At 44.9% G+C, this 45,079-nt stretch carries 33 protein-coding genes and 2 pseudogenes; 17 read left to right on the top strand and 18 right to left on the bottom strand.

Annotated features, from left to right (window positions below; translation table 11 throughout):
* On the top strand, positions 1-201 hold a 201-nt coding region (locus RIC07_RS02360; protein WP_446393111.1), incomplete at its 5' end, for a hypothetical protein.
* Positions 202-327: 126 nt separating this feature from the next.
* On the opposite strand, the gene RIC07_RS02355 is transcribed toward RIC07_RS02360, so the two are convergent.
* The 3 genes from RIC07_RS02355 to RIC07_RS02345 all read right to left on the bottom strand — a co-directional run bounded on the left by RIC07_RS02355 (position 328) and on the right by RIC07_RS02345 (position 4,685).
* Positions 328-1,686 carry a protein kinase domain-containing protein gene (locus RIC07_RS02355; RefSeq protein WP_446393109.1) on the bottom strand — a complete coding sequence of 453 codons (1,359 nt, stop codon included), beginning with the start codon at positions 1,684-1,686 and terminating at the stop codon, positions 328-330.
* A gap of 285 nt (positions 1,687-1,971) precedes the next feature.
* Positions 1,972-2,745, bottom strand: a complete 774-nt coding sequence (hisA, locus tag RIC07_RS02350) for a 1-(5-phosphoribosyl)-5-[(5-phosphoribosylamino)methylideneamino]imidazole-4-carboxamide isomerase (RefSeq protein ID WP_446393110.1) — start codon at positions 2,743-2,745, stop codon at positions 1,972-1,974.
* Positions 2,746-3,005: 260 nt separating this feature from the next.
* Positions 3,006-4,685 (bottom strand): transglutaminase domain-containing protein, encoded by a 1,680-nt coding sequence (locus tag RIC07_RS02345; protein ID WP_446393108.1) that lies wholly within the window; start codon positions 4,683-4,685, stop codon positions 3,006-3,008.
* Between RIC07_RS02345 and RIC07_RS02340 the strand changes: the two genes are divergently transcribed.
* From RIC07_RS02340 to mutL, 10 genes are all read left to right on the top strand, one after another.
* Entirely contained in the window at positions 4,684-4,815 is a 132-nt protein-coding gene (locus RIC07_RS02340; RefSeq protein ID WP_446393107.1) for a hypothetical protein, read from the top strand. The two genes, RIC07_RS02345 and RIC07_RS02340, sit on opposite strands and share 2 nt — an antisense overlap.
* 73 nt (positions 4,816-4,888) lie before the next feature.
* Entirely contained in the window at positions 4,889-5,686 is a 798-nt protein-coding gene (locus RIC07_RS02335) for a DUF928 domain-containing protein (protein WP_446393106.1), read from the top strand.
* 492 nt (positions 5,687-6,178) lie between these two features.
* Positions 6,179-7,018 carry a DUF928 domain-containing protein gene (locus RIC07_RS02330; RefSeq protein WP_446393105.1) on the top strand — a complete coding sequence of 280 codons (840 nt, stop codon included), beginning with the start codon at positions 6,179-6,181 and terminating at the stop codon, positions 7,016-7,018.
* A 237-nt stretch (positions 7,019-7,255) separates the two neighbouring features.
* Positions 7,256-8,089, top strand: coding sequence for a DUF928 domain-containing protein (locus RIC07_RS02325; protein WP_446393104.1), 834 nt, complete (start codon positions 7,256-7,258; stop codon positions 8,087-8,089).
* Positions 8,090-8,105: 16 nt separating this feature from the next.
* The gene (locus RIC07_RS02320) at positions 8,106-8,924 is read left to right on the top strand and encodes a DUF928 domain-containing protein (protein WP_446393103.1); all 819 of its coding nucleotides are present in this window, start codon (positions 8,106-8,108) and stop codon (positions 8,922-8,924) included.
* 335 nt (positions 8,925-9,259) lie between these two features.
* The gene (locus RIC07_RS02315) at positions 9,260-9,871 is read left to right on the top strand and encodes a hypothetical protein (protein WP_446388341.1); all 612 of its coding nucleotides are present in this window, start codon (positions 9,260-9,262) and stop codon (positions 9,869-9,871) included.
* Between the two features lie 202 nt (positions 9,872-10,073).
* Positions 10,074-12,938, top strand: coding sequence for an OmpA family protein (locus tag RIC07_RS02310; RefSeq protein WP_446393102.1), 2,865 nt, complete (start codon positions 10,074-10,076; stop codon positions 12,936-12,938).
* Between the two features lie 197 nt (positions 12,939-13,135).
* Entirely contained in the window at positions 13,136-13,642 is a 507-nt protein-coding gene (locus tag RIC07_RS02305; protein ID WP_446393101.1) for a Rab family GTPase, read from the top strand.
* 7 nt (positions 13,643-13,649) lie between these two features.
* Positions 13,650-15,455: a PAS domain-containing sensor histidine kinase gene (locus tag RIC07_RS02300; protein ID WP_446393100.1), complete on the top strand. Its 1,806-nt coding sequence runs from the start codon at positions 13,650-13,652 to the stop codon at positions 15,453-15,455.
* A 428-nt stretch (positions 15,456-15,883) separates the two neighbouring features.
* Positions 15,884-17,692: a DNA mismatch repair endonuclease MutL gene (gene mutL, locus RIC07_RS02295; protein WP_446393099.1), complete on the top strand. Its 1,809-nt coding sequence runs from the start codon at positions 15,884-15,886 to the stop codon at positions 17,690-17,692.
* A gap of 83 nt (positions 17,693-17,775) precedes the next feature.
* Here the strand turns inward: mutL and RIC07_RS02290 are convergent.
* The 4 genes and pseudogenes from RIC07_RS02290 to RIC07_RS02275 form a co-directional block, all read right to left on the bottom strand.
* Positions 17,776-17,874, bottom strand: a pseudogene (locus RIC07_RS02290) (type II toxin-antitoxin system VapC family toxin); the annotation flags it as partial.
* Between the two features lie 124 nt (positions 17,875-17,998).
* The gene (locus RIC07_RS02285) at positions 17,999-18,595 is read right to left on the bottom strand and encodes a Uma2 family endonuclease (protein ID WP_446393098.1); all 597 of its coding nucleotides are present in this window, start codon (positions 18,593-18,595) and stop codon (positions 17,999-18,001) included.
* Between the two features lie 74 nt (positions 18,596-18,669).
* Positions 18,670-19,440 carry a hypothetical protein gene (locus RIC07_RS02280; protein ID WP_446393097.1) on the bottom strand — a complete coding sequence of 257 codons (771 nt, stop codon included), beginning with the start codon at positions 19,438-19,440 and terminating at the stop codon, positions 18,670-18,672.
* Positions 19,433-20,566 carry an AAA family ATPase gene (locus RIC07_RS02275; protein WP_446393096.1) on the bottom strand — a complete coding sequence of 378 codons (1,134 nt, stop codon included), beginning with the start codon at positions 20,564-20,566 and terminating at the stop codon, positions 19,433-19,435. Before RIC07_RS02275 ends, RIC07_RS02280 begins: the two co-directional genes overlap by 8 nt.
* A 134-nt stretch (positions 20,567-20,700) precedes the next feature.
* Between RIC07_RS02275 and RIC07_RS02270 the strand changes: the two genes are divergently transcribed.
* The gene (locus tag RIC07_RS02270; protein WP_446393095.1) at positions 20,701-20,931 is read left to right on the top strand and encodes a hypothetical protein; all 231 of its coding nucleotides are present in this window, start codon (positions 20,701-20,703) and stop codon (positions 20,929-20,931) included.
* A 30-nt stretch (positions 20,932-20,961) separates the two neighbouring features.
* On the opposite strand, the gene RIC07_RS02265 is transcribed toward RIC07_RS02270, so the two are convergent.
* From RIC07_RS02265 to RIC07_RS02240, 6 genes and pseudogenes are all read right to left on the bottom strand, one after another.
* Entirely contained in the window at positions 20,962-21,720 is a 759-nt protein-coding gene (locus RIC07_RS02265) for a DUF4276 family protein (RefSeq protein WP_446393094.1), read from the bottom strand.
* Positions 21,717-22,847 carry an AAA family ATPase gene (locus tag RIC07_RS02260; protein WP_446393093.1) on the bottom strand — a complete coding sequence of 377 codons (1,131 nt, stop codon included), beginning with the start codon at positions 22,845-22,847 and terminating at the stop codon, positions 21,717-21,719. Before RIC07_RS02260 ends, RIC07_RS02265 begins: the two co-directional genes overlap by 4 nt.
* A 43-nt stretch (positions 22,848-22,890) precedes the next feature.
* Positions 22,891-23,091: pseudogene (locus RIC07_RS02255) on the bottom strand (DUF5615 family PIN-like protein); the annotation flags it as partial.
* The gene (locus tag RIC07_RS02250; RefSeq protein ID WP_446393092.1) at positions 23,088-23,465 is read right to left on the bottom strand and encodes a DUF433 domain-containing protein; all 378 of its coding nucleotides are present in this window, start codon (positions 23,463-23,465) and stop codon (positions 23,088-23,090) included. The pseudogene RIC07_RS02255 and the gene RIC07_RS02250, both read right to left, overlap by 4 nt.
* Before the next feature lie 112 nt (positions 23,466-23,577).
* Positions 23,578-23,814: a hypothetical protein gene (locus RIC07_RS02245; protein ID WP_446393091.1), complete on the bottom strand. Its 237-nt coding sequence runs from the start codon at positions 23,812-23,814 to the stop codon at positions 23,578-23,580.
* A 285-nt stretch (positions 23,815-24,099) separates the two neighbouring features.
* A complete protein-coding gene (locus tag RIC07_RS02240) occupies positions 24,100-26,313 on the bottom strand; it encodes a phosphoketolase (protein ID WP_446393090.1) in 2,214 nt (737 codons plus the stop codon).
* Positions 26,314-26,895: 582 nt separating this feature from the next.
* Between RIC07_RS02240 and RIC07_RS02235 the strand changes: the two genes are divergently transcribed.
* From RIC07_RS02235 to RIC07_RS02215, 5 genes are all read left to right on the top strand, one after another.
* On the top strand, positions 26,896-28,302 hold the full coding sequence (locus RIC07_RS02235; RefSeq protein WP_446393089.1) for a cytochrome P450: 1,407 nt from the start codon (positions 26,896-26,898) through the stop codon (positions 28,300-28,302).
* A gap of 79 nt (positions 28,303-28,381) precedes the next feature.
* Positions 28,382-28,774, top strand: a complete 393-nt coding sequence (locus RIC07_RS02230) for a hypothetical protein (RefSeq protein ID WP_446393088.1) — start codon at positions 28,382-28,384, stop codon at positions 28,772-28,774.
* Positions 28,775-29,338: 564 nt separating this feature from the next.
* Complete coding sequence (locus tag RIC07_RS02225; protein ID WP_446393087.1) at positions 29,339-30,634, top strand: NB-ARC domain-containing protein; 1,296 nt, start codon at positions 29,339-29,341, stop codon at positions 30,632-30,634.
* Positions 30,635-30,642: 8 nt separating this feature from the next.
* Complete coding sequence (locus tag RIC07_RS02220; RefSeq protein ID WP_446393086.1) at positions 30,643-32,463, top strand: protein kinase domain-containing protein; 1,821 nt, start codon at positions 30,643-30,645, stop codon at positions 32,461-32,463.
* Between the two features lie 157 nt (positions 32,464-32,620).
* Positions 32,621-33,598, top strand: coding sequence for a tetratricopeptide repeat protein (locus RIC07_RS02215; RefSeq protein ID WP_446393085.1), 978 nt, complete (start codon positions 32,621-32,623; stop codon positions 33,596-33,598).
* Positions 33,599-33,754: 156 nt separating this feature from the next.
* Here the strand turns inward: RIC07_RS02215 and RIC07_RS02210 are convergent, their stop codons facing one another.
* The 5 genes from RIC07_RS02210 to RIC07_RS02190 form a co-directional block, all read right to left on the bottom strand.
* Positions 33,755-34,324, bottom strand: coding sequence for a Uma2 family endonuclease (locus RIC07_RS02210; protein WP_446393084.1), 570 nt, complete (start codon positions 34,322-34,324; stop codon positions 33,755-33,757).
* Between the two features lie 210 nt (positions 34,325-34,534).
* A complete protein-coding gene (locus RIC07_RS02205) occupies positions 34,535-35,176 on the bottom strand; it encodes a restriction endonuclease subunit R (RefSeq protein ID WP_446393083.1) in 642 nt (213 codons plus the stop codon).
* A 413-nt stretch (positions 35,177-35,589) separates the two neighbouring features.
* Entirely contained in the window at positions 35,590-38,325 is a 2,736-nt protein-coding gene (locus tag RIC07_RS02200; protein WP_446393082.1) for a CHAT domain-containing protein, read from the bottom strand.
* Between the two features lie 69 nt (positions 38,326-38,394).
* Positions 38,395-39,231: an Rpn family recombination-promoting nuclease/putative transposase gene (locus tag RIC07_RS02195; RefSeq protein WP_446393081.1), complete on the bottom strand. Its 837-nt coding sequence runs from the start codon at positions 39,229-39,231 to the stop codon at positions 38,395-38,397.
* A gap of 252 nt (positions 39,232-39,483) precedes the next feature.
* A complete protein-coding gene (locus RIC07_RS02190; RefSeq protein ID WP_446393080.1) occupies positions 39,484-44,706 on the bottom strand; it encodes a two-partner secretion domain-containing protein in 5,223 nt (1,740 codons plus the stop codon).
* Positions 44,707-45,079: the final 373 nt, after the last annotated feature.

The following is a 45,079-nucleotide window of genomic DNA, read 5'->3' as shown; positions in this document are numbered from 1 at the left end:
TCTGATGGAACGGTGGTACCATCAGATATAAAGTATCCGAATGATTTAGGGTTATTAAACCAAGCCAGAGTCGCCAGTGAAGAAATAATAGACGACCTGTATGAATCCGTCAAGGGGAAAGCCAATAAAAAACCGAAAACTCCGGTTGAATTTGTGTCTTTTTTTGTTTCTTTCCACAATCAGGTATTTTTCAGCCTTTAATTATGATCAAACCTTATCATTAAGAGGAAATAAAGCCGGAAATATTTATATTGCTTAACAGTTAAACAACTAATTAGTCCATCGGTTATTTTTCTCCGACTTATTCAGCAAGCCCTACCTTATAACTTATAATTCATTTTCCAACGCCCGTTTAAAAGCGGCTGCACTCTTAAAATAGATCTGAGGATTATCGGTAAGCGCTAAATCAATCACCTCCGCTAGTCCCTTGGGAATTCCAGCATCTCGTTGGCGAATCGGTACAGGTTTGTTTTGCAATACAACCCAGAATGGGTCTTGGTTACCAAAATCGCGAGGTAATCTGCCCGTTAACATATAGTACAAACACGCCGCTATTGCCCAAATATCAACATCGGGTTTAGCATATTTAAAGTCAAGGACTTGTTGTCGAGGCATAAAAGCAGGACTCCCCGCATATTGACCACTGCGAGACAACCCACTTAATCCCGCCAAATCAAACGCCTTGACTAATCCATAATCAGCAACTTTGGCAAGACGCCCTAATCCTAAATTGGCAAGAAAGATATTCCCCGGTTTCAGATCACGGTGTACTAATCCCTGCACTTGAGTGTTACCCTTCTTGGCGAGGGTAACAGGACTCTGGATAGAATGGGCATAGTCTAATCCATCCAAGACTTGCAGCGTAATCGACATGGCTTCATTGACCGATAATTTGCCGCCGCGTTGCTGCATTAAGTCCAGAACACTGCCACCATTACAATAATCCATAGTAAAAAAAAAGGAATCCTGGTCGTAACCCAATTCCCGGAGTCGAACAATATTAGGGTGTTGTAAGGCTTTGGTTTTGTCAACCTCCATCAGGAATTGCCTGATTGCATCACTCGGACGCCTGTTGTGCGATCGCATGATTTTGAGGGCGACTAATTCCTCGGTTTGGTCATGATGGGCTAAATAGACGGTTCCTAATCCCCCTTGACCTAATCGTTTCAGCGTTGTGTAGCCACGAATCTTAGGTAGATAAGAGTCACACCCTAACGTCGTCGAAGCGCTTTTTAACCTACTTTCACGGGGTAAGAGAGGTTTCTCACTCGGATCAACACCAATTGTTTGTGATTCAGAGGAGTTCACATCACTGTGGTTTACCCCTTCAATCTTGACGCGCAATACAGTATGGCGAAGCTTGATTTCGTCGCCATTCTTTAAGTCGTACTCTGGAAACTGTATCCTAGCCCCTTCGGTTGGCGTTTGATATCGATGGCGTTTGCCGATAATTTTACCATTAACGTAGGTGCCATGGAGACTACCGAAGTCACGGATACGGATATCGGGAGGATTGATATCCAGCAAACAGTGATAGCGCGAGATAGTCTTGTGATACCGATCATTAGGGAGTCGGGGATTGCAATCTTTGGCGCGACCTAGAATACAAGTCGTGCGATCGCAAAATTCAAAGTTCTCACCTTTGAGACTTCCTGTGATGACTGTGAGGATAACTTTGGCAGACATCTGGGATCATTTATTGAGGAGTCAGGGTTCAGTTAGGAAAAAATGGTTTCTCCTGATCTATTGTTTCCTATTTGCCCTGGCAACCGCCACCTTGATCCTGATTTCCCTGTTTCCTGTAACTAATGAGAAGTTTGAGAGCTACCTGTAGGGGCACGATATTATCGTGCCCTTACCCTAAATGGCGTGTGTACTTATATGTGTCTAGATAACTAGCGTAGGGGAGCAATGCCCAATCGTGAGGTTGGGAACCTGACGATGTAATCTTTGATTCATCGTCGGAGGATATCACGCGAATGAAGATGATCCCAAGTCGGGGGGAATATCCTGAAGGCGTCCTTGTCCCACCGCTTGGATGGCTTCTTTGAGGGAAACATCGCCCGTATACAGGGCGCGACCCACGATCGCACCGATCACGCCTAGGGGTTCCAACGCCAGTAAACTCAATAAGTCTGTAATCGAACTGACACCCCCAGAAGCAATAACCGGAACCGAGACATGGCTGGCTAATTCTCGCAGGGCGTCGCGGTTGGGTCCGGTGAGTGTACCATCCCGGTGAATGTCTGTATAAATAATTGCCGATACACCCAAATTCGCCATTTGCTGTGCCAATTGAGTGGCGGTAATTTCTGAGGTTTCTAGCCATCCCCTTGTGGCGACTTGTCCATTTCGCGCATCAATACCAACAATAATGCGATCGGGAAACTCAGAACACAGGTGTTCGACTAAAGGATGATCTTCAACCGCAGCTGTTCCCAGAATCGCATACTGAACCCCAAGAGAAAGCAGTTGACTAACCCCTTCCTTGTCGCGCAATCCTCCCCCAACTTCTACGGGAACCGATACCGCTTGGACAATGGCTTCGATGGTTTTGGTATTAACCGGATGACCTGCTTTCGCCCCATCTAAATCCACCAGATGTAACCGACTCGCCCCTTGGTCAACCCATTGTTTCGCCACCTCCACTGGGTTTTCACTATAAACTTGCGATCGCGCATAGTCGCCTTGGTATAACCGTACACAGCGACCTTCGAGTAAATCAATAGCTGGAATAACGTTCATATTCGTCATTTGTCATTCGTCATTCGTCATTTGTCATTTGTCATTCGTAAAAAACAGGGCATCAAAACCATGTCCTTGAGTGCATCGAAGGTTCAGTCGGGGCGGATTTAGTTACATCAAGGTGAACTCAAAATGATAATATAGCGGTTTTCATTTGAAAGCACTACACCCTAAACCCCACACCCCACCCTGTCTCTACCAAGGTGTATTACACCCAATCGAGAAGTGCTATGTGAAACCCGCCCCTACATTCGGAAAAACTATTCCCCCGGAGGTGGTAATTCTTCGAGAATTTTGAACCGGACATGATTAATCGCTAGATCCCCAATAGAAACCTCTTCCTTGTTAACTGGAACACCTTTACTGGTCAGGGTTTCAAACGTAATTCCTTTCCCAATTTCTACATGATACCAAGCCAGTCCCATAAAAAATCGAGTCGGGTAAGGTCCACCTTCGCGAGTATCATCGGGATTAGATTCCATGGGAACCCAACCAAATCCTGGTAAGTAAAATTCCATCCAAACATGATTAAAATCAGGTTGTAAGGGAATGTCTCGTTGATCGGGATGGGCGGGACATTTGTAACGACCAACGGTACGACAGGCAATTCCACTGAGACGGGATAGGGCTAATAAGACACCGAGATACTCCCCACAGGAACCAATTCCTCGCGCTAACACCACATCTGGGGTATCGATATGGGGTTTGATTCCGTAAGCGAGTTGGTCATAGACATAATTGCGAATACTATACATTTGTCGCAATAAATTCGTTTCTCGACCCGCAGCGTCAAGGGCGGCGCGGCGGATGATTTCGGTATCCATGGCTAACTCGTCATCATCCACCAAGTAGCGGGATTTGTATTCAAGTGGCAATTCTGGCGTATTTTCTAAATCTCTGGGTGTAATCCGATATTTGATACTCCAAACTTCTAGAAGCGCCTTCCAGCCAAATAAATGCCGTTCTCCGGGGGCGAGGTGATCAAATTTAAACACCGCTACCCGCTGATTGCCTTGGATTTCTTCGGTGAAGGGAATCCCAACGGCTTCAATGGCGCGGATTTTTTGGCGTGCGGTTTCTGAGGGTAAGGCGATGCGCCATTCTACGTCCTGAAGGGCTACGTCCTCTAGGGGGGACAGTTCCTCGACGTAAGACATTTCTATTAAATAGCCATTGGAGAGGGCATAGCGTTCCTCGGCATTGTAGTGAAAGGAGAGGGGATGAATAAACGTGCGATCGCGATACTGTAGTTCGTGGTTGGGTTGAGCGTTGGGATTATCGCGGATGTAGGGTTCTTCGCTTGCATAGGCGACATAGAGAATCTCCTGATTTGTTTGTGGGTTTCGGTAGAAGGTTAAACCCGTGGGATTCTCAAAAGGAGTTAAGACGCTGAAGATAATGTTTCCTGTGGCGCGATCAAGACAATAGACCGTCTGTTCTTCCTGATCCGAGAGCCAAAGTTCCTCATCCCGCACCGTAATGTTCTCCATGCCAATTCCTGGGGCATATAAGCGGGTAATCTCCTGCCCAGTATCCCGACTGTAAATCAGAATATACCCCATTTTTTGACAGGTGATATAGACCGTCGAGTCCTTGAGTGCAACACCATTGGCGGTGTAGGGTAATGTCAGGAAATGCTGAAGCTGAAGATCGCCGTTGAGTTGGCAATAGTATACACTTTCTTTCCGCGTCAACCACAGCGTATCCCCCACGACGGCTAAACCCGTCGCATCGGCAAAATCGAGATCCGGCGAGGAATTCAAAATTTTGGTATCGTCAGTTTGGGGGTTGATTTGCAACAGATAGCCACTCGTGGTATCGATGGCAATCAATTTTTCTCCCCAAAAAGCAATACCCTGTAGGGCAGCCGCCCCAATCGGTCGAATGGTGTGGAACGATTTCAATTTAGGTGACACAGAGGAATCAGGATTAGGAATCATGATCAGTCTATATCAAGATTTAGATTTCAGCGTCGCCATCTATACTCAGGTGGTGTCAATACCCTTCTCATTTAGGCGGATGCTCCGGGTGTGCATCTGCAATATTTTAAATGTGCGATCGCACCTTTGAACATTGGTTGTTATTGGGTAGCCGTTTTCATTCAATAATTTTATTGACAAAAATAGTTTTGTATGTATTTATTATGAAACTCATCCGTTTTTTTCCACACAAACTAGCCATAACCGTTTTAGTAACATTGCTGTTAATCGTGGGGTTGAGCCTGAAAGAGCCAGTTCGGGTACAAGCGCAGTTAAGCAATGCCTCGATCAGTTCTCAGTTACCTGATCAATGGGAATCCGCGCCACTGCCTAATTCTGGTGATTCAGGTCTACAAGATAGCAGCAATTTACCGTTTGCGGGTTGCCTCAGCAGTTATCCCATTGCCTTAGTACCCGCGTCTGGTATGGGACAAACACTGGCGGAGTATCCCACTATCTTTTGGTATCTACCCCGGACAAGGGCTTGGGGCATGGAGTTTAAGTTAACAGATAGTGATAATCGGGAAATTTACTCGACCAAGTATGCCTTTGCCCGTGGCACCTCCAACGATTATCAGGGACAAGATGACCAATTGGTCGTTGGCACGCCCGGTATACTCAGTTTAACCATACCGAGATTAACGGGTAGCTCTCTGCCACTGAAAGAGGATCAGAAGTATGACTGGACTGTAAGAATAATCTGTAACCCCAATGATCTATCCGGTGATGTTTATATGGCAGGCACAATCCGGCGAGTGTCAATTGACCCTACCCTAAGCCGTCGCTTACAGCAAGCACCACCTGAGGAGCGTGTGGTACTTTACGCAAAGGAACGACTGTGGTATGAAGCATTAGGGACGTTGGTGAAACTCCAGCGCGATCGCCCGAATGATCCGGCTGTGATTGCGGCTTGGGACAAACTACTAAAGTCTGTCGGGTTAGATATGATTCTACTCGGCTAAGCTCTAATTTCTGTTCCCCCTGCTTCTAGGGCAGCGCCCTTGGACTTACCGCCTTGGAGGACAAGGGCGAATTCCCCATCTCCCAGGAATTCATGTATTTCACTCAAGTGAGAATAGCTATATCTTTACAAAAGATTTAAATTTTCAGGCGATAGAAGCATGGAAATCAGGAATTGGCTTTAATAGTGATGAAGATTTAGATAAGAGTGGAAACAACGTTCCGGGATTACCCATGTCTAACGTTAAAATATTAACAACTTAAGACAATGGTACTGATATAACCAGGGGTCGTAGTCAGACTAAAAGTGAGCTAGCATGACTTGCAGCGTTTACGACAAACTCTTAATTCAGCAACATTTCCCTTAAGGTAGATGCTTGCCTGAGCCAAAAAGGTGATTATGTCTGACAGAAACTAACCTGGGTCTGGAACCTTGGCTTCTGCTCTAACATCTATATACTAAAGACTCGGTTCTACGAGCATATATCTGAATTATGGCTTGTTTCACCCGCTTATCACACCTAACATTCTTAACCATAGCTTTGATGCTAGGACTAGCCACCAAGCTAGTCGCTCAAGTGCCAACCCCGATTAGGACTACCTCTCTGGGTGCTGAACTACCGACTCAGTGGGAATTCAGAACTCCAGAAGGTTCAACGCAAAAGCCGATTCCCGTGAATCGAGAAGCTGGTGGAACGCGAGGTCCAGAGAATTGTACGCCGAATAATCAATCACTAATTGCCCTAGTTCCAGAATCATTGATCGGCAAAACCCTAGAGGAATATCCCAAATTATTCTGGTATATGCCATCAACAACAGCATCGGCAGTCGAGTTTGTACTGAACAATGCTAATGATGAAGAAATTTACCGGGTTAAGTATTCCTTGGAGCAGTCGGCGACAGGGGAAATACAGATGCCGAGAATTATGAGTTTAGCGATTCCTACTTCTGCTAATCTTGCTCCCCTGAAAACGAATCAGCTCTATTACTGGCAATTAGCATTGGTTTGCAATCCCCTGGATCGTTCAGCAGATATGGTTGTGGGCGGTGGGATTAAGCGAGTTGAACCGAGTCTAACGCTAAAAATGCGGACTCAACAGGCAACTCCTCAAGAACGAGTGGCACTCTATGCCCAGGAATTGCTCTGGTATGACACGTTAGACACCTTGGTAGAACTCCATCAGGATTTTCCCAATGATCGCAACGTGCAAACCGCGTGGAACAAGTTATTGCACTCAGTTGGCTTACAAAGTCTTTCTGAGCAATTAAATCCAGATAGGAGTGCTGCTTTAACTGAATCGTTGTCTAACTCAGGAGCTAGTTCTATTGAATAAAACAACCAATGCAAAGATAGGGAAAAACTAACATAAAGATTCAGATAAAAGTGCAATCCCAGGTTTCAGTTCACTCCCTATCTCAAGCTAGAATAGAACTATTCAGGCAAATTATTCGGCGAGAACCCTGACAATTCTGCAATGATCATCCCTCTTGTAGGAAGGTTAAGTGTCTGCTCAGACAGATTTTTCCAAAAACTTTGAAAGACTCTGATTAAGAAGGAGTTCTAAATTATTATGGCTTGGTTTACCCATTCATCCCGTTTTACAGTCGCTTTAGCGCTAACCCTAGGACTTGTGGCTAATGTTCCCGCTGGGGTACAAGCCCAGTTAGGGGGTTCACCCCTCAGCCGTGATATCCCCACAGAATGGGAATTCACGCCGCCAGACAGTCAAGGTCCAGCAATTCCAGGTAATAGAGAAGGTGGTGGTACAAGAGGACCTTGTATTGCAAACCCTAAACCCGGTCAAGTTCCGATCGCATTGGTTCCTGAGTCTGGTGTTGGCAAAACCATCGCTGAGTATCCTACTCTCTCTTGGTATCTACCGGAAAACACAGCTTGGGGAGTAGAGTTGACGGTACGTAATGCCAAGGGTGAGGAAATTTATGCGACGAAGTATGCTTTCGCCCATTACACCGGACAAGATTCTCAGGGAGATGACAAACAATATGTTGTCGGCGCTCCCGGTATTATGAACTTAACGTTGCCTAACTTAGAAAGTAGTGTCCTTCCTCCAGAGACTGATCAGACATATAAGTGGACGTTAAGACTGATTTGTAATACTCAAGAACCATCCGGTGATGTATATGTCGATGGTGCGTTCGAGCGCGTGGAACCTGATCCCAATCTGGTACGCCGCATCCAACAAGCAACGCCGGAACAGCGAGTGGCTATCTACGCCAGTGAGCGACTTTGGTATGAAACGTTGAATACCTTAGTGGAACTACGTCGCGCTCGCCCCAATGATCAGGGTTTGAAGGCGGCGTGGAGCCAATTGCTCCGTTCAGTCGAACTCGAGCAAATTGTCGAAGAACCAGTAGCTCAGGGTGCCAGAACCAATCCGAACTAATCACTGAGTCACTGTCATGGTACATAAGCGACGTCCTTTTTATCGATTTTCTTTGGCTGTTGGGGTCAAACTGGCGCTATTTGCCGCAGGGTTTGCCCTGATCCACAGCCCCCAAATTCTCCAGGCTCAGGGAATCCCCCAAACCTGGACAACTAACAAATATGAACCGCCAAGGGGAATTGGCTCGGCGAATCGTGTCGAAGGAGGAGCAACCCGAAGTTCTGGAGTTAATTGCCCTGTTGTCGGTAAACCGTTAACGGCTTTAATGCCAAGCGATCGCTTTGGTACAACGGTTGCGGCTTATCCCAGCTTTTTTGTCTACCTACCAGCCTCACCCGATCCCAGTACACCCTTACCTGTGGAGTTTGTTCTGGAGGATAGTGAGGGAAATCTTGTTTATCAAAGCCGATTCCGTACCAATGGCAAGTCAGGAATCATCACATTAAATCTACCTCAGGACGTTAGCTTATCACCCTTGGCGGTGGGTGAGGATTATCGTTGGACGTTCTCGATTCTCTGTCCGCCTGAGGACGAACGCTCTAATGATCTGGTGGTTGAAGGATGGGTAAGACGGGTAGCGATCGCTCCTACCCTAGAAACTCAGTTAGCGCAGGCATCCCCGACAAAAAAAGTGGAACTCTATGCTGAAGCACAACTGTGGCAAGATACTCTAGCACAGCTTATTGAACTGCGCCGCAATTATCCGAGTGATTCGGAGGTGGCGAATCAGTGGGTCAAGCTGTTGAACGCGGCGGGACTTAGCAATCTGGTGGGTGAGTCACTCGCATCTCAGAATACGCCTGTTGATGTACCCTTATCTTCGGCACAACCGTAGTCACTCGAAATTGATCCACTAAAATACACCATCCGTAGGGGTACGACATGTCGTACCCCTTATTCTCACATCAAGCTAAATTTGTCAAGTATTTCTAGCTGAATTGGTAATCTAAGAAAACAATCGGTAAACTCGATAAAAATAGGGACGGCAATAAAACAGTGCATCAATCCAACAACTGACTCGGTGGGAAAGACTCTAACTTGAAAGATTCTGACTTATCTTTTAGCGCCAACAGCAGTGTTATAGTAGTGTCACCCCCTGATCGGAGGATATTTACCACCAACCTATCAAGTTGAGCCAACCAGACGTTTAACCCAGTGAGAGGGAAAAGTATGGCAGAAATCAGTAAAGAACAAATGCGCGAGCGCTTGGGCAATATTGACCAGATCCGAGATATCATCTTCGGCGCTCAACTCCGAGAGTACGATAGCCGAATTGACAAAATTGAATCGAACCTGGCATTGATCCAGCAAGAAATGCGCGATCGCATCGAGCAAACCAAGACTGTCTATGCGACAGAGCTACGAGCCGCCGTAGATTCCCTGGAGAAAAAACTGAAGTCGTTGAATATGACGGTTCAAAACGACAATTCAGAGATTCGGCAAACCATCGATATGGTCAACAAAAAGTTTTCCGGAAATCTGGAATCCCTGGATAATAGTTTAGAAAAACAAACTAATAATTTGCATAACGAACTCTCAGAAACTCGCGAAAAACTCCAAGAAGATATTAGAAGCCTGAGATCGTATGTTTTTGAAGAACTCGAACGGCGCTTTTCCCTAATTAATGATGGCAAAGTGGCTAAAGATGATATGGCAGATATTTTGTTTGAATTGGGATTAAGAATTAAAGGAACGGAGTTTGCTCCTGAGCTGAAAGAAGCAGCGGGTAGTGATGTGGATGTTGATGTTCGGCTTTTAGAAGCAGGTCCCCTTTCACAGTAAGATAAGGGATGATAAATAAATTGCTGTCATTCACTCAAGTGGCTGGTTATTAGTCCCAACGTTCAGCAAAATGTTGGCTCAAAGCTAGCAATGTAGTGGATGTCCTAGATGAATAGGATTAGAATTGGGTCAAATGCTAACTTTGACTCAATTTGGCATTTACAAAACTCGGTGCCGATATAGAATAAGGCAGGATCAAATTATGGCTTTACCAGAAAAAAAGGGATCTGCCATATCCCAGCTAGAAGGCTTGCTGGATTTATTGATGGATTTACAAGATCCTAACTCGACTGAAGCCACAGCACCAGAAATGTCTTCCGCTCAGAAGAACGGGGAAACTCAGGGTAAATCTCATACTGATCAGTTAAAACAACAGGAAGTTGTAGAAGCGGGTAAAGACGTTCCGGTGGAACCTCTGGAAGTAACGGAAGATACAATTAAAGCCGATTCGAGTAGTCTGGAGGATGAATCGATCAATCCTCACGCCAAAGAAACAGATCAAATTTCCCATTCCCCAATTTCATCCTCTATTCCAACGTCAAAATCAGAACAGTCGTTGGAGCCTTCCTTACCGAAAAAATCGACCAACACATTTGTGACAGAGGAACCTCCAGAAACCTTACCTCAATCGCCAGAATCCAACGATAAGTCAGATTTTACTAATCTAGCAGACTCTTCACGCCATCTGGAAAAATCAACGCCAGACCTAACCCCCCCAAATTCAAAGCCCTCTCAAGAGCAGGAGAGAGGTTTGGAGAAAGGTTTTTCAGATCCCGTGAAAAGTACAACTCATCTAGAGGAATCACAGCCAAATTCCACAGATAATTTCGATTCAGAGCAGACTCAAACAGCATTAGAGGGTTTATCAAATGGGGAAAATAAATCATCATTTAACCATGCAACTCCTGCTCCATCCTCCACTCAAAACTTGAACCCCTTGCATCAATCTCAGTTAAACCCTACCTCACCTGAAACCGTGTCTGAACAATCTACCGACTCCAGCAAACATTTAATTTCCGATCAACTTTTAACAGCACTAGGAGAGTTAAATCAATCACCATTAGAGTCAACAGAAAATGGACTATACTCATCCCAGTTAAGCGAATCTGATCAGTCAACAACTGAGGAATTTGAACAGTCAGCCGAATCCTCATATCAGCTTCAACATATACCTGAAAACCAGAGCCAGGAATCCCTCGCCGCTTATGATGCCAATATTGAGGATGAATTTGAACGATTGCAGAAATTACTACTAACACCCGATATTCTCGATTCGCAAGAAGGGATTGAACTGCTCAAAGAAAAATTTTCCTCTTTAGAAAGTCAAATTTATGATCCGAGTAACTTAATTAAATTAATGCTGCCATTAATTACTCAAATTTTAAGCATGAAAATTGCTGAAGCGAGAGAAGAAATGGCAAGTGCGATCGCGCCCATTGTGGATGAGATGATCGAGGCGAAAACCAAAGAGGATAAAGAGGGCATCTGTTCCGCCTTAGCACCGATTATTCCCTCTGCCGTTAACTATCAAATTCTCAGCAACCCCGGTGAATTTGCCCGAGCAATTGCCCCGGAAATGAGTGCGGCGATTAAAGAACAAATAGAGATTGAACGGGATACGATGGTAGACGCCCTTTATCCAGTCATGGGCGGGACATTCTATAAATATTTGTCCGAAGCGATGCGGGCGATTGATCAGAAAGTGGAAAACTCCCTAAGTCCGGAGGGAATTAGTCGCAAAATTCGGGCGAGAAGCCAGGGAATATCTGAGGCAGAACTCATATTTAAAGAGTCGATGCCGTTTACCATCCAAGCAATGTTTCTGATTCACAAAGCATCAGGATTAGTGATTGCGGAAGTCCAACCCTTTGGCAAACAACAATTAGAGTCAGATATGGTGGCGGGGATGCTGACCGCCATTCGCAGTTTTGTCAATGATTGTATTATGCAATCCGGTGAAATCTCAGAACTGGATCGCATCGAATATGGACATTGTGACATTCTCTTAGAAGTCGCTGGATACTGTTATCTCGCCGTAGTGACACAAGGCGATCCCCCTCAGTCATTTATCGACAAAATGCGCTCGGCTTTGGGTACCATCGTTCTTCGCCATGGCAAGGCGATCGAATCATTTGATGGTGATCCAGATAATGTACCGGAACAAATCCCCTCCCTTCTGGAATCATTAACCATCGTTAATCCCAAATCCGAAACCTCGCCGCGTAAAGTTCCTGTCGCTTTGTTAAGCCTTTGTGCTGCTGTATTGGGTCTGATTTTTATTCCTTGGGGTATTCATCTGCATCGCAGTGGTGTCAATCAGCAGTTTGAGGAAGAAACCGCTGTGGCTTTAGCATCTGATCCAGAACTGGCTGTTTATCGGTTAAATGTGGAGGCACAAGGCGATACGATTACTCTATCCGGCAAATTACCGAATCAATATCTCGTCGAAAAAGCGGGACAAATTGCCCAAACCACTGTACCCAATGGTGAGATAGACAATGATATCATTGCCATCAAGGTTCCCCCCGATCCCGTCGAAGTCGCCGCCGAGGTTGAGCGTGTCACCGCTATTCTCAATCAAACCGAACGTTTAGCAATTTGGACGAATTTTCAAGAGGGTCAAGTTACCGTAGAAGGGAGTGTGATTCAGGTCAAAGATGCCCAAAAAATTACCGAGGCGTTAGAAGAAATTCCGGGAGTGGACTCTGTAACCAACACCGTGCAACTACAACCTCTAGCCTTAGCCTCTCGCATCTACTTCGATCTCAATTCCGCCGAATTAAAAGCGTCAGAACAAGCCAAAATGGACGCCTTGACCGCATTCCTCAACGATTACCCCAACCAGTCACTGCGAGTCATTGGTCATAGTGATCCCAGTGGTACACCCTTAGAAAATCAGGAATTAGCCTTAGAACGGGCAAAAGCCGTGGCTGAGGTACTGGTGCGTCAAGGAATTGATGCGAGACGCTTAGAAGTGTCCGGAACCACCAAACCCCCCACAGGCGTGTATGCTGATGAACCCCATCAGTACAGCCGATTCGTCGAATTTGAGGCGATCGCACGTTAAAAGCATAAGTAGTCGGACATAATTAAAGTTAAACATGAGGACAAGGGAAAGGGGAACACCTCGACTTCGCTCGGTGTGTCACAGGGAACAGTAAGAAGGATTACCCCGAACCAATGACCAATGACAAATGACAAATGACCAATGACCAATGACCAATGACCAATGACCAATGACAAATGACCAATGACCAATAACCAATGGCTAAAATATCCAAGAAAATTTGTCTCGTCGGTGACTTTGGCGTAGGCAAAACCAGCCTAATTCGCCGCTTCGTCGAACGCCAGTTTAGCGATCAGTATCTATCCACCGTCGGTGTGAAGATCTCCCGGAAAACCCTAGAATCCGTAAATTTACAGTTGCTCATCTGGGACTTGGAAGGACATACTAAATTTAAATCCATCGCTCCCAGTTACTTACAGGGTGCGAGTGGTGTCATCGTCGTGGCTGATGTCAGCCGCCTGGAAACCGTTGAGCGATTAGATGAACACGTTAACCTGTTTCTATCGGTTAATCCTAAAGGCAAAATTGCCATTGCCTTAAATAAATCGGATTTAGTCGAACCCGAAAAACTGAACCAACTGGTTCAAATCGTTCAGGATAAAGACTTGAATCCCGAAGCCGGACTTTATCAAACCTCAGCGAAAACAGGTGCTTATGTCGATGAAATTTTTCAACAACTTGCTGCTCAGATATTAAAGGCTTAGAATTTGTATGCCGTCCCGCTTAAAACTATTAGCACCCGACTACGAGTATCTCACCCTTGATCACGAGTTACTCGTTCAAGAGTTGTCTGACGGTGTTCCTAATTTTGCGGAATCTCCTCAAGATTTAAAATTAGGCGAAGATGTCCGCTTAGCCTTTCCGGAATTAGTCGGTATGGAAGGGGTGATGATAGACATTTTGGCAGGACGGCAGATGAGTTTCCAGTTAGCAGGGATTGTTCGAGCTGATCAGAATCACACAGCTAAAGCGACTGATTCTCCTTTTTATTTTGATTTACATATTTGTCACTATCAAGATGATAATGAAAATTATTTAATCCTTTTATTTAAGGATGTCACTGAACAGATGAGGTTACAGCAAAAATTAATTCAAAAATCAAATGAAACTAATCTGTTATTAAGTGCGCTAACTCATTCTAAAAATTATATTGATAAAATTATCAGTTCAATGGCTGATACCCTATTAGTCACTACAGCTTCAGGAGACATCAAAACGGCAAACCGTGCCGCACAAACTCTATTTGGATACAAGATAGACGAATTAGTGGGGCAACCGATTACCAAAATTATTAAAAATCAAGACTTTTTAAATAACTTAAGTCATTTATCACCGGATAGTTCGACATTTCAGGACATCGAATTAAATTGCCTGACTAAACAGGGTGAAACCGTGGCTGTAGCGTTTTCTTGTTCGGCTCTGATAACTGATCTAGAAGGTTCACTTAATTTCGTCTATGTCGGTCGAGATTTGACCCAGCGTAAACTTTTGGAAGCGGAAATGCTTCAAGCACTAGAGCGAGAAAAAGAACTTACGGAACTGAAATCTCGCTTTATTTCCATGACGAGTCATGAATTCCGGGTTCCCTTAACGGCGGTTTATTCCTCGACAGAATTACTGGAACAGTATAGTAGTAATTGGGCGGAGGAGAAAAAGCTCAAACACTTTAATCGAATTAAAGACTCAGTGAACCGCATGACAACCCTGTTAGATGATGTGTTGATTGTCAACAAAGCGGAATCAGGGAAATTGGAATTTAATCCTCAACCCTTAAATTTAAACCAGTTATGCAGAGATTTAGTTGAAGACATTGAACTGGGTATCGGTAAGCAGCATAAAATCAGATTCGTTGATCCGGGTAGGGTGAGCAAGGCTTGCATGGATGAAAAGCTCCTGCGGCATATTTTGACCAATTTGCTGACAAATGCGGTAAAGTATTCACCACCAGGTTCTACCGTGCAGTTTAACTGTCACTGTCGAAAACAGGAGGTTCTTTTTGAAATTAAAGACCAAGGAATTGGTATTCCTCCAGAGGATCAAAAGCGACTTTTCGAGTCTTTTCATCGGGCTAAAAATGTGGGCAATATTCAGGGAACAGGATTAGGTTTATCCATTGTCAAAAAATCGGTTGATTTACATGGGGGGAAATTGGCGGTTCACAGTGAAGTGGGTGTGGGTACAACGTTTAAAGTTACGTTACCCCTAGGAGATGGGGGAGCAGGGGGAGCTGGGGAAGCTGGGGGAGCAGAGGGAGCAGAGGGAGCAGAGGGAGCAGAGGGAGCTGGGGGAGCAAGGGGAGCAAGGGGAGCAGGGGGAGCTGGGGGAGCTGGGGGAGCTGGGGGAGCTGGGGGAGCAGAGGGAGCAGGGGAAGCAGGGGGAGCAGGGGGAGCAGGGGGAGCAGGGGGAGCAGGGGGAGCAGAGGGAGCAGAGGGAGCAGGGGGAGCAGAGGGAGCAGGGGGAGCAGGGGGAGAAAAAAATAAATTAGAGCTTCTCCGAAACACAGATTACACAGATTGAATGACACTCTCCAGAAGTCTCACGATTAAATGACACAGATTAACACAGACAAGTTAATAATCTCCCCGACAATCTAATCATCTTTTGTTCATTGACAACGCCTCTGTGAAATCAGTGCGACTAACCTCTGACACTCCACCACTATCGTAAATCCGTGAAATCAGTGTGATTAACCTGTGAGAGCCCACCACTACCGTTTCGATAAATCTGTGAAATCAGTGTTTCCACCGCTACCGTAAATCCGTGAAATCAGTGTGACTAACCTGTGACAGCCCACCGCTACCGTTTCTATAAATCTGTGAAATCAGTGTTTCCACCGCTACCGTTGCTATAAATCCGTGAAATCAGTGTTTACAGGGCTGGTTTTGAGAAAACGTTATCATCAACAGCGAAACGCAACAGTGCTAACCCCGCCCCTACTGCAAACTATGACTGGTTCGATTCAAACCCTACCGACGGAGGTTGTTAACTTAATTGCGGCTGGCGAGGTGATTGATTCCTTAGCCGCTGTAGTACGAGAATTGGTGGAAAATGCTTTGGATGCTGGGGCGACACGCATCGCTGTGGCTGTATGGTTTGATTTGTGGCGCGTGCGCGTGGCAGATAATGGCACGGGTATGGACTTGACAGATTTACAACAAGCTGCATCAGCACACAGTACCAGCAAAATTCAAAGTTGCGATGATTTATACAAGATTACCAGTTTGGGATTTCGCGGTGAAGCCTTGCATAGTATTGCAGCGTTAGCTGAATTAGAGATATGCAGCCGACTGACAGGTTTTGAGGGATGGCGCTGTACGTATAATACCCAGGGGGAAGCAGAAGAAACAGAAGCGGTTGCGATCGCGCCAGGTACGGTGGTGACTGTCTCGAATCTATTTGGCAAGTGGCGTCTGCGTCGTCAGGGATTACCGTCGAGAAGCCAACAACAACGCATAATCCAAGCCACGATACATAATATAGCGCTTTGCCATCCATCGGTGACTTGGCAAGTTCAGCAAAGCGATCGCTCCTGGTTTACAATTAGTCCAGGTCAAACGGCTCAACAGATCATCCCGCAACTCCTCAAACAAGTGCGCGTGCATGATTTGCAGCAATTAACCCTAGATGTTCCCACACCAGAGGAGGGGAGTAGAGAAGCTGGGGAGACAGGGAGATGGGGAGATGAGGGCGGGTTTAGTAACATCAAGGTGACAAAAAACGATAGTAGTGAAACCCGCCCCTACTTACCTAAAACCATGCCCTTGAGCGAAGCGAAGGGTTACCACTCTAAACTCTCCTTAGTGTTAGGATTGCCAGATCGCTGTCACCGTCGCCGCCCAGATTGGGTTAAAGTAGCCACAAATGGACGGTTAGTGCGATCGCCAGAATTGGAACAGACGATTCTCACCGCCATGGCGAAAACCTTACCGCGCGATCGCTATCCGATTTGTTTTATTCACCTACAAATTTGCCCCAGCCAAATTGATTGGAATCGTCATCCCGCCAAAGCCGAGATTTATCTGCATTCCCTTTCCTATTGGCAAGAACAGATTAGCCAAGCCATTGAACAAGCCTTGCGGATTGGGGCGGAAAATTTTGACACCGCCTCTCAATCCCATCGTGTCGGCAAATTACTGACAGCCTCGGCAAAAAAGGGTGTCTATCACCTAGATGAGTCACCAAAACAGGAGCGTAATCCTTCGGATATTGGCTTAGTGGAATTAAAAGCCGTTGCCCAAGTACGTAACATGTATATTCTGGCAGAACATGATACAGGAATGTGGTTAATTGAGCAGCATATTGCTCATGAGCGAGTCTTGTACGAACAATTGTGCGATCGCTGGCAACTTGTTCCCCTAGAACCGCCCGTAATTCTCAACCATTTAACCCCCGTTCAACTCGAACAACTGCAACGGATTGGCTTAGAAATAGAACCCTTTGGTGATCAAATGTGGGCTGTTCGCAACGCACCCGCCCTACTACATCAGCGAGATGACTGTGCTGATGCCCTATTAGAACTCAGTTTAGGTGGAGACTTACAAAACGCACAAGTTGCCACAGCTTGTCGCAGTGCAATTCGCAATGGCACACCCTTAAACTTAGACCAAATGCAGACATTATTAAATCAATGGAAAATGACCCGCCATCCCCGCACCTGTCCCCATGGGCGTCCAATTTACTTACCCCTAGAAGAATCAGCGCTGGCTCGTTTCTTTCGTCGTCATTGGGTGATTGGCAAAAGCCATGGAATTTAAAGCTTGTAGTTGCGCTTTAGCGCCATAATCGTATCGCTAGAGTAGTTAACTTAAGCCCTTAACTAAAGTTAGGGCTAAAAGCTAAAACCCGTTAAAACGGGTTCAATTTTCTGGGCGCGTTGAGGGTTGAGTTGTAAGCCATAGCGCAATTCCATAACCGTGATCACGGAAACCGCAATGTCATAATAAATCCGGGTTAGCTACCCCCCTTATAACCCAGTCCGCGCAGGCGGACTTTGTTTGTGTAGCAGCGATTTCAATCGCCGTGGAGAAAGGGGGTAATTTAACATGAGATTAACCCGGAAATTACGACTTTCGTATCCCATTAATAAACGCCATTCTCGCCTCAACTATATCAGACATTAACACACAGCGCACCAGCAACTCTAAATCCAAGTTAGGTAGAAACTCACTGCGCTCAACTTGCTCATAGTCATTTTGCCGAAAACGGTAGATTAAAATCTTATTCTTTTGCCAAAACCAAACTTCAGGAATTTCAAATCGCTTGTACTTTTTGAGTTTATCCGTTCCGCCACTGGTGAGAGCCACTTCAATTGCCAGATCAGGATGGTCTTTCTTTGTGCCAATATAGTAAGACTCATCGGGAGCAAAGGAAGCACCTTTCGTTTCTGCTTCACGAGTTGCATTGCCAATCGGTATAAATCGAATCCCCTTTTCAAATAAATAGGCTTCTATGAGAATCGCTAGAAATTTTTTAATCATTTCATGGTCTTCACCTGTCGTCATGAACTCCACACACCCATCCAGATAAGTTAATTTTAATCCAGGCACATCTTGCATCACGGCTTGAATTGCCTTGAATTGCTGCCAATTATAACGTCCGGGTAGGATAAAATACTGGTCGTTAACTGGGTTGAGTTGTTCTGTAAGTTGTATAGTCATAGTAAATTTAAACTTTTCGGGTGAGTACACAAATGCTTAGTAATAATTAAGCCAATCCAGACAAGTTTTAGTGTCTATTGAATTAGAGCGGGTAATCGTTGCTCAACTTCACCGATATAGTCTACCAAACCTGTATGAATACCTCTTTCGCGCAGAAGTTCTAAGTCTGTATCTTCCCAACACTGCTGTTCGCGTCTCATATCTCCGTCCGTTAGCTGTTCAACTATGACTTTCGCATTTCTCATTCGATCAGGTTCTTGCAGTGAAGTAGAGCGTAATCTGTGTGATTCCGTACAAGGGTCAAACGTTAATCTAGTTTTTATCTCTGCTAAAATTTGTTTTTCCCGTTGATTCAAGGGAACAAATCCATTCAAAACCCATGCCTCACGTTTTGGATTCGCTGTACCAATAATAATTTCCAAGAAAGGTTGTCGATTAACCTGTTCTAAGCGTGCTTGTTCAAGCCCCTGGCGGCGCTCTGGTTGATTATCTAAATCACGGATAAAGAGAACCGCCTTAATCTGTCGCGTTCTTTGCAGGAAACGAACCAAATTCAGGACTTTTACAGATATTGCCCCATCAGCTTTTAACGGTTCACCCTTGCTATCATGACCCAGAAATCGTGGCGGTTTAAATCTCAGTTGTTCTTTTGCCTCGTCAATAATTTTACCAATGTCACTCCAGCAGGAATGTTGTGTCCCATTTTGTAATCCACTCCACTGGAAAAAATACTGAAGATTATCCTCATCTAACCAATCTACTTTCTCAACCAGAACACGTTCAGCTAATTTGGTAGCCGTTCGTGCATCTGCACCACTTTCCACGATAACAATAAACTCAATCACTTCCTTCTCCTGCAACAACCCAATCTTCGCCCTCAGCATCCCAAAACTCACCCGTTGTTAACGTTTGTTTTGCCCATTCCACATCAGGATGTTCATCTAACCGCTTGGAGACGGTGAAGCCGGAATCGGTATTATTTAAAACATGTACTTGAGCAGGAACCAGTTCATCAATGATATAGGGAGAGTGAGTCGAAAAGATAATTTGCAAATTGGGGTTGTCTTGAATAATTTCCTTAAAAACCGTCATCAATTCCCGTTGGGCTTTGGGATGAAGTCCCTGTTCAATATCATCGAGTAAAACCAAATTGGGTTGATTAGGATTCATCAGCACAGCCAGTAATCCTAGGATAAGCATTGTTCCTTCGCTAACGGAATGGGCTGGTATACGCTCACCACTATTCATATCAAGTACGACTTCTTGTCCGGTAAGTTCTTGAGTTTCTTCATAAGGAATAAATTTACCATTGACTTCAAGGGAACGCTGGCGATTGACAAAAACCTTTGCTCGCTTGACGCCTACCTTGCGTATACCGGGTACAATTTGCCTTAACCTTTCCTCTAAAGCTTGAAAGTTATCAGGATTCTCATTACGCAGAAAGTCCAGAGTCGGCGCTAGTCCCGAACCATCGTACTCAACTCGCGGTGTAATTTCATCACTGTACGCTGCTTTGGCAAGATTACTGGCTATTAGCTTAAGATAAACTGTATGTCTGAGAGACTGAGGAATGGGATATTCCGCATCTTTTAGTGAGCTTTGCCATCCCTCACAGTTATCGAGTTTGTCATCTACTTTCCACGATGCCTTTGGATACCAATAATCAGGCTTTTCTTGTGTCCAGCTATAGGATGCTTGCCAATCTTGCCGCTTGTTATATCCCCAAAAACCGCTGGCAATAACCGACATATTTTTTTTGCCTGTCGTTGTAATAAATTGAGGTGATCTTTCCTGCTGGAAGATATATTTAAATTCTGAGCCAGCCAATCGACTGAGATAATGCAACGCTTGCAGTACTGATGTTTTTCCAGCACTGTTTTGCCCGACAATAGCATGTAAACGGGAACGATCAAAACTAATTTGTGTAGATTGATGGCTTTTAAAATTATGGAGTTCTAACCTTTCTAACATTGATTATATATCTACAATAGTTGGATTAACCACGGGATTTTAACCACTCGTTTTCTCGAACAATAAGCACCCAAGCCGTACTATTAGCTAAATCTTGACGCTCTCGCCATATCCCAGTAACTGAAATCCATACTTTGGAGCAAGTTTTTCAACAATACTGTTTAGAAAAATTAAATCAAGGATTTCCAACTCAATTTTATCTCCTTTTCTTTGAACATGATCAATCCGTGGTAATGATTGACTTAAATATAGCAATTTTTGGGATGATGCGGTACATCCGCAAGGGCGCAAGCCTTGCGCCCCTACATTTGGGTGTATACTTCACACAGTCGGAGTATGTCATTCTGAATGGAGCGATCGCGTGATTCTTAACAAAAATAAAGGTGGGCAACTGCTCACCTTTCTGGCTCCGGATTTGTGTTCACATCCCTAACCCTTTTGGCTACTGCTATTAAATGTTGTACAAAAGTAGCATATCCAGTCGGACAACAAGTTTTAATAGTCTCTAAATCAATCTGATTAGCTAAGTTCCATCGGATTTGAAGCGGACGTTGATTGCCACTTGCTTCGGGAAGATAGGTGGATTCGGCAATCGCTTTATCCAAACGCTCTTTTGTATCGTCCAAATTTTCTAAATTCTCAAGAGGTTGAATCTCCACACCTAACACCGTTGCCACAGTCTGAGTGTCAGCTAGCAACCACGTCTCAAAATTTTTAATCGCTAAACCTTCAGCACTGCGATCGCTGATTGGTTGATCGTTTACATCTAAGTGATTGTCGCGAATTGTACTTAAAGCACGCTCTAAGTTATCCTGTCTTTGAGATAATTTATCATCCGCATCAACCACAATCAGGATCATATCGATTTCCTCTGGTTTCCATGCGATAACTAGCTGGGCTAAATATTTTCGATCTAGAACGGAATGTCCAGTTCGTAACTTTACCCCTCTCTCCTTCAATGATGGGTGTCGGTGAACAAAATCACAATCAGATAATCCGATATTTTTTAGCTCTCGCCGAATTAAAGTGTGGAGCGCTCCCTCTTTTTTCCTTTCAATAACTTTGCCACCGTCTTCTGGTTTAATATAAGGAATACTCAGTCCGAGTTCGGCTTCACCTTCAGCAATTAGCCCAATACGAATCGGACGATTCATTCCGGATTACCTCCAAACACATTCGTAAACCAAAGTTCTCCTAACGCTCCATCGTAAGCTTCCAAGGCTTTTTGGAAGCGTACAGAATCGGTAGGCAAATTATGAACTTGAGTTTTACCTTCGTGATCGAGTTCAACAGCACGGACTTGCTCCGGTTCGACATAATTGAGCAGCACAGGAGAATGCGTTGTGATTAAAATCTGCACAGGTTTACCCGTAATCCCCTCTGTTGAAACAATTTTTAATAGTTCTATCATTTTGTGCAACAGCCAGGGATGAACCCCATTCTCTATTTCCTCAAAACAAATGATGCTTGGAGTATCTTCTTGATACAGCGCTGTTAGGAACGCTAGAATTCTCAGGGTTCCATCTGATATGTCAGAGGCAGGTATGTGGTGTTCTGAATATCGGTCAATCAATTCTAGTGAAAAGGTTTGATTTTCTCCACGAGGTAAGGCTATTCTTTGTATGTTAGGAACCAGTCGGGTTAAACGTTCCTCTAATTCATCAAAGTTTTTACGATTAGCGTGCAAAATATCAACTAGAGCATAAGCAATTCCCTGTCCTGTTCCTTCCATAGTTCCGGTTGATGGGATATTGCTCGATAAATTCACTGGAGCGAAATCGTAAATACTAACTTTTTTTAATGACTGGCCAAGGTGAGAATCTGGGTATTGATGAACATTAATTACAAAGTTTCTTAATTCATTGGTAGTTCGAGATGTTACACTAGCATTTATGCCCGTAATATTTATCGCAATATTGAGTTTATTGTAGTCAAGATTAAATGACATACCTACAATATTATTTTTATGATAATTATTTTCTATTTTATCAAGGGTACTTGCGCTCCATGAAAGATAATCTGATTTTCCTTGCCAGAATTTAGATTCAATACTTTGTTTGTTTTTGCTTACAGTCAGTAAAGACTCATGGAAAACTTCTGTAATCTTTGTATTACCGCTGATTTTTATCAGCCTTTGAAAAAAATCAGACCAGATCACTAAAGCTTCACAAATATTTGACTTTCCCGAACCGTTAGGTCCAATGAAAACAGTCAGTGGCGCTAAATCAACCTCGGTATCAAATAGGCTCTTATAGTGCTGAACTCGTAATTTAGATAACATCTCTTTCAGAGTAAGCAGATTGAGTTATTATATCGCAGCCTCAATTCCGGTTCGCTGTGAGAATCATCATTTGGTTAGCTTGAGCATAACTCCAGACAAGGCGATCGCTACTATCCATTGACAATCCAGCTTCTGTAAACGTTACAAACTGGATAGACAGAAACTCTAGCCAAGCCCCTTTGGTTAAAATTCCCAGAAAAACCAGGGCATATCCATCAAGATTGTAGTCTACCAGAAAATTCATGGCGATTTTGAGGCGCGTTTGGCTTTTTGCTCCTCTAGCTTTGCCCATAAAGCTTCTTGACCGGGTTTACGGGGCATTGTGGCAATTAGGGCAAAGTGTTCGCGGTTGCGCTCTTGCCAATAGTGGCGAATTTCTACTCTGGTTTGGAGAACGTCTTGATATTCAGCTTCTACTTGAGTGCGATTGGTTTCAAGATAAGACAATGCCGCATTAATTTGCTCATCCGTAAGGTTAAATTTATCGCGGATCAACTTAGGGGGATAGTGAGCCTTCAAAAAATCCATTACATCATAGAGGGTGATGCGTGTACCTACGATAGTCAGTCCCCGTTCTGTACGGATGATTGCCCCTTTTCCATTTGATGCTAAAGTCATATCTGTAGCCTTTCTCCAACTAATTTAATATTACATCTACACAATATGAACCGTCATTGTTATTTTGGGTAAGCACAGGCGCTACCTGTAGGGGCACGGCATTGCCGTACCCCTACCATAAATGGCGTTTGTGCTGATCAATTTTAATAACGTCAAACGGCGTGATAAAATTGTCTAGTATTTTTAGCTCTGCCTTGTTAGCACAGCCGACAATTAATTCCATTTGTGTGACTATACTAATCGCCAAGCTAGAACTTGATTTCAAGTTTTGTAAACAGGTAACGGCGTCAGAAATACCACGACCAGCATCAATCAGTATGTCGGTATCTACAATAGTTGGATTAGCCACTTTTAGCCTTGGGTTTAAACCCAAGGCGGTTTAACTGAGATCTTGCACCTTTGTCAGCCCCAGCATCAGCCAATAACCCAAGTCCATTTTAATAGACTAAAACTCTTATCCAGTCAGCTTTAGCTGACTTGCGCTTTTAGCCTTGGGTTTAAACCCAAGGCGGTTTAACGCTAGTGGTGCTATCTCAGGTAGAGGAAAGTGGAGTCAACCCCACCCCACTGTGTAGAGACGCGCCATGGCGCGTCTCTACAATCGTGATTCAGCAAGCCCTAATTCACTTCAATTCTAACCAACTAACTCAGTCGCCCGCTTCGCCAAATTCTCAGCCGTTAACCCATTAAATGCCATAATTTGACCTGCACTCGATGCGGTTTCCCCACGCTTCCAGGCAAAAATATCGCGCTTAACGGTACTCCGTAACATCAACGGTTCCAACATGGCACTGGCACCTCCGGTTACGCCAATCAAAGCATCGCCACCAAAGAACTCCTCAAACCCTTGATCACTTAAAAAGTGGCTATCAGGATCTGTACAAGTTTCCCACGCCACATCATGGGGACGATACAAACGTCGGGGACTAATTACGGAAACAACTCGCACGCCAATTCCTTGATTTTCCAGGTGAACGGCTGCATCTAAGACGGGAATCAGTGGCATATCGCCAACCACGGCAAACACGACTTTCTGACTCCCTTCGGTTTCATGGAGTACCACACCCCCATCTTTTAACGCTTGACGGGTTTGTTCAAATGTGGTTAATACCGGTAAAGGTGACTTACTCGCCGTAATCGTAATTCCCTTATTCTTCATCGTCAGCGCCCAGTCATAACACACCTGGATACTATTAGCATCACAGGGAAATAAGGGGAAAACATTGCCATTCCGCATCATCGCAGCAAAGTAATTTTCAATCTCTGGACGCTGGTGAGTCCACCCATTGCGCCCTTGTTCCAATGCCCCAGCGGTAAATAAGGTAACTGTAGCGGGTGTTGGACGGCGCAATTCTGCCATGGCTTGGGTAACCGTTTGCCATATCGGTAATCCATTCACCGCGAAGGATTCATAGGAACACCAGAGAGTACGGGAACCAAACAAGGCTAAACTCGCCGCTAACCCCGCACAAGCATCTTCACTTAAGGGTTCGTATACCTGACCCTTGGGTCCCTGATAATAGAGGTCATCGACGGTAGGATGGAGAATCTTCAGCGCCACGTTAACATTATTAATCCCAGAGGCGGCATTCCCATCAGCGTTAGAAATGATAAAGTTAGGGTCTTGTTTCCCCACATGGGCAACTAACGCCCCCATCGCCGTCGTCGCCACTTGCTTATCACCCTTAATTTCAAATTCGTTTAAGGGTAATGTGCCTAAATCCGGTAACGATAACTCCTTCTCCGTCACCACCTGATGCGACGCGGGACCCCCAGCCGCCCGTTCAGAGTTGGTGCGTACCAGTTGCCACGCCTCTGGGGGTAAGGCACGCTGTTTCAAGGCTTGGACAATTTCTTCATTGTCTAGGGTATGGTAGCCGTAGAGGTTGTGGGCTTTAGCACCTCGCGCATGGACACCAGCGCCTTTAAGCTGTTTGATAATCAGTACGGTAAGCTTACCGCCTAGGGCAGATTTAGCGGCTTTATCGGTGGCTTCTAATACGGCTTTGGTAAATTCCAAGCGTTTTTCCCAGGAAAAGGCGGTGCTATCTACATATTCACCGGGTTGATTGGCGTCGTCAAAGTCTTTGGCATTGACTAGGATAATTTCTTTAAATCCATTCCCTTCCCAATATTCAATCATCTCTTCGTTGGGTTTGGTGGATACCATGCTGTGGTGTTCCTGGGAGTATCCATTCCAAACTAAGATGGGCAGGAAGTTGGTGACATCGGGATAGGCGGTGTTGAAGTGACCAAAACTACTCATTATGTATGGTTCACCAATCCCCCCGTCGCCAATTGTCACGGGGAAGAGGGTATCCCGGTGGAGTAACGCCCCCGCCATGGCGAAATGCTGCCCTTGTCCCAAAGGTCCAGCCGGGTTCAGCAGTCCAGGAATTTGACCGGAGAGGTGTCCCAGGAGTCCATGCATTTCCCGGAAGCGTTCCCGCATCTGTTGCACGGTGGTAATCCCCATGTCCTCTAGGGATCGGTCTAAGAACATAGTGCTGTAAAAGCCAGGGGCATGGTGTCCCACTTCGGTAATAATATTTTTATAGCCCAGCATGATTAAGGCGGCGATACCTTCGGCGACGCTGGCAAATCCGCCGGGATGACCGGATGCTTTGGATGCCGTGACTTGCAGGGTTAGGTAACGCAGGGCATCAGCCGCGAGGAGGGTTTGGAAGACAGCCGCTGGGTCAGATGGGGAGGCGATCGCAACGTTGCCCTCAGCAATGGCAGGTTTTCCACCATACGTCTCCAAACCCGGTAAGGCTTGCCCAAAATATTGGATGCCTTCGCAAAAGGCTGGAACGGGTGACGTAGTTTTTGGGGTTGTTGCAGTCATGCTGAGTACCTTAAATAATTGTATCGGTAGATTAACTTTATGAAAATTTTACAATGTTTTGCAACTTAAAGGTTGTTAAACTTAATCAATTTTGGGTTATGCAGTGATAATTTAAGGTAATCAGACTGGATTTACCGAAGAAATTAAATCTGTTTCATAGAATCAGGGTTATGTCAATAGGCGACAATTCGCTACTCTAAGAAACATGAACTCAAACACCCTGCCGTCAACAACCCGTCGATAAAAGCGAGGGCTCCTTATAGCCTAAGTTGACCAGCCTAAGTGCTACGCGCACTACGTTAACGTCAAGCGTTAAAGTTCCTACCTACGGATGCGTGCCAGTCTGTAGCTCTAGAACCGAGTGGTTAAACAGGTCTAAAGGGTTAAGCCAGTGCTGCTTGGAAAGTACCGACCGTTAACATTGGCGAGGCAAACATTACCCCGGAAACGGGAGTTGGGGCAACCATACCCCAAAGGGGGAGCAACCATACTCCCCCACCAATTTTGTTCAAGGAAAGTAGTACATCCTGCCCTGCTTTCCTCCCGTCGCTAAAAGCGAGGGTCTCCAGCAGGTTTTTAAAGATGAAACTGCCAGAAGGTCCAACCAGCCCTGCCATCGTGCAACTGATCCAGTGGATTATTGACCCTCTGGAATTCTTGGATAGTTGTGCCAAGCGCTACGGGGACACTTTTACCTTAAATCTGAGAAACTTCCAGCCTTTGGTTTTGCTCAGCCATCCCCAAGCAATTCGGGAGATTTTTACCACCGATCCAAACCTGTTTGACTCAGGGCGAGGAAGCAAGATTCTTCAACCCTTGGTGGGAGAGAATTCTCTGTTGTTGCTTGATGGCGATCGCCACACCCAGCAAAAACGTTTGATTATGCCGCCCTTTCATGGGGAACGGATGCAGACTTACGCTCAATTAATTGGCGACATCACCGAACAGGTTGCTAGTCAGTGGCAAGTGGGTAAGCCACTCTGTATGCGGGAGCAAATGCAAGACATTACCCTGCAAGTGATTATGCAAGCCGTGTTTGGTTTGCGGGAAGGTGTGCGTTACCAACGCCTCAAGCCCCTTTTGGCAACCCTGTTAAATATGACTGACTCCCCGGTGAGTTCTAGTCTGCTATTTTTCCAATTTCTGCAACAAGATTGGGGCGCGTGGAGTCCCTGGGGGCGCTTTGTCCGGCGCAGGCAGCAAATTTATGAACTTTTGCAAGCGGAGATTGATGAACGTCGAGAACAGTCATATCTAGAAGGGGATGATGTCCTTAGTTTAATGATGTCGGCGCGATATGAACAGGGTCAGCCGATGACGGATGCGGAGTTGAAAGATGAGTTGATGACGCTTCTGTTTGCTGGTCACGAGACGACAGCGACGGCGTTAGCCTGGGCGTTTTATTGGATTCACAAGCGTCCTGAGGTCTATGAAAAACTGATACAGGAACTGGATAGCTTAGGGACTCACCCAGAACCAATGGCGATCGCAAAGTTACCCTATCTCACCGCCGTTTGCCAAGAAACCCTACGGATTTACCCGGTTGTTTTCATTACCTTCCCGCGCATTACCAAAGCACCGATGCAAATTATGGGTCGTGACTATGACACGAATACGGCACTCTATCCTTGTATTTACCTAACTCATCATCGGCAAGATATCTATGCCGAACCGGAACAATTTAAGCCAGAACGTTTCCTGGAACGCCAGTTTTCTCCTTACGAGTATTTACCTTTTGGGGGTAGTAGTCGTCGCTGTGTGGGTTTGGCATTGGCACAGATGGAAATGAAACTGGTTCTGGCGACTATTTTGTCGCGTTATCAGTTAGTGCTGAGGGATACAAAACCCGTCAAACCCCAGCGTCGCGGTCTAACCATTTCTCCAGAGGGGGGTGTGCAGATGGTATTGAAGGGAGTGCGATACGTTCCTTCGGAACAGGTTTCGCCAACGCATCCAGCCCCAGTGCCTCTAGAGACGACTACCTACTAATTTACTATAATTTTCAGAGTGGTCAACGTTGAATATAAAGTGGTCAGATTCGATTAAACTTTAAAATCTGAGGAAAAAAATGACCGAAACTCAAGATAAACCAATTAATGAATCTACGTCTACCCCAGACGCAGCTCCAACTCAGTCGGGCAATTTTCTGCAAAGTTGGAAATTTAGAGCTGGATTAATCACGACAGCTGTTGTTTCAATTTTTCTGGGTTTCTTCCTGCTGGTTTTCTTCTGGCATCACATTGTTGCTGGGATGGGGATGAATTCTTGGTCTGATCGTGCTGGTGCAGAACCCATTGAGTGCATGATGAAAGATACCAACAATGATGGTTATGTGAGCTGTAGTGCCATGCGGAACGGTGACGTAGTTCCCCTAGAATGTGGCGTCAGTATCTTTAATATTGGTTGCCGAGTGAATTATGGCGCGGCTGCGGCTCCATCGTTGCGTTCTTCTCCTAGATGATCAATGCAGGGTTAGCCTCTGTGATGGGGTTAACGAAGCCTCACAGTTGGGTTTTTGGTAGTTGAGTGGTGTTTAGGGACAAAAATTTATCCAAAGACCCAATTGTGGCAGATAAAATTCTGAATTAATTCTCACCTTATATAGCGCTACGCGCTAGGCAATGGGCAATAGGCAATGGGCAATAGGCAATGGGCAATAGTCAGATATCCGCCCGGAACCCGGAGTTCAAACTCCGGGCTTATAGCTAAAGTCCATTAAAATGGACTAAGACTAGAGATGCTTCCCTTGATAGTGGGAGAAGGCTAAGGTTCCTCAACTACGAACGAACGACGAACAAGGAATGGATCAAACTGTCCGTCTCACAGTCTATAATGAGAAGGAACCCGGAGTTCAAACTCCGGGCTTATAGCTAAAGTCCATTAAAATGGACTAAGACTAGAGATGCTTCCCTTGATAGTTGGAGAAGGCTAAAGTTCCTCAACTACGAACGAAGGACGAACGGATCAAACTGTCCGTCTCACAGTCTATAATGAAAAGTACAGACTAACGTGAGAACCGAAGACCTTGACTTCCCCGATTCCCCCTGAATTCCTGAAAACCTTGACTGACGAACGCGGTGTGTCTGACACTGAACTGGAGGCGTTGTCGTTAGTCCTGACGGGCAAGTCAACTCAGGATGAGATTGCCCACTTCCTAGGGATCACTCCCATCGCCTTGCGGAAGCGATTGGGTGAAGTTTATCGCAAGTTTGAGATTACGGGAACGGGTCCGGGTAAGTTAGTGGAATTGAAACAGCGTCTCATCTCTGCTTATCAAACCCATCAAACTCAGTCCTCTCGGCGTCGAGATTGGGGAGAAGCGCCGGATATCTCGGTGATGTATGGGCGTAAAGAGGAACAGGAGAGGCTGAAGCAATGGATTATTCAGGATAACTCGCGCTTAGTCGCCATCCTGGGAATGGCAGGAATTGGCAAAACTACGTTGGCGGTGAACCTGGCGCAGGATATAGAGGAGGAGTTTGAGTTTATTATCTGGCGATCGCTTAGGAACCCGCTACCCCTAGACACCCTTTTAGGGGATTGGCTTGTCGCTTTGGGAAATCAGGAAGAATCGGATTTACCCAGAGACTTGAATGAGAGACTCTCTCTGTTGCGAGATTATTTAAACCAACACCGTTGTCTATTAATCCTTGATGATGTGGAGACAATTGTGCGAAGTGGTGATAGATTTGGACGCTATAGTCCTGACTATGAGGAATACGGGTTACTTGTGAGGCAACTTGGTGAATCGTCCCATCAAAGTTGCTTATTACTTTGTTCTCAAGAAACCCTGAGAGATATCCGACGCTTAGAAACAACTCGTCCCTCCGTTCATTCCTTACCACTTAATCCTTTACCCGACGCCGCCGCCCGCCAAATCTTAGCCGAAAATGGGTTAATGGGTGAGGAAAAATGGGATAGTTTGATTCGGGATTATCAAGGAAATCCCTTGGCTTTAAAGTTAGTCGCCGCGACGATTCAAGAGTATTTTAATGGGGATGTGGTGGAATTCACTAATTTACAAACTATTTTAGTTGATGATATCTTTCGGGAAAACTTAGACCGGCAGTTTGAGAAGTTATCGGATTTAGAGAAAGAAATTATACAGAGTTTAGCCACTCAAGACAAGCCGCTGTCTCTGAGAACGTTGCAAAAAAATAATTCTATCTCGTTTTCGGAATTATTAGAGGTACTGGACTCCTTACGGGGACGTTCTCTGATTGAGAAGACTGGGGGTGATAGGAAAAAGACCAGCGAACCATTTTTTACCTTACAGCCGATTATTAGGAAATATGTGAAAACCTACAAAATGAAGAATTAGTAGAGACGTTGCATGCAACGTCTCTACAGGTTGACCCTCTTCCCCTGAATAATCATGTGATTTACTGTATTAATCCCCACTGTCAACAGCGTCAAAATCCCGATGAATTGGAGTGTTGCCAAACCTGTGGTACTCCACTACTAATTCATGACCGATATCGGTTAATTCAACCCTTACGCCGATTAGATTCGCGGAAATATACCGATGTCTTTGAGGTGGATGATCAGGGAACCCGGAAAGTGATGAAGGTTCTCAGAGAGAATCATAGCAAATTAGTCGAACTCTTTGAACGGGAAGCCTTGACGCTGGAACTGTTAAACCATCCAGGGATTCCCAAGGTTGAAAGTGATGGGTATTTTACGGTTTCTGTTAATAGTACCACAGAATTACACTGTCTAGTTCTGGAAAAAATTGAGGGACAGAATTTAGAAGCGTGGGCGAAACAATATGGGGCGATTTCTCAAGCATTAGCCCTCAATTGGCTGAGACAACTTCTAGAGATTCTTGATTACTTGCATCAAAACCAATTCTTTCATCGGGATATTAAACCCAGTAATATTATCCTGAAACCAGATGGCAGATTGGTGTTGATTGATTTTGGCAGTGTGCGGGAGATTACAGGGACGTATTTAGCTAAACTTCGGGGAGATGTTGAACTAACCAAGATTATATCAGAAGGATACACTGCACCGGAACAAAGGCAGGGTAGATGTTTGCCCCAATCTGACTTTTATGCCTTGGGACGCACGTTGGTTCATTTACTTACTAATAAACCGCCTAGTTGTCTACCTATTAATCATAATACAGGTCAGTTAATTTGGCAAGATAAAGCACCACAAATCTCTAAACCTTTAGCCGAGTTTATCGATGATTTGATGGCGGATGCGGTGGTGAATCGTCCCCAAGATGTGCAAGCGATCGCGCAAGGATTAACCCGCGTCAGTCTGTGGTTGCGGGGTTTGGGGTGCTGGGTGCGATCGCCTCAAGGAATTGCTACTATTATTACTCTAGTAATTATGGGAGTTGGCGTATATCATATCTCACAACCTTGGCGATTTCAGTATTATTTTAAACCAGGAAAAAAATATTTAATACAGGTACAAGAATACTCTTCTCAGTATTATTTGCAACAGGGACGAGAAGCCCTCATGGAGTTTCGCTTAGAGCAAGCTAGAATTAATTTGGAACGAGCGGTTAAAATTAATCCTAATAGTGCCATAGCGCGTAGTGATTTAGGACTGGTTTGTAAGTATCAAGAAGACTTTCAATGTGCTAAAGAACAATTTAATCAAGCTTTGAAACTAAAGCCAAACGCTGAAACAAAGGCAACAATTCACTACAATTTAGGAATACTTTATGAGGATGACGAAAACTTTGATCAGGCGCTAGTTGAATATAAACGTGCCATGCAGGATAAGGGTTATGTCGGGATTGATGCGACGAACAATTTTGCCCGTCTGCAAATTTGGCAAAAGCAGAATTATGATGTAGCCGTTAATCTTCTACTTAAGGCTTTACAGCGTACAGAAAGTCTGGGTTTAGATGAAACAGAAAAAAATAGTCTCCAATCCATACTCTACAAAAATATAGGCTGGGCGCGTCTGGAACAAAATCGCGGTCAAGATGCCGAGAACTATTTAAAAAAAGCCATTATGTTAGATAATAAGCAAGCGGCGCCACATTGTCTTCTCGCCCAAGTTTGGCAAAACCAGGAGGATGATACAAAGGCGTTGATATCTTGGAAAAATTGTCGTCAGGCTGAGTCGAGAGGATTACCTGAAGTACAGGTATGGCAAGCGGATGCATTAGATTATTTAAATGTACAGTAATTCTCTCAAGAACGACGTAACGGTGCGTTACGCTTCGCTAACGCACCCTACGATTTTTACGATTTTGTTCAGACAAGCTATATGGCTAGAAATGTAATCGTTAATGTCTATACAATGATATTAATGTCTTGTGCTGCTACCGTGCTTTTGTGTTAATATGAAGCCTAAGGTATTATTTCCCTTACTCGTCGCATTCAGCTTAATAACGGGACTAGAGAGTATTGTCTGGCAACGTGCGATCGCGGATACCTCAAAGCCCAAACCAATCTGCCCAGAAAATAGTCCTTGTCGTTTCCCTCGTCGCAGTGGTTTGACGGATATTCGGATTATCACTCCGCCCCGAGGTTCGCTGCTAAATCCCCAACCTACCCTATCTTGGACACCGCTACCTGATACTCAAGAGTATACCGTGCGTTTGTTGCGATCGGGGGAAACTGTCTGGGAATTACCGAATGTGCGAAACACCGAAATTCCCTATCCGGCGACTCAATCTCCATTAACCCCTGGGATTAATTATGAATTGATGGTTGAGGCGGATGGAAAAGCTGGGAAATCAATGTTTAGACTGATGACACCCAGCCAATCTGAATCCGTGATGGCTGAGGTGCAAGAGATTCGCCAGAATAATCTGAGTGCAGATGAAATGGCGTTACAACTTGCCCAGCTTTACCAAGACTATGACTTGATGACTTTGGCGATTCAAACGCTAACAGAGGCGATTGACAATAATAGCCAGAGTTTAGAGGTTTATCACAGTCTGGGGAATTTATATAATCGATTGGAGTTACCAAGACTCGCTGAATCAGCTTATCAAGAATCCCTAGATTTGGCAAGCAGTCGTCAAGATATTGCCGGACTTGCCCAGGCGCAAATTGGACTGGCGAGATCCTTTGTGGCGCAGGAAAAATTACCGCAAGCTGTTGAGGCGTTAACAGCAGCTTACAGCAATTATCAGCAGTTAAATAATGCTGAATTGACTCCGCAAGTTGCCCAGTTTTTAGGCGAGGTTTATGAAGGGGATAATAATTATGAAGAGGCGCGGCGTTGGTATCAAGACGCTAAGGCGGGATATGAGGCGATTGGTGATGAACAGCGGATTGAGTACATCGAAAAAGTGATGCGGCGATTAAATTGATTTGTCATTTGTCATTTGTCATTGACTCAAACGCTTTAGACGTAGGGTGCGTTAGCGCAGCGTAACGCACCATCTATTAATTTCCGGTTGGGTTGAAGTCGAAAATCTAGCTAGGGCTAAGGTTCCCTGACTACGAACTAGGCTAAGGTTCCCCTACTACGAACTTAATTCTACATTTTCGTAAAGCATTTCAAGCGTACAGTTAAAATTAACGCTAGTTAGGTGTAATTCATTTTCTTCTGTATAAGAATGCAGTTCCCAAATTCCTTCAGCGTTGCGTCGAAAACACTCAACATTGATTTGATCGGTACTAATGATAACGTATTCTTGCAATGTGGGAATGCGACGATAATGTCTAAATTTTTTACCTCGGTCAATGGCTTCTGTACTGGGTGAGAGAACTTCGACAATTAGACAAGGATAGCGCACAAATTCGATGGCATATTTATCTCGTTCGTCACAGGTTACCATGCCATCAGGATAGTGAAAGGGACCCTTGTCTGTTATGCCAACTTTGGCATCTGAGGATAAGACTTTACACCCTTTCCCACGCAGGTGATTTTTCAAGGCGGCGATGAGGTTAACGGCGATTTCATTATGGGGAATGGTTCCCCCTGTCATGGCGAAAACTTCACCATTGATGTATTCATATTTGATGTCTTGGTGTTTTTCCCAGTCTAGGTAGTCTTGGGGTGTTAGGGTGTTGGGTTGGGGATTGGCAATCATTTGTTTTTTGGGGTTTAGGTGGGTTGAATTTAGAAGGCTGATATTATGTCTGTTATGTTTTTTCAACGCAGAGGGGCGCAGAGGTTAGCGCAGAGGTACGCAGAGGGAGTTTAAGGATTTGGGGCAAAGTTTTGTAGGATTCGGACATAAGTGGAAGCGATATTGGTTTTTGTAGGTGTTGGGAATATATGGGTAGGAGGATGGGGATGGCTAGTTGGAGTTGGTTCGGGTTAATTCTCCTAAATGTTTTAAGATACTTAAGACGTTATAGAGATCATTTCCGGGTTTGCGTCGCAAGTCGAATTGGCTTGATGTCGCATACTGAGGGATTTGTCCTTGGATTAATTTGACGAATAGGAAACTCCCTCCATTGGAAATCATGCCAAAACTGGGTTGTTCGGGGTGAGGGTTAGCTAACATATAAGCTAACATCTGTGAGAGTCCGGCTTCAATGGAATAGGCGGCGCGTTTGGATTCGATTACGGCTACCCAGAGGTGTTGTTTGAGGACTAATACGTCTAGTCGCCCTTCTACAATTAAGCCTTGGTCTTCTGTGGAAATATCGACGGATTTTTCGGCTTTGATGTGAAAGGGGAATAGGTAAAAGTCGGCTAAAAATAGTAGTGGGGCAATTATTGCCATGCGGATGGCATTTTCTAATAGGGGTGGGTGTTTGAGGAAATTGAAGTAACCTCGCTTGAGTTTGTCTAACATCTGTTTCTCGATGTCAGAGAGTTCGGGGAGATTATTTTGCCATTCTTGAAAAAATTGAGTATCCTCGACTTCGATTAGACCAAATTGCCGTTCTAGTTCGTCTATGGGGATAACTGACGCTTGAACTGTTAAAACCATGGGGTTAAAAATTATAGCGTTAATGTTGGCTATTATAAGGCTATTGTCAGACTATTGGTGTGTTACGCTATCCTACCCTACCCTACCCTTCGGAAACGATGCGCGAACGGGAACGCTTCGCGAACGGGAACGCTGCGCGAACCTGCGCGAACGCTAACGCACGATGGCGGCGTGGCACACCTTATTTGATGAATTAAATTAGGCTTGTAGTAAGGGAACCTTAGCCCTAGATTCCGTTGGGTTTCCTTGTGTCAATTCAACCTACAATTATTGGTGCGTTACGCTTTGCTAACGCACCCTACGATTTGGCTACGAATGACGAATGACGAATGACAAATGACAAATGACAAATGACGAATGACGAATGACGAATGACAAATGACAAATGACAAATGACAAATGACAAATGACGATTAAAACCAGTTTCCGGCGAGGATGAATGCTGCCCAATAGTAAGGATGTTGATGGGATGAATTATCGGGATTATTTATAAATTGTCGTTGCACGTTGGCTAGGGCTTTTGCTTTAGGAATGCCTTGATTTAATTGCTGGTAAAAGTCGTCCATTAATTGGGCGGTAGAGTTATCACTAACGCGCCATAAACTGGCGACGGTACTACTGGCATTTGCTCTTAAGGCTACTCCAGCTAATCCTAAGGCGGCACGTTTATCCCCAGAGGCTGTTTGACAGGCGCTGAGGACTAATAATTGAATGGGTTCGCTGCGGGTTTGTTCTCTCTGTTGCAGGAGTTGACCAAATTTTTCGACGGGGATTTTCTTGTCCCAAGCGTAGATGACGGTTTTGGTTGCATCTGAACTAAATTCGCCGTGGGTGGCTAAATGAATGACGGAAAATGGATGGTTAATCAGTTGGTTTCGGAAGTTGGTTTGGGTAAATTGTTCATTTTCTAGTAGTTGGCTGGGAACGGTATTGTGAATCTGTTGCAGTTCGTCCCAGACATTGAATAAGGCGGGTAATTTGGGTGGGTAACTCTCGGCTTTTTTATGAATTCCTCCTAGTAGCCCTTGCCAATGGGTTGGGGATAAGGGTTTGAGGTTGGGAAATTGTGACCCAAGGCTAACGGTAATGTTATAGGTTTCGACTAAGTAATGCTGACCATCGTGGAGAATGGAAAGGGGGAGATTTTGCAGGGTGCTATCGAGAACAAAGACTAGAGTTCCCTCTGGGGGTAAGTCAGCTTGGGCGGGTTGGAGTAACCAGTTATAGAGTTTTTGGGCTGGGGGTAAAATTAAGCGGTCTACTGAATTGCGGGGGTCATCTAGTTGTTGGCGCAAGTCGTAGAGGGTTTGGCGAATGTCTTGGGCGGAAACGTGGGGCGTATATCGATAAATTTTTTCCGGAGATGATTCAGATTGGGGTAATTTTACTAGAACTTCTAGACGGTTTTCCAGTAAAATCGGATAGATAATCGCAGCAGGAGGATTTTTACTTTTGTCAATCGGGACTAAGTTGGTAAAACTACAGCGAAGAAAGTCTTCGAGTTCAGCCAGTTGTAGGGCTTCGCTGATGCGTGTGGCTTGGCGGAGATGGTCAGAATTGGCGTCGGGTTGGAGTAGGATTTGCAGGAATTCTTGATAAATGGGTTGCACATCGTCTAAGAAGGAAAACTGCACACCGGGGTTGATGGCTAATAAATTTCGGCGCACGGAATCCAGCAGCTTAATTGAGGCGTCGTAAGCGTGAATGGCGTTTTCTTTTTGTTGCTGTTGCCAATAAATTCGTCCCGATTGCCATAACCATTTATAGGCGAGGTCTTCAGCGTCCAGGGATTGGGCTAAACCGAGGGCTTGATGGGTTAAGTCTTGGGCATCTTTCCATTGTTGATTGTGTTCGTAAATGTGACCTAATGTACCCAGGGCTTCAGATTCTGCCCGTTGGTGTTGTAGGGATTTTGCTTGGTTAAATGCAACTTGGGTATAATTTAAGGCATGACTAACGTTTGGGTCATACTGGGGTAATTTCAGTAACTCTTTGGCAAACTTAAGTCGGCTATAAATGGCGATTTTACTGGGGGATAAGTTGGCAAGGGTACTCTGAAGTAATGTGTCAACTTGGGATTTAATTTGAGGTGTAAATTCAGCAGGGTTTGCGGTTGTATCAGTGTTTTCTAGGGTTTGTAACCATTGCTGAAACTCGATTAATAAATGGAGTCGATGCAGTTGGGCTTCTAGGGGTAAGGTGGTGGAGTCGGTGTTGATGGCGGCGGCTTGTTGATAGGTGTTTAAGGCTTTTCTTGCCAATTGTTTGGCTTTGTCGCGATTCTGGGTGATATTACTTCTCTCCCATAAGTCTTTGGCTTGGCGGTATAAGGCGTATTGGGTTTTGCCTAAACTGAGTAATGTGGCACTTTGGTCGGATGGGGAGTCGATTTGTTCGGCTAAGTCTAAGGCTTGCTGTAAAATGTGGTTTGACTCCTGCCAATGTCCAACCAAGCGGAGAACATTTCCTAAGTGGCGTAACCCGACAACGGTAAACGCGGGTTGAGATTGCTGTTCAAAGGTGTTAACGGCGGCGGCTAATTCGCCTGACTCGGACAAATTGCAGTGATTGTCTACCTGGAGGGCTTGCAGAGAAACTTGACAGGCGCGACGATAGAGTCCTAAGGCTTCCATGGCTTGGGCTTGGTTGAATCGGCTACCTGTTACGCCGATGTCATCATTGAGTTGCTGATAGATTTGCGTCGCTTGCTTCCAGGTGGCTAATGCAGATTCCGCCCGCCCTAAGGCTAATTCTAGACGACCTTGGTGATTCAGGGCTTGAGCATAAAGGCGCGATCGCTCTGTTGATTCTGCTACGGTGTCTAATAGACTCAGACTGGCTGTGATTGCGGCGTCGGCGTCTGTCCATTGGTGCCGTTTCTGATAGGCTAAGGACAGATAACTCAACGCCTGGGCTTGATGCAGGGTATCCCCTTGGGTTTCATAGCCTTGGGCGGCTTGTCGCCAGAGGTGAATGGCTTGTTGATAGTCTTTGGCGGCGTAGAAGGTTCTCCCTTGGGCTATAGATTGTGCGGCGGATTGGATAGGGGGGGTAATTGGATTAATTTGGGATAAGACAGGGGGGATACCGATGAATAGGAATAATCCGAGAATAAATCCAATTAGTAGATGGCGATTGTTCTTTGTCATTCGTCATTTGTCCTTTGTTATTTGTCATTTGTCCTTTGTCATTTGTCATTTGTTGTTTGGGACAGACATTTAGGTTAAGTCTTGAATCTCGGTAATACTTAATCCAGTTTTTTGACTGATTGTTTCAATGTCTAAAACGTCGAGAAGTTGGCGGGCAATGGCAATCGCTTTTTCCTGCATACCTTCCTCTTTTCCGTCTAGTTTAGCTTTGCGAATCGCATTCTGACTATCTTGAATAAATAGCTCTCGCTTTTCTAGGGCTTCTAACTCTCGCTTGGTTAGCTTACTCTGTCTGGCAATTGTAAATGCCTGTTTCATGGCGGGAATCGTTGCCATTGGCGGCGGCACGTCTTTTAAGGTGTTGGCGAATTTGAGGAAGTAGAGCCATTTATCGGTTAAGGTTTCTGATTCCTCCAGGGTTTTATTGAATTTGGGTAATTCGACAAAGACTAATTCAATATCATCGGTATAATCAGTTAACTCTTCCTTTTCCTTGAGGCAATAGCGAGAGATGATTTTGGCGCTGTTGGAGAACATCTCAAAGTCGGTAATGGTTAAGGCAATCACCGGATTCAATAAGTTGTAATCTTCCCCGACTCCCAATTGAATAGAAAAGGCTTTGGCGGCATTATACAGGACTCGTTTCTCAAAGCCTAAAACGTTGAGTACCTGCATTTCAATGATGACGGTTTTGTTTCCAGTGATAACGGCTTTAACATCTAAATAGGAATCCTTAATTCCCTGAATACGAGGCGATTGATAAGGGTCAAGGATTTCTAGGTCTTGAATGGTTTCCTGTTCCTGATAAAGAATGGCATTCAGGAAACTAATTAAAATTTCTTTACTTTTCTTGGAGCCAAAAATCTTCTTAAAGGCAAAATCAGTTTTCGGATTAATAAATGTCATCAGTTATCTACCTCCCTTAACTATTCCATCCTGTCCATTTAAACAACCCCAACCTACCACCACCCACCACTCAATCCCTCTGCGCCCTCTGCGTAAACCTCTGCGAACCTCTGCGTTAAAAAATATATAGCGTTGCTCATAAGATGAGGTCTATGAGGGCGCAAGCCTTGCGCCCCTACGTTCGCCCTTATATTTGGGTGTACCTCACGCCTCAACAACTCAATCTCATCCCTAATTATTATCCCCCATTTATCACTCAACCACACTCTGACAATGTAGCGGATTTTGCCAACCCGTATTAGGCGTAACATTAGGCGCTTGGGCGGTGAGAACTATTGTTCCATCGGGTAATTTTATCCAGCCTTGAGCTTCAATTATTGGCGTTGAACTCCTCTGGGTTACAGGTTCAATTTTTGCCGGAGAGTTATCGCTACTGGGAGTCAATGGACGTAAATCTTCCCACACGTTATATGTTCCCGTTACTTGGGAAATTGTGGGAGGAACTCCGCCGCGTCCACTGATGATAAAATGGCTGGGAGTTTGGTCAGAACGCCCTTGACAGAAATTGACAAATTCGGGCGGGGAGGTTGGGGGAGGTAATTGAACTAATCCAGCGTTGGGGTCAATTCCAGGTGTTTCAATTGTCACCACACCCTGCTCTCCAAATTCTGAACTGGCAGTGATATCATTTAAGGGCGTGCGGCGATCGCGGAAATCGATGTCAAACAAATATTCAGCGGTAACATTAACGCGACCCCCATCGCCGAAGAAAGCATTGGCAATAATATCACTCCCCTCTGGACCTTCTGGGGGTAAGGCAATCACAAATCGCGTGTTCAGGGTAATATTGCCACCATTGGCTTCCTCAAAAGCGGTGGCGGAGATTAGGCTTTCATTGCGTAGAATTAAATCCTCATCCAGTTGCAGGAAAATATTCGCACCACCTTCCCCTTCACCCAATCGGGTTTCTGCCGTAACATATCCTTGATTCAGCCACAGTAAATTGGCGGTGATATCAGCATTACCCGCTTGTCCTTTCAGGCTAGTGACAGTGACTTCTGCTCCATCGTCAATTGTGAAATCTCCTGTGTTAACCGTCAAGTTTCCACTTCTGGCATTACCTAGCGTTAGGCTAAACGCCGACAAACCACTGCGAAACGTACCATTCAATGAACTGCCACTCAATGTGATAGACTCAGAGGCATTAACGGTTAAATTTCCCCCTGGTGCAATTCCTAAAGTCCCGGCTTCGATTCGTCCCCCATCAGTGGCAATTACTTTGCCAGTATTAACAATCATATCGCCAGCACGTCCAGATCCCCCTGTTAGGGTAAATAAGGCGCTACTCCCACTAATTTCTACAGAATCGGTCGCGTCTACATTGATTGTCCCAGCTTGACCACGACTGAAAAGAGCCGTGCTAGCTCTTACTTCTGAATTATCTCGGATACTAAATTTGCCAGTTTTAACCGTTAAGTTTCCGCCATCGCCACTGCTATGTTCTAGAGTATCGGCTAAAAGCCGACTCCCATTAATCACTTCCACAGAATCAGTAGCTTGTACCGTCAAATCTCCTGCATCGCCAGCCTCATTGGTGCTAATTGTCGTGGTACTGACTAAAGAGCGATCGCGAATGCTCAGGTTTTGTGTTTCAATAGATAAATCCCCAGCTTTGCCTGTATCTCCCGCTGATGCCATAACCTGATCTGGGTTATTCACATCCATGAAACCAGAGGCGGTGATAATTGCACTAAAGTTCGTTAAATTCACGGAATCAGAGGCTTGTACCCGCAGATTTCCCCCCTCACCGCGACCTGTGGTGCTACTTGAGACAATTGCAGTATCGCGCAGGTTTAAGTCTTTGGTTTCAATGGTTAAGTCCCCAGCATTTCCACTGGCTACTGTTGCTGAAGAAATGAAACTGCGATTGGCAAGTTCAATCGAGTCCGTTGCTTTTATGGTTAAGTCTCCGGCGTCGTTTGCACTCAGCGTTGAGCTAATAATCGATGAATCATTTTGGATACTGAGTTGTCCTGTTTCAACAGACAAGTTCCCAGCAGCTCCTGTATTGATGTCAGTAGAAAACGCGGCGATTGTACTCTCACTATCTATATTGACAGCATCAACCGCGTCTATGCTGAGATTTCCACTTCGACCGCTACCCAGGGTTGAAGAGGAGACTTTTGACTGATTCTCAACATTCAAATTCCCTGTGTCAACCCGCAAATTTCCGCCATTGCCACTCCCGAAGGTGGTCGCCTCTAGCCGACTGCGATTATTAAGATTGATAGAATTATCGGCTGTTATTGTTAGATTTCCAGCCGTTCCAGAACTGAAGGTACTACTGCTAATAACTGACCCATCTTGAATCTCTAAATTGCCTGTATTAATGTCTAGCTGTCCCGCATCTCCTGTACCATTTGAATAGGTCGTAATTGCACCTTGGTTATCTAAAGTAACAGAATCCGTCGCATCCACGCTTAAAATTCCACTCTGTCCAGCACCTTGAGTGGAAGATGAAATTACTGAAGAATCGCCAACGGTCAAGTTTTTTGTTTCAATGGTTAAATTGCCAGCATTGCCGCTACTTATTGTATCGGTCGAGAGTAGACTGCTACTGAAAACTTCTATTGAATCTGCGGCTTTTACCGTTATATTTCCTCCTGTTCCAGCACCAGCGGTATCGCTAAACACTTGGGATTCATCTCGAATACTCAGGCTTTCTGTATCAATAAATAGTTCGCCGCCAGCACCACCTGATGCCGAGTTTCCCATCACTCCTGTACCAAAAGCGGCGGTAAAAATTTTGCCCCCATCACCAACATTTATTGAGCCTGTATTGCTAATGGATATATTTCCAGCATCGGCTGTACCAAAAGCCGCCGTAGAAATTTGTCCATTGTTACTAACCGTTAGCTGTTTGGTGTCATTAATAGAGATTGTGCCGCCGTTTCCTGTCAAACCTACACCTAGAACTGAGCTACCTGCAAACAATCCACTGGGAGCAACTATAGTGGTATCCGTAAGGTCACGGGCGGAAGGTTCATTTGTAACAACATCGAAACCAAATTGAAGTAAGCGATTGAAATAGGTTGAGTCGCTACCTGAGATGGCGATATTATCGGTGACATTAAGGTCGATAGTACCCGCTTTGCCACTACCACGAGTAACGGCGAGGACTTGTCCACCTCCGGTGAGTTCTAAGGTATCAGAATTAATTGCAATCGTACCGCCATCACTAGAATTGTAGGTTGAATTGTCTATAACTGCACCATCAGTTAGGCGAAATGCACCCGTACTTACTTCAATCTCACCTGCTGAAGCATTGGAACTGCCACTGGTGCCAGCATATAAACCACTGGAATATCCATAGATAGGACTAACACCAGAAAGAGTCACTGATTCTTCTGCATTAATTTGAATACTTCCCGCCGTGCCAGCAGAGCTATTGTCTGAGTTAGAATTAGTAAAAATCCCGGAGCCACTTGTCAACGAAAGTGTACGAGATTTAATATCAACATCACCAGCATCACCCATACCTTCTGGATATACAGCAGTTAAAACAACGCTGTTATCAATGATTTCCACAGAGTCATCCGCCTCAACAGAAACATTTCCAGCATTTCCCTCTCCCCAGCTACTAGTCCACAAGAAAGCTCGATTTTTCAACTGAACTGAACCAGCCTCAATTTCAATATCACCTGCATTGGCTACTGCTCCAGATCCTACAGTGCTGAGAATAGCACTGTCTCTTATAGAGAATGTATTCGTAACATTAATGTTTACATTTCCTGCATCTCCTGTGCCAAAAGTGGCGGTAGCTAATTGAACATTATTCATCATAGACAGTGACCCTGCTTGGATTGTGATATCACCTCCATTCCCTGAACCATTAGTAACACTTTGGATATTAGCTTCATCTGATAAAAAGATTGAGTTCTGAGCCAGCATCGTAATATCACCCGAATCGCCAGTGGCAGAATTTGTTCCAATCTCACCAGCATTTTGGATATTAATATCACCGCGTGAGTCAAAAAAAACATCACCCCCATCCCCCTTAAAGCCAGTCAAAAAAGCCCCATCGTTGTCATCAACACGAATCTTGTTGACTTGAATATTGCCACTGAGTTCTGTATTTGGCTCATACTGATTTGTGAGCAAAACCTGACCGTTAGGCTGTTCTATAGAAATGCTACGAATTCTGATATCCGCATTCGTAACAGTATCTTTAAGGTCAGGATATGAGAAAGGAACCAAATTGAAGAAGGTATCAATCACGGGAGTTAGACCTGTCACTCCTTTCTTACCAATTACATCTGGGTCCACTCCTGCACGTACATCAAAAGTAGGACGCTCTCTCCCATTAATATGCACTACTTGACCATCTGATAAAGTCACATCTTCATCAATGTAATCATTTCCGGCTCTACCAAATTCTCGTCTCATAATCGTGACTTGACCAATCCTCACCTGTCCTCCGGCTAAAATGTGAAGGGAGGCTCCCTGATAACCATTAAAACGAACATCCCCACGGGAACGAATAATGGGGTCATCGGGACTCAACAAATTTCCCAGAGAACCATCAAGCTGTTCAATCTGGAAATTGCCACCACTCCAATAATGAGCATCACCTGCTACAGTATTAGCTGAACGCAGTATCATATCCCCACCGGAGAACAAGCCACTATCGGGGTGATTCAAGGCAAAAATATCGATACTTTGATTCCCTTGCACCAATAATTGACCTATTGCGGTGGCGATAAAGGGATTAGCGACACTATCGCGCATCTTAACCGTATCTGTGGCAAAAAGCGTCAAATTTCCGCCAGCCTGTAACTGACCCTGTAAATTCAGATTACCTGCACTAGCTAGAGTCAAATCTTGTCCTACCGCTAAATTACCAGAATTTGTGATAGTTCTTCCTGGATGATTTGACCCGTACTGCAATCCTGGTGTCAAATTAATCGTCAACAATGGCGGTGCTTCTGGATTAGTCGCACTAAAGATAGTGCCATTCTCAAATACCACCCCATTGGCGGTACTCCCGATAAAGGAACCCCGGATATCGAGTTGGGCATTTTCGCCAAAGAGAATTCCATTGGGATTGATGAAGATTAAATCGGCTGCACCGTTGACGCCTAATGTCCCCAAAATGTCCGAGGGATCAGTTCCCGTCACCCGACTAAAAATGGCTTCAATTCCAGCAGGGTTGGCAAAATAAACCCGTTGTCCTTCGTTAATATTAAATTCTAAAAAACTATGAAATAATGCCGAACCTCGGCTAGCACCATCCTGAATTAAATCGGCGGTTACTCCATCGATAACCACCCCATTCGGTAGGATTGAGGAACCTTCAGCGCCTAATGTGGAATCGGGTGTAATCTGGGCGAGGACAGGGTTACAGGGGATAAAGAAGAATGTTGCGATCGCGCTTCCCTGTATCAGACGCTGTAAGCTTTGATTGATGGTCATCATAGCACCCTCTAGATGTGAGATTTAAGGAATTCCCAACCTGATATTTATTTTATTATGTCCTGTGTCCTGTGTCCTGTAATCCTGTCATCCTGTCATCCTGTAGGGGCGAGTCGCTGCACTATTTTTCAGGGGAAAGGCATTAATTTTATCGACTCGCCCTCATCGTTGGTTCACCTGTTGCCAAGGATAACTCGGTGGGTTACGGCAGATATTTTATTAAAGGGTTGGTTTTCTGAATTGATTACTGCAAGAGCCCCCCTACAGATTCCGGTTGATATGGGTCTATAGGACGGCATATTTTCCCATGATATAAAAATACCAAAACTCTCCCCAAAAATCAACCCCTAATCCTATTTTTTTAGTAGGGGCGCAA

It is taken from the genome of Coleofasciculus sp. E1-EBD-02, from assembly GCF_040218245.1.
Lineage (GTDB): Bacteria > Cyanobacteriota > Cyanobacteriia > Cyanobacteriales > Coleofasciculaceae > Coleofasciculus.
Note: the sequence above shows the minus strand (reverse complement) of the source record. Positions and strands in the feature narration are given on the sequence as shown.

Bases quoted from the DNA above. Each gene is read 5' to 3' on its own strand.
- RIC07_RS02355 (WP_446393109.1), bottom strand. From the start codon at position 1,686: ATGTCTGCCAAAGTTATCCTCACAGTCATCACAGGAAGTCTCAAAGGT.
- hisA (WP_446393110.1), bottom strand. From the start codon at position 2,745: ATGAACGTTATTCCAGCTATTGATTTACTCGAAGGTCGCTGTGTACGG.
- RIC07_RS02340 (WP_446393107.1), top strand. From the start codon at position 4,684: ATGATCAGTCTATATCAAGATTTAGATTTCAGCGTCGCCATCTATACT.
- RIC07_RS02345 (WP_446393108.1), bottom strand. From the start codon at position 4,685: ATGATTCCTAATCCTGATTCCTCTGTGTCACCTAAATTGAAATCGTTC.
- RIC07_RS02335 (WP_446393106.1), top strand. From the start codon at position 4,889: ATGAAACTCATCCGTTTTTTTCCACACAAACTAGCCATAACCGTTTTA.
- RIC07_RS02330 (WP_446393105.1), top strand. From the start codon at position 6,179: ATGGCTTGTTTCACCCGCTTATCACACCTAACATTCTTAACCATAGCT.
- RIC07_RS02325 (WP_446393104.1), top strand. From the start codon at position 7,256: ATGGCTTGGTTTACCCATTCATCCCGTTTTACAGTCGCTTTAGCGCTA.
- RIC07_RS02320 (WP_446393103.1), top strand. From the start codon at position 8,106: ATGGTACATAAGCGACGTCCTTTTTATCGATTTTCTTTGGCTGTTGGG.
- RIC07_RS02315 (WP_446388341.1), top strand. From the start codon at position 9,260: ATGGCAGAAATCAGTAAAGAACAAATGCGCGAGCGCTTGGGCAATATT.
- RIC07_RS02310 (WP_446393102.1), top strand. From the start codon at position 10,074: ATGGCTTTACCAGAAAAAAAGGGATCTGCCATATCCCAGCTAGAAGGC.
- RIC07_RS02305 (WP_446393101.1), top strand. From the start codon at position 13,136: ATGGCTAAAATATCCAAGAAAATTTGTCTCGTCGGTGACTTTGGCGTA.
- RIC07_RS02300 (WP_446393100.1), top strand. From the start codon at position 13,650: ATGCCGTCCCGCTTAAAACTATTAGCACCCGACTACGAGTATCTCACC.
- mutL (WP_446393099.1), top strand. From the start codon at position 15,884: ATGACTGGTTCGATTCAAACCCTACCGACGGAGGTTGTTAACTTAATT.
- RIC07_RS02285 (WP_446393098.1), bottom strand. From the start codon at position 18,595: ATGACTATACAACTTACAGAACAACTCAACCCAGTTAACGACCAGTAT.
- RIC07_RS02275 (WP_446393096.1), bottom strand. From the start codon at position 20,566: ATGTTAGAAAGGTTAGAACTCCATAATTTTAAAAGCCATCAATCTACA.
- RIC07_RS02265 (WP_446393094.1), bottom strand. From the start codon at position 21,720: ATGAATCGTCCGATTCGTATTGGGCTAATTGCTGAAGGTGAAGCCGAA.
- RIC07_RS02260 (WP_446393093.1), bottom strand. From the start codon at position 22,847: ATGTTATCTAAATTACGAGTTCAGCACTATAAGAGCCTATTTGATACC.
- RIC07_RS02250 (WP_446393092.1), bottom strand. From the start codon at position 23,465: ATGACTTTAGCATCAAATGGAAAAGGGGCAATCATCCGTACAGAACGG.
- RIC07_RS02240 (WP_446393090.1), bottom strand. From the start codon at position 26,313: ATGACTGCAACAACCCCAAAAACTACGTCACCCGTTCCAGCCTTTTGC.
- RIC07_RS02235 (WP_446393089.1), top strand. From the start codon at position 26,896: ATGAAACTGCCAGAAGGTCCAACCAGCCCTGCCATCGTGCAACTGATC.
- RIC07_RS02230 (WP_446393088.1), top strand. From the start codon at position 28,382: ATGACCGAAACTCAAGATAAACCAATTAATGAATCTACGTCTACCCCA.
- RIC07_RS02215 (WP_446393085.1), top strand. From the start codon at position 32,621: ATGAAGCCTAAGGTATTATTTCCCTTACTCGTCGCATTCAGCTTAATA.
- RIC07_RS02210 (WP_446393084.1), bottom strand. From the start codon at position 34,324: ATGATTGCCAATCCCCAACCCAACACCCTAACACCCCAAGACTACCTA.
- RIC07_RS02205 (WP_446393083.1), bottom strand. From the start codon at position 35,176: ATGGTTTTAACAGTTCAAGCGTCAGTTATCCCCATAGACGAACTAGAA.
- RIC07_RS02200 (WP_446393082.1), bottom strand. From the start codon at position 38,325: ATGACAAAGAACAATCGCCATCTACTAATTGGATTTATTCTCGGATTA.
- RIC07_RS02195 (WP_446393081.1), bottom strand. From the start codon at position 39,231: ATGACATTTATTAATCCGAAAACTGATTTTGCCTTTAAGAAGATTTTT.
- RIC07_RS02190 (WP_446393080.1), bottom strand. From the start codon at position 44,706: ATGATGACCATCAATCAAAGCTTACAGCGTCTGATACAGGGAAGCGCG.